This window comes from Vibrio sp. MEBiC08052 (genome assembly GCF_001506075.1).
In the GTDB taxonomy this organism is placed as follows: domain Bacteria; phylum Pseudomonadota; class Gammaproteobacteria; order Enterobacterales; family Vibrionaceae; genus Vibrio.
In genome coordinates, this window is sequence record NZ_KQ947475.1 from 405,376 (window position 1) to 463,046 (window position 57,671).

At 45.8% G+C, this 57,671-nt stretch carries 50 protein-coding genes, 1 other RNA gene and 1 pseudogene (1 of these 52 running past the window's edge); 30 read left to right on the plus strand and 22 right to left on the minus strand.

Annotation, left to right across the window (positions count from 1 at the left end; genetic code table 11):
- Positions 1-183: 183 nt before the first annotated feature.
- The 4 genes from leuD to leuA all read right to left on the minus strand — a co-directional run bounded on the left by leuD (position 184) and on the right by leuA (position 5,007).
- Positions 184-786, minus strand: a complete 603-nt coding sequence (gene leuD / locus VRK_RS01910) for a 3-isopropylmalate dehydratase small subunit (RefSeq protein ID WP_059119843.1) — start codon at positions 784-786, stop codon at positions 184-186.
- 2 nt (positions 787-788) lie between these two features.
- Entirely contained in the window at positions 789-2,204 is a 1,416-nt protein-coding gene (leuC, locus tag VRK_RS01915) for a 3-isopropylmalate dehydratase large subunit (protein ID WP_059119844.1), read from the minus strand.
- A 59-nt stretch (positions 2,205-2,263) separates the two neighbouring features.
- Positions 2,264-3,361: a 3-isopropylmalate dehydrogenase gene (gene leuB, locus VRK_RS01920; protein ID WP_059119845.1), complete on the minus strand. Its 1,098-nt coding sequence runs from the start codon at positions 3,359-3,361 to the stop codon at positions 2,264-2,266.
- Between the two features lie 98 nt (positions 3,362-3,459).
- Entirely contained in the window at positions 3,460-5,007 is a 1,548-nt protein-coding gene (gene leuA / locus VRK_RS01925; protein WP_059119846.1) for a 2-isopropylmalate synthase, read from the minus strand.
- A 634-nt stretch (positions 5,008-5,641) separates the two neighbouring features.
- On the opposite strand from leuA, the gene VRK_RS01930 reads away from it, so the two are divergent.
- From VRK_RS01930 to ilvN, 5 genes are all read left to right on the plus strand, one after another.
- Entirely contained in the window at positions 5,642-6,175 is a 534-nt protein-coding gene (locus VRK_RS01930; RefSeq protein WP_059119847.1) for a phosphatase PAP2 family protein, read from the plus strand.
- Positions 6,172-7,218 carry an MJ1255/VC2487 family glycosyltransferase gene (locus tag VRK_RS01935; RefSeq protein WP_059122599.1) on the plus strand — a complete coding sequence of 349 codons (1,047 nt, stop codon included), beginning with the start codon at positions 6,172-6,174 and terminating at the stop codon, positions 7,216-7,218. Before VRK_RS01930 ends, VRK_RS01935 begins: the two co-directional genes overlap by 4 nt.
- 403 nt (positions 7,219-7,621) lie before the next feature.
- On the plus strand, positions 7,622-8,590 hold the full coding sequence (gene leuO / locus VRK_RS01940) for a transcriptional regulator LeuO (protein WP_059119848.1): 969 nt from the start codon (positions 7,622-7,624) through the stop codon (positions 8,588-8,590).
- 483 nt (positions 8,591-9,073) lie between these two features.
- Positions 9,074-10,795 (plus strand): acetolactate synthase 3 large subunit, encoded by a 1,722-nt coding sequence (locus tag VRK_RS01945; RefSeq protein ID WP_059119849.1) that lies wholly within the window; start codon positions 9,074-9,076, stop codon positions 10,793-10,795.
- Entirely contained in the window at positions 10,795-11,289 is a 495-nt protein-coding gene (gene ilvN, locus VRK_RS01950; protein WP_059119850.1) for an acetolactate synthase small subunit, read from the plus strand. The genes VRK_RS01945 and ilvN overlap by 1 nt, the downstream gene beginning before the upstream one ends.
- A 66-nt stretch (positions 11,290-11,355) precedes the next feature.
- Here the strand turns inward: ilvN and pdxR are convergent, their stop codons facing one another.
- The 3 genes from pdxR to VRK_RS01965 form a co-directional block, all read right to left on the minus strand.
- The gene (gene pdxR / locus VRK_RS01955) at positions 11,356-13,149 is read right to left on the minus strand and encodes a MocR-like pyridoxine biosynthesis transcription factor PdxR (RefSeq protein WP_059119851.1); all 1,794 of its coding nucleotides are present in this window, start codon (positions 13,147-13,149) and stop codon (positions 11,356-11,358) included.
- A 94-nt stretch (positions 13,150-13,243) separates the two neighbouring features.
- Positions 13,244-14,521 carry a 4-aminobutyrate--2-oxoglutarate transaminase gene (gabT, locus tag VRK_RS01960; RefSeq protein WP_059119852.1) on the minus strand — a complete coding sequence of 426 codons (1,278 nt, stop codon included), beginning with the start codon at positions 14,519-14,521 and terminating at the stop codon, positions 13,244-13,246.
- A gap of 44 nt (positions 14,522-14,565) precedes the next feature.
- A complete protein-coding gene (locus VRK_RS01965; RefSeq protein ID WP_059122600.1) occupies positions 14,566-15,993 on the minus strand; it encodes an NAD-dependent succinate-semialdehyde dehydrogenase in 1,428 nt (475 codons plus the stop codon).
- Between the two features lie 219 nt (positions 15,994-16,212).
- On the opposite strand from VRK_RS01965, the gene VRK_RS01970 reads away from it, so the two are divergent.
- The 3 genes from VRK_RS01970 to VRK_RS01980 are packed head-to-tail and all read left to right on the plus strand — an operon-like array spanning position 16,213 to position 19,241.
- Positions 16,213-17,229: a TRAP transporter substrate-binding protein gene (locus VRK_RS01970; RefSeq protein WP_059119853.1), complete on the plus strand. Its 1,017-nt coding sequence runs from the start codon at positions 16,213-16,215 to the stop codon at positions 17,227-17,229.
- Between the two features lie 55 nt (positions 17,230-17,284).
- Positions 17,285-17,932, plus strand: a complete 648-nt coding sequence (locus VRK_RS01975; protein WP_059119854.1) for a TRAP transporter small permease subunit — start codon at positions 17,285-17,287, stop codon at positions 17,930-17,932.
- On the plus strand, positions 17,922-19,241 hold the full coding sequence (locus VRK_RS01980; RefSeq protein WP_059119855.1) for a TRAP transporter large permease: 1,320 nt from the start codon (positions 17,922-17,924) through the stop codon (positions 19,239-19,241). Before VRK_RS01975 ends, VRK_RS01980 begins: the two co-directional genes overlap by 11 nt.
- A gap of 156 nt (positions 19,242-19,397) precedes the next feature.
- On the opposite strand, the gene serA is transcribed toward VRK_RS01980, so the two are convergent.
- The 6 genes from serA to VRK_RS02005 all read right to left on the minus strand — a co-directional run bounded on the left by serA (position 19,398) and on the right by VRK_RS02005 (position 22,808).
- Complete coding sequence (serA, locus tag VRK_RS01985) at positions 19,398-20,627, minus strand: phosphoglycerate dehydrogenase (RefSeq protein ID WP_059119856.1); 1,230 nt, start codon at positions 20,625-20,627, stop codon at positions 19,398-19,400.
- 49 nt (positions 20,628-20,676) lie between these two features.
- A complete protein-coding gene (locus tag VRK_RS20810) occupies positions 20,677-20,841 on the minus strand; it encodes a hypothetical protein (protein WP_157371826.1) in 165 nt (54 codons plus the stop codon).
- 35 nt (positions 20,842-20,876) lie between these two features.
- Positions 20,877-21,533, minus strand: coding sequence for a ribose-5-phosphate isomerase RpiA (rpiA, locus tag VRK_RS01990; protein WP_059119857.1), 657 nt, complete (start codon positions 21,531-21,533; stop codon positions 20,877-20,879).
- Positions 21,534-21,702: 169 nt separating this feature from the next.
- Positions 21,703-22,299 carry a 5-formyltetrahydrofolate cyclo-ligase gene (locus tag VRK_RS01995; protein WP_197413048.1) on the minus strand — a complete coding sequence of 199 codons (597 nt, stop codon included), beginning with the start codon at positions 22,297-22,299 and terminating at the stop codon, positions 21,703-21,705.
- Between the two features lies 1 nt (position 22,300).
- Positions 22,301-22,484: non-coding RNA, 6S RNA (ssrS, locus tag VRK_RS02000), on the minus strand.
- A gap of 15 nt (positions 22,485-22,499) precedes the next feature.
- On the minus strand, positions 22,500-22,808 hold the full coding sequence (locus VRK_RS02005; RefSeq protein ID WP_059119858.1) for a cell division protein ZapA: 309 nt from the start codon (positions 22,806-22,808) through the stop codon (positions 22,500-22,502).
- Positions 22,809-23,067: 259 nt separating this feature from the next.
- Between VRK_RS02005 and VRK_RS02010 the strand changes: the two genes are divergently transcribed.
- The 3 genes from VRK_RS02010 (at position 23,068) to VRK_RS02020 (ending at position 26,231) form a co-directional block, all read left to right on the plus strand.
- Positions 23,068-23,646: a YecA/YgfB family protein gene (locus VRK_RS02010; protein WP_059119859.1), complete on the plus strand. Its 579-nt coding sequence runs from the start codon at positions 23,068-23,070 to the stop codon at positions 23,644-23,646.
- A gap of 174 nt (positions 23,647-23,820) precedes the next feature.
- The gene (gene ubiH, locus VRK_RS02015; protein WP_059122602.1) at positions 23,821-24,999 is read left to right on the plus strand and encodes a 2-octaprenyl-6-methoxyphenyl hydroxylase; all 1,179 of its coding nucleotides are present in this window, start codon (positions 23,821-23,823) and stop codon (positions 24,997-24,999) included.
- A gap of 11 nt (positions 25,000-25,010) precedes the next feature.
- Positions 25,011-26,231: an FAD-dependent 2-octaprenylphenol hydroxylase gene (locus VRK_RS02020; protein ID WP_059119860.1), complete on the plus strand. Its 1,221-nt coding sequence runs from the start codon at positions 25,011-25,013 to the stop codon at positions 26,229-26,231.
- A 70-nt stretch (positions 26,232-26,301) separates the two neighbouring features.
- Here the strand turns inward: VRK_RS02020 and VRK_RS02025 are convergent, their stop codons facing one another.
- The 3 genes from VRK_RS02025 to ygfZ all read right to left on the minus strand — a co-directional run bounded on the left by VRK_RS02025 (position 26,302) and on the right by ygfZ (position 28,635).
- Positions 26,302-26,508, minus strand: coding sequence for a DUF1107 domain-containing protein (locus VRK_RS02025; protein WP_059119861.1), 207 nt, complete (start codon positions 26,506-26,508; stop codon positions 26,302-26,304).
- 677 nt (positions 26,509-27,185) lie between these two features.
- Positions 27,186-27,674 carry an aminoacyl-tRNA deacylase gene (locus tag VRK_RS02030; RefSeq protein WP_443083403.1) on the minus strand — a complete coding sequence of 163 codons (489 nt, stop codon included), beginning with the start codon at positions 27,672-27,674 and terminating at the stop codon, positions 27,186-27,188.
- Positions 27,661-28,635: a tRNA-modifying protein YgfZ gene (ygfZ, locus tag VRK_RS02035; RefSeq protein WP_059119862.1), complete on the minus strand. Its 975-nt coding sequence runs from the start codon at positions 28,633-28,635 to the stop codon at positions 27,661-27,663. The genes VRK_RS02030 and ygfZ overlap by 14 nt, the downstream gene beginning before the upstream one ends.
- A 311-nt stretch (positions 28,636-28,946) precedes the next feature.
- On the opposite strand from ygfZ, the gene VRK_RS02040 reads away from it, so the two are divergent.
- Both VRK_RS02040 and VRK_RS02045 read left to right on the plus strand, forming a co-directional pair.
- Entirely contained in the window at positions 28,947-29,207 is a 261-nt protein-coding gene (locus VRK_RS02040) for an FAD assembly factor SdhE (protein WP_059119863.1), read from the plus strand.
- A 31-nt stretch (positions 29,208-29,238) separates the two neighbouring features.
- Positions 29,239-29,586, plus strand: coding sequence for a hypothetical protein (locus tag VRK_RS02045; protein ID WP_059119864.1), 348 nt, complete (start codon positions 29,239-29,241; stop codon positions 29,584-29,586).
- A gap of 37 nt (positions 29,587-29,623) precedes the next feature.
- Here VRK_RS02045 and nadB read toward each other — a convergent pair whose 3' ends face one another.
- The gene (gene nadB / locus VRK_RS02050) at positions 29,624-31,237 is read right to left on the minus strand and encodes an L-aspartate oxidase (RefSeq protein ID WP_059119865.1); all 1,614 of its coding nucleotides are present in this window, start codon (positions 31,235-31,237) and stop codon (positions 29,624-29,626) included.
- Positions 31,238-31,674: 437 nt separating this feature from the next.
- On the opposite strand from nadB, the gene rpoE reads away from it, so the two are divergent.
- From rpoE to acpS, 11 genes are all read left to right on the plus strand, one after another.
- Complete coding sequence (gene rpoE, locus VRK_RS02055) at positions 31,675-32,247, plus strand: RNA polymerase sigma factor RpoE (RefSeq protein WP_059119866.1); 573 nt, start codon at positions 31,675-31,677, stop codon at positions 32,245-32,247.
- A 32-nt stretch (positions 32,248-32,279) separates the two neighbouring features.
- Complete coding sequence (locus tag VRK_RS02060; RefSeq protein WP_059122604.1) at positions 32,280-32,942, plus strand: RseA family anti-sigma factor; 663 nt, start codon at positions 32,280-32,282, stop codon at positions 32,940-32,942.
- Complete coding sequence (gene rseB, locus VRK_RS02065; RefSeq protein ID WP_059119867.1) at positions 32,939-33,922, plus strand: sigma-E factor regulatory protein RseB; 984 nt, start codon at positions 32,939-32,941, stop codon at positions 33,920-33,922. Before VRK_RS02060 ends, rseB begins: the two co-directional genes overlap by 4 nt.
- Positions 33,919-34,407 carry a SoxR reducing system RseC family protein gene (locus VRK_RS02070; protein ID WP_059119868.1) on the plus strand — a complete coding sequence of 163 codons (489 nt, stop codon included), beginning with the start codon at positions 33,919-33,921 and terminating at the stop codon, positions 34,405-34,407. Before rseB ends, VRK_RS02070 begins: the two co-directional genes overlap by 4 nt.
- A gap of 125 nt (positions 34,408-34,532) precedes the next feature.
- Positions 34,533-36,326 (plus strand): translation elongation factor 4, encoded by a 1,794-nt coding sequence (gene lepA, locus VRK_RS02075; protein WP_059119869.1) that lies wholly within the window; start codon positions 34,533-34,535, stop codon positions 36,324-36,326.
- 139 nt (positions 36,327-36,465) lie between these two features.
- Entirely contained in the window at positions 36,466-37,362 is an 897-nt protein-coding gene (lepB, locus tag VRK_RS02080) for a signal peptidase I (protein ID WP_059119870.1), read from the plus strand.
- Positions 37,363-37,445: 83 nt separating this feature from the next.
- Entirely contained in the window at positions 37,446-38,123 is a 678-nt protein-coding gene (rnc, locus tag VRK_RS02085) for a ribonuclease III (protein ID WP_059119871.1), read from the plus strand.
- On the plus strand, positions 38,116-39,081 hold the full coding sequence (gene era / locus VRK_RS02090) for a GTPase Era (RefSeq protein ID WP_059119872.1): 966 nt from the start codon (positions 38,116-38,118) through the stop codon (positions 39,079-39,081). Before rnc ends, era begins: the two co-directional genes overlap by 8 nt.
- A 93-nt stretch (positions 39,082-39,174) precedes the next feature.
- On the plus strand, positions 39,175-39,906 hold the full coding sequence (gene recO, locus VRK_RS02095) for a DNA repair protein RecO (RefSeq protein ID WP_059119873.1): 732 nt from the start codon (positions 39,175-39,177) through the stop codon (positions 39,904-39,906).
- Positions 39,903-40,634 (plus strand): pyridoxine 5'-phosphate synthase, encoded by a 732-nt coding sequence (gene pdxJ, locus VRK_RS02100; protein ID WP_059119874.1) that lies wholly within the window; start codon positions 39,903-39,905, stop codon positions 40,632-40,634. Before recO ends, pdxJ begins: the two co-directional genes overlap by 4 nt.
- Positions 40,635-40,637: 3 nt before the next feature.
- Entirely contained in the window at positions 40,638-41,027 is a 390-nt protein-coding gene (acpS, locus tag VRK_RS02105; protein ID WP_059119875.1) for a holo-ACP synthase, read from the plus strand.
- Here acpS and barA read toward each other — a convergent pair.
- The gene (barA, locus tag VRK_RS02110; protein WP_059119876.1) at positions 41,016-43,799 is read right to left on the minus strand and encodes a two-component sensor histidine kinase BarA; all 2,784 of its coding nucleotides are present in this window, start codon (positions 43,797-43,799) and stop codon (positions 41,016-41,018) included. The genes acpS and barA overlap by 12 nt on opposite strands.
- A gap of 346 nt (positions 43,800-44,145) precedes the next feature.
- Here barA and rlmD point away from each other — a divergent pair, with 346 nt between their 5' ends.
- From rlmD to eno, 5 genes are all read left to right on the plus strand, one after another.
- Complete coding sequence (gene rlmD, locus VRK_RS02115; RefSeq protein WP_059119877.1) at positions 44,146-45,465, plus strand: 23S rRNA (uracil(1939)-C(5))-methyltransferase RlmD; 1,320 nt, start codon at positions 44,146-44,148, stop codon at positions 45,463-45,465.
- 110 nt (positions 45,466-45,575) lie between these two features.
- Positions 45,576-47,795: a GTP diphosphokinase gene (relA, locus tag VRK_RS02120; RefSeq protein WP_059119878.1), complete on the plus strand. Its 2,220-nt coding sequence runs from the start codon at positions 45,576-45,578 to the stop codon at positions 47,793-47,795.
- A gap of 81 nt (positions 47,796-47,876) precedes the next feature.
- Positions 47,877-48,692: a nucleoside triphosphate pyrophosphohydrolase gene (mazG, locus tag VRK_RS02125; RefSeq protein ID WP_059119879.1), complete on the plus strand. Its 816-nt coding sequence runs from the start codon at positions 47,877-47,879 to the stop codon at positions 48,690-48,692.
- 201 nt (positions 48,693-48,893) lie between these two features.
- Positions 48,894-50,534 (plus strand): CTP synthase, encoded by a 1,641-nt coding sequence (locus VRK_RS02130; protein ID WP_059119880.1) that lies wholly within the window; start codon positions 48,894-48,896, stop codon positions 50,532-50,534.
- 74 nt (positions 50,535-50,608) lie between these two features.
- Complete coding sequence (gene eno, locus VRK_RS02135) at positions 50,609-51,910, plus strand: phosphopyruvate hydratase (RefSeq protein WP_059119881.1); 1,302 nt, start codon at positions 50,609-50,611, stop codon at positions 51,908-51,910.
- A 79-nt stretch (positions 51,911-51,989) separates the two neighbouring features.
- On the opposite strand, the pseudogene VRK_RS02140 reads toward eno, so the two are convergent.
- The 4 genes and pseudogenes from VRK_RS02140 to VRK_RS02155 form a co-directional block, all read right to left on the minus strand.
- A pseudogene (locus VRK_RS02140) lies at positions 51,990-53,216 on the minus strand (multifunctional CCA addition/repair protein); the annotation flags it as partial.
- A gap of 57 nt (positions 53,217-53,273) precedes the next feature.
- Positions 53,274-53,882: a TIGR04211 family SH3 domain-containing protein gene (locus VRK_RS02145; RefSeq protein WP_059119882.1), complete on the minus strand. Its 609-nt coding sequence runs from the start codon at positions 53,880-53,882 to the stop codon at positions 53,274-53,276.
- Between the two features lie 156 nt (positions 53,883-54,038).
- Positions 54,039-55,298, minus strand: a complete 1,260-nt coding sequence (locus tag VRK_RS02150) for an inorganic phosphate transporter (protein WP_059119883.1) — start codon at positions 55,296-55,298, stop codon at positions 54,039-54,041.
- A gap of 130 nt (positions 55,299-55,428) precedes the next feature.
- Positions 55,429-56,109, minus strand: a complete 681-nt coding sequence (locus VRK_RS02155) for a TIGR00153 family protein (RefSeq protein ID WP_059119884.1) — start codon at positions 56,107-56,109, stop codon at positions 55,429-55,431.
- A gap of 201 nt (positions 56,110-56,310) precedes the next feature.
- Between VRK_RS02155 and VRK_RS02160 the strand changes: the two genes are divergently transcribed.
- Positions 56,311-57,671 carry the 5' portion of a CYTH and CHAD domain-containing protein gene (locus VRK_RS02160; protein ID WP_059119885.1) on the plus strand. Its footprint extends 160 nt past the window's final position, so the window shows 1,361 of its 1,521 coding nt (coding positions 1-1,361); the start codon lies at positions 56,311-56,313; the stop codon falls past the right edge of the window.

Here is a 57,671-nt window from a genome sequence, read left to right on the forward strand (position 1 = left end):
GCGCCGATGGTAGTGTGGGGTCTCCCCATGTGAGAGTAGGACATCGCCAGGCTTTAATTGTAAGCCTTGACATTGTCAGGGCTTTTTTCGTCTAGTGGCACAGGATGTAAGAGCGGCAATAAAGAAAAAGCTGATGTATACATCAGCTTTTCATCACTTCCATAAAATGGCTTTGTATTTGGGCTAACTCAAGAAGCTTGGGATTTTTGATTCATATTCGGCAATTTTATCTTCGTGTTGCAGTGTCAGACCGATATTATCCAGCCCGTTTAGAAGACAGTGGCGACGAAATTCATCAATTTCAAAGCTATATTCTTGACCGTTTGCCGAAACTTTCATTGCTTCCAGATCAACGGTAATTTCAGCCCCTTCATTGGCTTCAACATATTTGAAAAGCGCATCGACTTCACTTTCTTTCAGGCGAACCGGCACCATCTGGTTGTTGATTGAGTTGCCGTAAAAAATATCAGCAAAGCTTGGTGCTATCATGACCTGAATACCGTAATCAGCCAAAGCCCATGGTGCATGTTCACGGGATGAACCGCAACCGAAATTTTCACGGGCCAGTAGAATACTTGCTCCCTGATAACGGGGGGCATTCATCACAAAGTCAGGGTTGGGCTGTTGTCCCGCATCATCAAGAAAACGCCAGTCATGGAAAAGGTGCTTACCAAAACCGATACGGTTTACTTTTTGCAGAAACTGCTTCGGGATAATCGCATCAGTATCGACGTTCGCTGCATCCAGCGGAACGACTAAACCTGTATGTTTTTTAAATCCTGACATCATTATTCCCCTTGCTCTAGTGTACGAATATCAACAAAGTGTCCCGCAATTGCTGCCGCTGCCGCCATGGCCGGACTGACAAGGTGCGTGCGGCCATCTCGACCCTGACGTCCTTCAAAGTTTCGGTTTGATGTGGATGCACAACGTTCCCCCGGCCCTAAACGATCATTATTCATCGCCAGACACATCGAGCATCCCGGTAAACGCCATTCGAACCCGGCATCGGTAAAGATTTTATCTAAACCTTCAGATTCTGCCTGTGCTTTAACCTGTTCTGACCCCGGTACAACGATTGCCTGAACGTGCGATGCGACTTGCTTACCTTGAGCAATTTGTGCCGCAGCGCGCATGTCTTCAATTCGAGAATTGGTACAAGAACCGATGAACACTTTATCGACGTTATAATCAGAAAGGAGTTTGCCACCTTCAAGCCCCATGTAGTTCAGCGCTTTGATCGCGGATGATTGCTCGACTAAATCGGTAAAGCTTTCCGGCGTCGGAATGGGTGCATCAATCGAAATCACTTGTCCCGGATTGGTGCCCCAAGTTACCTGAGGTTTAATCTCTGCTGCATCTAATGTCACCACAGCATCATATTCTGCACCGTCGTCAGATTGTAATGTCTGCCAGTATTCGACGGCTTTGTCCCAGTTTTCACCTGTTGGGGAAAATTTACGACCTTTAATATAGTCAAAAGTGGTTTGATCCGGTGCTATCAGGCCTGCTTTGGCACCCAGTTCTATCGCCATATTACAGACCGTCATACGACCTTCCATTGACAGATCCCGAATCGCCTGACCACAGAATTCAACGACATATCCGGTTCCGCCTGCGGCCGTGGTTTTACCGATGATCGCCAGCACGATATCTTTGGCAGTAATACCCTTCGCAACCTTGCCTTTGACTTCAATTTTCATGGTTTTGGCACGAGCTTGCTTGAGGGTTTGCGTGGCAAGTACGTGTTCAACTTCGGAAGTACCGATACCGAAAGCTAGCGAGCCGAATGCACCGTGGGTTGCGGTATGGGAATCACCGCAAACAATGGTCATTCCCGGTAGGGTAATGCCTAACTCTGGGCCCATGACGTGTACGATACCCTGATATTTGTGATTAATATCGTAAAGCGTGACACCGAATTCTTCGCAGTTTTTCGACAGTGTTTCCATCTGGATCTGAGCCATCTCACCGGAAGCACTGATGTCTTTCGTGGTTGTCGAGACGTTATGGTCCATGGTGGCAAAGGTTTTGTTGACCTGACGGACTGAACGACCTTTTTCCCTGAGTCCGTCGAAAGCTTGTGGTGACGTGACTTCATGAACCAGATGACGATCGATATACAAAATCGGGTTTTCACCTTCAGCGGCGACCACGACATGTGCATCGTAGATTTTTTCGTATAATGTTTTTGCTTTTGACATTGCTTCTACCTTGAACTTGTTCGTGGACCGAGACTCATCTCGGTCACATACTTATGCACTTAAGCTTTTTCACTTAATATATAGGCAGCGATTTTGTCGCCCATTTCAGAGGTTGTCAGTGCCGGTTTATCGGTTGCAAGATCTGCGGTCAGTTCTCCGGCGGATAATGCTTTGCTGACGGCTGCCTCAATATCCTGAGCTGCTGCCTCTTCACCGAGACTGTAACGGAGCATTAATGCTGCCGATAGGATTTGAGCAACCGGATTGGCAATATTTTTCCCTGCGATATCCGGAGCACTGCCACCTGCGGGTTCGTATAGCCCGAAATTACTTTCATTCAGACTGGCTGAAGGAAGCATTCCCATTGAACCGGTGATCATTGCACACTCATCAGAGAGAATATCACCAAAGATATTTGAACATAGCATGACATCGAATTGAGCGGGATCTTTAATCAGTTGCATGGTTGCGTTATCGATGTACATATGGGATAGCTCGACATCCGGATAATCTTTGCTAATTTCGCTCACAACTTCTCGCCATAAGATAGAGCTTTGCAGGACGTTCGCTTTATCAATTGAGCACACTTTGTTACGACGTAAACGGGCTGACTCAAAAGCAATTTTAGCAATACGTTCAATCTCATAGCGGTGATAGACTTCAGTATCAAATGCTTTCTCATTAGCACCTTCACCTTCACGACCTTTGGGTTGACCGAAGTAGATACCCCCAGTGAGCTCGCGTACAACGACGATGTTAAAACCATTGGCAGAGATATCGGAGCGGAGTGGCGAAAACGCTTCAAGTCCCTGATGGATTTGTGCCGGGCGTAAGTTGCAGAACAGTTGAAAATGCTTACGTAATGGTAATAAAGCCCCGCGTTCTGGCTGTTCGTTTGGTGGCAGATGTTCCCATTTCGGTCCTCCGACTGAACCAAACAGAACCGCTTGCGCCTGTTCACACCCTTTCAGGGTCTGTTCCGGAAGTGGGCTGCCGTGATTATCGATCGCAATCCCACCAACGTCGTATTCGGTACGGTCAAAAGCGATGTTGTGCTTTGTTTGAATCGCATCAAGTACTTTATGAGCCTGTTGCATGACTTCCGGTCCGATGCCGTCACCGGGCAGTACTGCAATTTTATAAGTTTTGTCTGTCATGTGAGTCCTTGTTCACTCTCGTATTTGTTGATTTGGTTACCTACTTCAGTCTGCGTGACACAACGAGACCGACGCGCAGGGACCTTATATTGTTGCTATTATACTGTGGCTATTTTTTTATTTTTGATGACTTCGATCTGATCGGCACGCTGAATACTGTTGATCACATGCAATAATGCTTCTCCTGAAGCTTCTACGATATCCGTGGATATCCCCGTTCCGTGATATTTTCGGCCTTTATAGTTGGCGATAATATCCGCCTGTCCCAAACCGTCTTCACCTTCTCCTTTAGCGGTCAGATCGAATTTATCGAGGACGATATCGTAACCGGTAAGACGATAAATGCATTGGTACAATGCGTCTACCGGGCCGTTGCCGACAGCTGCCTCGCATTTTTCTTCATCACCACATTGCAGCTTAATTGTGGTGGTTGCCATCACGCTGCCCGATTGAACGCTCAGATAGTTTAGTTGGTAGAAATCGTCTTCTTCACGTAAGTTGGAGAAGTACATTAAGGATTCTAAGTCATAATCGAACACCTGACCCTTGCGGTCAGCAAGTTTCAGGAAATCTTCATAAAGTGCATCCAAATTGTACTCATCATCCTGATAACCCATGGCATCCATATGACTTTTCACCGCAGCTCTGCCACTACGACTGGTCAGATTCAGCGCCTGATTTTTCAGACCAATCGACTCTGGGGTCATAATTTCATAGGTATTTTTATTTTTCAGCATACCATCCTGATGGATGCCGGAAGAATGACTGAATGCATTGGCGCCAACGATCGCTTTGTTACTTTGGATCGGCATATTACAGATTTGGCTGACCATTTTACTTGTCCGGTGAATCTCATCGTGCTTGATACCCGTATGAACGCCTAAAAACTCTTGGCGGGTTTTGATGATCATCGCGATTTCTTCCAGTGCACAGTTTCCAGCACGTTCACCGATCCCGTTGATTGTTCCTTCAACCTGACGGGCTCCGGCTTGAACTGCGGTGATAGAGTTGGCAACAGACATCCCCAAATCATCGTGGCAGTGGACAGAAATAATTGCTTTATCAATGTTGGGAACACGATTGAATAATGTCTGAATGATACCACCAAATTCACCCGGAACAGTATAACCAACTGTGTCAGGGATATTAATTGTTCTGGCTCCGGCATCAATTGCTGCTTCAACCATTCGGCATAAATTATCGATTGGTGTGCGTCCGGCATCTTCACAAGAGAACTCCACATCATCCGTATATCGACGAGCATGTTTGATTGCATTTACACCCATCTCTACGACTTGGTCATAGCTACGACGAAGTTTATCCTGAACATGGATGGTTGAGGTTGAAATAAACGTGTGAATACGGAATGCCTCGGCAACTTTTAAGGCTTCAGCGGCAGCATCGATGTCTTTTTCTACTGCGCGGGAAAGGGCACAGACTCGGCTGTTTTTGATATTCTTAGCGATGGTTTGTACCGATTCGAAATCACCCGGAGAGGAGACCGGAAATCCTGCTTCAATCACATCCACCCCAAGTCGTTCCAGAGCATAGGCAATTTGTAATTTTTCTCTCACCGTTAAACTGGCAGATAATGCTTGTTCTCCGTCCCGCAAGGTTGTATCGAAGATAATGACCTGATCGTTCATATTGGCTGGCTCCTAGACCGATAAGTGGTTGTGTTTGCTCACTTAATATTTTCTTTTGTAAAGTGCTTTCAGCTATAAAAAAACCCGCATTTCGATGCGGGTTTTTGTGATTCTTTGTGGTGTCTTCTGTCCACAGGCTACCCGCGCGATTGATACACGATAAGGAGTAGGCCTAGCAGGAGAGAAGTTTTAAATGTCATATCCATTTACTTTCCACAAAATTCAATAACAAATTAGTACCGCACCTGATACATTACGTCAACCCAAAATTGTATATTTATTGGTAGTACCTGTTTGATCAGCCGGTCGTATTCAGAGTATCACTACGTCGGATGTGATCTTATTATCGTGCGACGTTGCCCTGAAATTGCCATGTAAGTGCTTATTGTCCGATTCAGATCAGCTTCCCTGTTTTCGTGTCTCGGTATACGGTTCCGACGCTTTCCATTCCTTGTTGATCACCACCTTTACTTGATCACCACCTTTACCCTGCATACTGTCGGGAAGTTTGACTGGTTCACTAGCTGGGTTTATCCAACAATATTCATGGTTTCGACAACAAATAGTCACACCGCTGTCATCTGGACTGATTAGTGTCTTGGGTATAAAGGGGTTGAACTATAGGAATGCAGTCATGAGAGTTATTGAACCGATTGTGAAATTTGATCTGGCCTTGTCACTGTTCTGTCTGCAACACAGATTCAGTTATCCATTGGCACGTATCAGCCGAGCGGTGTCCCATACTGGAGACGGTCATTTATATGTTGTCATCGGTGGCGCTGCTTTTTGGGTTGATGAGATTGCCGGTCAGGCATTACTCGTCACTGGATTGATCTCATTTCTGATTGAGCTGCCGCTTTACTGGTTGTTTAAAAACCTTTTTCAACGGCGTCGCCCTCAAGAATTCTCCTCAAGAGTTATTGCTTATATTACGCCTTCTGATCGGTTTAGTTTACCCTCTGGACATACGAGTGCCGCTTTTCTGATGGCGACACTCATTGCTTCGTTTTATCCATCATTGTCAGTGATGGTGTTTATATGGGCAGGGTGTATTGGTGCCGCTCGTATTTTGCTTGGGGTTCATTTTTTCACAGATGTACTGATTGGTGCTTTATTAGGAATGAGTTGTGCGCAAGCTGGCCAACTGGTCACGGAGTGGATAATTTGAAAATTCTCTATGGTGTTCAGGGGACAGGGAACGGTCATACGGCACGAGCCAGAGCGATGAGTCATGCACTCCGGCAATATCATCATGTTGATGTCGATTTTATTTTCAGTGGCAGAGAAAAAGATAAATATTTTTCAATGGATAGCTTTGGCGATTATCAAACCCGCCGAGGGCTGACGTTTATGACCGAGAAAGGACGGGTCAATTATTTAAAAACGGCCCGAGAGAACCGCTTCGGTCAATTAATTTCCGATATCCGCCAACTTGATCTCAGCACTTATGATTTAGTGATCAGTGATTTTGAGCCGATTACGTCGTGGGCTGCAAAATTACAGCACAAACCCTGTATTAGTCTCAGTCATCAAAATGCTTTTCGTTATCCGGTGCCATTAAAGGGAGCCAACTGGTTCGATAAGAAAATTATTACCAATTTTGCACCTGCAGATCATTATCTCGGGCTGCACTGGTATCACTTTGAACACCCGATTTTACCGCCGATTATCCATACCGGAGGGGCGGCTGCAGAAAACCAACCTTTCATTTTGATCTACCTCCCATTCGAATCACTGGAATCGATTATGGATCTGTTCTTTCGTTTCGGTCACCATCAGTTTGTCTGTTATCACCCCATGATTGATGAGATGAAACAGACAGAGAACATGATATTTCATCCATTATGTCATGAACGCTTCCAAGAACACTTACGTTGCTGTGCTGGTGTGATAGCCAATGGTGGATTTGAACTCCCTTCTGAAGCCATGTCATATGGCAAAAAATTACTACTCAAACCTTTGATAGGCCAATTTGAACAACAGAGTAACGTCGCGACACTTGAAATTCTGGGGCTAGCCTCTGCGATGGAATCGCTTGATGTGGCCGTGATTCGGCAGTGGCTTGATGAACCGAATGCAGAACGAGTCGTTTATCCCGATGTTGCGCAAGCTATTGCTGAATGGGTGATTCAGGGGCGTTGGGATGATCATCAGCAACTGTGTCATTCACTCTGGAAACAGGTTAACTTTCCCGACTATGTCATGGTGTAATTTGTATAATTCATTGATCAAGATTAATCTGTTTTAGTTGTCATATATGATGTGAATGATTAATGGTTTTTTGTTGCAAACCTATAACTCGCGTCAATTAATTTTGTGAATACTATAAAATTCGCGATTTGATGTTTTTTGATGTTTTTTTAACTTAATGATTTTTAATGGAATTTTTCAAAATGAGATAAAATAAACTGACTTTTTATCAATCCAGTTGCCTTTTGTACATCAATTAAAAGATAGTTAATTGCACAGCCTACTTATACGATTTATCAATAGGTTGTTCAAAATAGAATCACGTTGAGTCACTTTATCTGATGTATGTCACTTCACCTGACAAGAGTGCTATCCCAGGAGGGATAACGAAAGTGATGACTGAAGCAAAACAAGAGGCATTCTAATGTTAGAAAAAAAAGAAGTTATCCAACCAGTCGCCAGCTATCGGATGGAAAGTACGCTACGAGGCGTTGATTTGAATTTGCTCACCGTGTTTGATGCGGTAATGCAAGAACAAAATATTACTCGGGCAGCGCATAATTTAGGGATGTCTCAGCCTGCGGTCAGTAACGCTGTGGCACGTTTGAAAGTGATGTTTAATGATGAGCTTTTCATGCGGCAGGGACGAGGTATTCAGCCTACTCAGCGCGCCCGGCAGCTTTTTGGTCCCGTCCGTCAAGCCTTACAATTAATTCGCAATGAACTGCCGAATTCAGTCTTTACGCCTGAATCTTCAACCAGACAATTCAACTTAGCCATTTGTAGTCCGAATGATTTGCGCTTCGCACCGAAGATTTTCTCGTCGATTCACGATCAGGCACCTCAAGTGCAATTGCATTTGGAAGCGGACTCGAATCAACAACTTGCTGAGCGGTTACGTTATCAAGAAGTCGATTTTGTCATTGACTATGCTCGTTTTGAAGAATCTGGCTTCTGCAGTACCGAAATTTTCCAAGATGAACTGGTGATTGTTGCTTCTAAGCAACATCCTCGTATCCAAGGCACGATTACCTCGTCACAAGTGATTGAAGAGCAACACGCGAAGCTATCTCAGGCGCATGGTCTGCGGAGTTTCAGTGAACAGGCTTACCGGGATATCGATTGCCATTCTCACTATGAGGGGACAAGCTTAAGTAACGTGCTTTATGTTGTGAGCCAGTCAGAACTGATTACCATCGCACCACGTTGGTTGGTGGAAGCATCACCCAATAGAGAACAACTTCAAACGATTGCCTTACCATTTGAACGTAAACAGATCTGTGGTTACTTGAGCTGGCACGAATCGAATGAAAAAGATAAGGGGCATGGCTGGTTGAGAGAACAACTCATGATGATTTGTAGTGAAATTGTCGATGCTCCTACGACAAACTAACTTGTGTTTGATGTTGCCGGACCGGATGAAATAGAGGAAGGCAACATCTGTTTGTTCCTGCTTTTCTCTTTTTTCCTCCTCGAATATTTTCCTTGATAATCGTCAGTCATTAGATAGCTTACTTTATATCAACAAATTCGTTTCTTCTTTAGCATCTTGATGACTTTTTTTACATGAAATAAATATATTATGTCTTTTTTATTTATAGGTTTTATATAGTCATCTGATTTTGATGGTGTTTCCCGTAGATAACTCTTCAAGAATATCCATACGCAACATTTTCCGTAAAATGCGACAAAAAACCGAATAGACCAATCTTTCTGAAGCGAGTAAAGTTGCTCTAACCCTTGTGGTGTTATGACCCTACAAGGACATAGCCATTAGCGAATCGATTTCGATTAGGCTACGAATAAGCCCTAGACTATGTAACCAACCAGACTGTTGAACTGACCTCGGGATACAGTGACTGGTAAGGAGAATAATATGGTAATGCTATCCGGTGCAGAGATGGTTGTTCAGTCTCTGATCGAAGAAGGTGTCGAGCAGATTTTTGGTTATCCCGGTGGATCCGTGCTTGATATCTATGATGCCCTTCATGAAAAAACCGACCAAATCAAACATGTCCTCGTTCGTCATGAACAGGCGGCAACACATATGGCTGACGGTTACGCACGCTCAACCGGCAAACCCGGTGTCGTGCTGGTTTGTTCCGGCCCAGGTGCAACTAATACTGTAACCGGGATTGCGACAGCTTATATGGATTCTATTCCGATGATTGTCATATCAGGTAATGTCCCCAATAGCTTGATTGGCAATGATGCATTTCAGGAGTGTGACATCGTAGGGGTTTCCCGGCCGATTGTGAAACATAGCTTTTTGGTCAAAAAAGCTGAAGATATTCCCGAAACGATTAAAAAAGCATTCTATATCGCTTCGACCGGTCGTCCTGGCCCTGTGGTGATTGATTTGCCCAAGGATGTCATGAATCCTCAGATCAAATTACCTTATCAATATCCGAAAGCCATCAAGATGCGCTCTTATAATCCGACTACCAGCGGACATAAAGGGCAGATTAAGAAAGCACTCAACGCGTTGTTAGATGCGAAAAAACCAGTTTTATATGTTGGTGGTGGTGCAGTTATTTCCGGGGCTGATAAGCAGATTCTTCAGTTAGCGGAAACCTTGAATTTGCCGGTGGTCAGTACACTGATGGGGCTGGGCGCTTTCCCCGGCACCCATGCCAATGCACTGGGAATGTTGGGCATGCATGGTGTTTATGAAGCCAATATGGCGATGCATCATGCCGATTTGATTTTTGGTGTTGGCGTCCGGTTTGATGACCGAACCACCAATAATCTGGAAAAATACTGTCCCAATGCCAAAATCATGCACATTGATATTGACCCGTCTTCGATTTCGAAGAATGTCCCGGCGGATTTACCGATCGTCGGCTCAGCAGAGAAGGTTTTAGAAACCATGTTGAAGCTGCTGGTTGAGCAGGGGGGCTCGAATGATGCGGAAGCGTTGGCACAATGGTGGAAAGATATTCAAGTTTGGCGGGATCGTCAGTGTCTTGCCTATCAGAAGTCCAGTGAGCGGATCAAACCGCAGCAAGTGATCGAAACACTTCATCGGTTGACCGGAGGGAATGCCTATGTCGCTTCCGATGTCGGCCAACATCAAATGTTTGCGGCACTTTATTACCCGTTTAACAAGCCGCGTCGCTGGATCAATTCCGGTGGTCTGGGCACGATGGGATTTGGTTTGCCTGCGGGGATGGGGGTCAAATTCTCTCATCCGGAAGAAGAAGTGGTCGTGGTGACTGGTGACGGAAGTATTCAGATGAATATTCAAGAGCTGTCAACCGCACTTCAATATGATATTCCGGTCAAGATCATCAACCTGAATAACCGTTTCTTGGGAATGGTAAAACAGTGGCAGGATATCATTTATCAGGGACGTCACTCGAATTCATATATGAGTTCTGTGCCGGACTTCGCTGCAATCGCAGAAGCTTATGGGCATGTGGGTATTCGTATCTCAACACCGGATGAGTTAGAAGCCGGATTGAAAAAAGCACTGGATCTGAAAGATCGTCTGGTGTTTGTGGATATCAATGTCGATGAAACAGAGCACGTTTATCCGATGCAGATTAAAGGCGAAGGGATGGACAAAATGTGGTTGAGCAAAACGGAGAGAACCTGATGAGACGCATTATTTCAGTATTAATGGAGAACCAACCCGGTGCTTTGTCTCGCGTGGTAGGACTGTTTTCCCAGCGTGGTTTCAATATTGAAACGTTGAATGTATCCCCCACTGATGATGAGACGTTGTCTCGTCTTAATATCACGACTAAAACCAACGCGATGGAACTGGAACAGATCCAGAAGCAGCTTCACAAGTTGATTGATGTATTGAAAGTTCAGGAAGTGTCAGAGTTTGAACATATTGAACGGGAATTGATGCTGGTGAAAGTCAGAGCCAGTGGGGCAGCACGGGCAGAAGTACAACGGACGACGGACATTTTCAGAGGTCAAATCGTCGATGTCACCAGTAGTCAGTATACGGTTCAGATGGCCGGAGCAACCGAAAAACTTGATGCTTTTATTGAAGCTATTTCAGAAGTGACAGAAGTGTTAGAGGTGGCTCGCAGTGGTGTCGTCGGTATTGCTCGCCGTGAACGAGCACTCCGTGCGTAATATCATTGATGATTGCGACAAAAACAGAATCAATCCAAACCGGCATTACAGCCGGTTTTTTTATGTTTATCTAATCTGATTAGATATCAGTTGTGCTTCACCAATAAAGTAGCCATCTTCATCAAATCGTTTCACGTCTCCGTTTTCCACAACGATAGTGATTCTTCGGATATCTGAGAATTGCCAGTTACGCCATTGGTAGACAAACTGATCGTGTTCGACCCACCAATAGCCCTCATCCATGTCATTGGGGCGCTCGGATATCCCGGTCATTTTACCATCTGCCTGAAAGGTGATTCGGTAAGGAATATTAAAGCAGTCTTTGGTTAAGAGGGTCTGATTTTTCAGCAGGTGACGAATGGCTCTATTACTGAGCTGTGGCTGCTGACATTCCTGTAAAGTTTCGATCGGCATCACTTGTTTGGCGATTTGAGAAAGAAGCGCAATCCCTTCCCGGATCTGTTCGGTTCTGATGGATTGGAAACACAGCCGGAAGCTATTGGTCCGTTCGTCACAGTAATAGTATTTGGCGCCATTGTTAATCAGGATCCCATGCTGTTCGGCCAGTTGTTCAAATCTCTTCGCATCGAATCCCTGTTTATAGTCGATCCAAAAAGCCGTGCCTGCCAATGAAGGAATCACACCTGACTGTGGGAAATAGTAATTCAGAGCCTTTTCCATGGTCAGCCATTTTTCCCGATAACGTTTGAGCATTTTTTGCGCCAGTGCATCGTAATATCCGAGGCTCAGAAACAGCGCAAGGGTTTGACAATTATTCTTCGGTGGCAAGCTATGTGTTCTGAATTGAAGCGCTTTTATTTGTGAGATCAAGGGGGCCGGTGCAACGATATATCCGAGTCTTAACCCCGGAGCAATCGTCGAAGAAAAACTGGAGATATAGATAATGCGCTCACTGGATGAGTCACTTTTCAATGGCGGGCAGGTGTCTTCGATGAAATTTATATCATGTTCAAAGTCATCTTCAATGATCAATAAGTCATGTTCTTCAGCCAGTGCAAGAAGTTTCCGGCGACGCATGGCAGACAGGCGCACCGTGGTCGGAAATTGATTGCTCGGTGTGGTATAAACCAGTTGGCAGTCGGTGAGGCGCTCATCAATCACCATGCCTTCCTGATCGACGTTGATTGGTACTATCTGAGCGCGTCTGGCCTGAAACTGATGCAATGCCTCGGGATAACCGGGATTCTCAATTGCAATCGAGGAGTCAGCAGAGAGAAGTAGTTTTGACAGGTAATACAGACTGTTCTGACACCCGAGCGTGATGGCGATATTGTCTCGATTGACGAATATGCCCCGCTTGGTTAACACGCGTGTGCGGATCTGTTCAATCAGATCATCATAATCTGAGTCATTCGATGTCCAAGTGCGATGATTGATGCGATTGAGTGATTGAATACTGCACTTACGCCATTCAGAAACCGGGAACAAGTCCTCATCAACAACGCCACTGACAAAGAGATAAGGATAATTTTTGAGATCTTTGGCTTCGCGTTCAGAGACCCGATTTTCAGAGATCAGATAGCGGCTCCAATCGAGTCGGGTTGACTGTTCTTGCGGGGGGGCCGAAGCGAGTGGTGTGACGGAAATATTCAGCGAGGGATTGACAAAATAGCCTTTGCGCTCAATGGAGACGAGGATCCCTTCTTCGGTCAGTTGTTCGTAAACGCGCAAAATGGTGTTTCTGGAAACATTGAGGTCTTTTGCTAGCTTACGTGAAGAGGCAAGGGGAGATTGCTTAGGAATGAAGCCATCGAAGATCGCTTTGGCAAGACTGCTTTTGATTTGATCTTGCAGGGTCTTCGAATCCTGCGGGTCAAGGTGGATATACTGGCTTAGCATACGGCTCCTAAAACTGTTTCTTGCACCGCTGACTAATCCGAATGAGACAACGAAGATACGGACATAAGAGTGACCGTATCTTCGCTGAATGTATTTAGTGAGCGAGCAACGCTTGTAATTCTGCTTTGATGATTTCAAGGCCTTTGACGATCAGTTCTGGCTCAATCGTCAATGGTGGCAGGAAGCGAATTACATTTCCTTTCACACCACAAGATAACAAAATCACACCGGCATGGTTACTTTTTACCACAAGCTGTTTGGTCAGATCAGCAAGTGGTGCACCATTGTCAGGGTCATTGAACTCGATAGCAATCATCGCGCCGACTTGGCGAATATCACCAATTTGGGGAATCTCTTTTTGTAATTCAGCCAATTGTTCCTTAAATAGTAAACCAATATGTTGTGCTGTTTCACAGAGATTTTCTTTCTCAATAATATCGAGCACTTCTAATGCAGCAACACAAGCGAGCGGTGACCCTGCATAGGTTCCACCGACACCACCGGGATTGGCGGCGTCCATAATTTCTGCTTTACCGACAACGCCGGACAACGGGAATCCCCCTGCAATACCTTTGGCCATAGTGATCAGGTCCGCTTCAATACCGAGGTATTCTGTCGCAAACATTTTGCCGGTTCGGGCAAAGCCGGTCTGAATTTCGTCACAAATTAACACGATACCGTGTTTATCACATAGGTCGCGGATTTTCCGTGCCCAGGATGCAGGAGCCTGATAGAAACCACCTTCTCCTTGAATCGGTTCGAAAATGATTGCTGCGATACGGCTTGGTTCGATATCACACGCGAATAAATCGTCCAAAGCACTCAGGCTTTGTGCTTCACTCACCCCATGATAGGCATTCGGGAATGGTAAGTGATAGATTTCATTCGGGAATGGTCCAAAACCAGCTTTGTAGGGCGCCACTTTTCCGGTGAGTCCCATACACATGTTTGTCCGTCCATGAAAGCCACCTTTAAAGGCGATGATGCCTGAACGGCCCGTATGTGCCCGCGCAATTTTCACCGCATTTTCTACCGCTTCAGCACCGGTGGTCACGAATGCCGCTTTTTTGTCAAAATTCCCCGGTGTTTTTGCCACGATTTTTTCAGCCAGCTCAACAAAGCTGGTGTAAGGCGTCACCATTGAACAGGTATGACTGAAGTTGTCCAACTGTTTTTTAACCGCTTCAATAATCTGTGGGTGAGAGTGACCGGTATTATTCACGGCAATCCCGGCGGCAAAGTCGATATAGGTTTTGCCTTCGATATCTGTGATAAGCGCATTTTTAGCACTCGCTGCGTAGATCGGTGCCAAATTAGCCATCCCTTTTGCGACTACTTTTTCCTTACGGGCTTGCCATTCCATATTTGTCATGAGTTTTTATTCCTTCACATTCAAACAGTAGTTATTGTGAGATATCAGAAGCCACCAAAGCAGAGATACTTGACATTGAGATATTCATCAATCCCTTGTTTGGCACCTTCCCGACCAAAGCCGGATTGTTTTACGCCACCGAATGGTGCGACTTCATTGGAGATAATGCCTTCATTAATTCCAACCATGCCGTATTCAAGCTGTTCGGCAATCCGAAATGCACGATTCAGTGTACTGGTGTAGAAGTAACTGGCTAATCCGTAAATCGTATCGTTGGCTTTTTCGACCAGTTCATCGTCGTTGGTAAAGCGAACAATCGGAGCGACCGGACCGAATAATTCGGTGTGTACAATCTCCATATCTTGAGTGACTTCAGTCAGAATGGTCGGTTCAACGAACAGACCTTCCAGAGAGCGGCCGCCAAATGCGATTTTTGCCCCTTGTTCGACGGCTGTATTGATGTAGCCCAACACACTGTTTTTCGCTTTGATATCGATCAGCGGGCCAATCACTACGCCGGGTTCTACGCCATTACCGACTTTCAGGTCTGCCACGGCTGCGGTAAATTTTTCAACGAATTGATCGTAAACGCTGTCCTGAACATAGAAGCGGTTTGCACAGACACAGGTCTGCCCCGCATTACGGAATTTTGAGGCGATCGCACCTTTGACGGCTTCATCGAGATCCGCGTCATCAAACACGATGAATGGTGCATTGCCACCTAATTCCATCGATGTACGTTTAATGGTGTCAGCACACTGTTTGATGAGATGACTGCCGACCTGTGTTGATCCCGTAAAAGAAAGCTTTTTGATGTCATCGTGACTACAGAAAATATCACCGACGGCCACAGAAGAGTGGTTGTTGACCACGATTAACAGCTCTTTCGGCAATCCGGCTTGGTATGCTAATTCTGCAATGGCATAGGCAGACAGTGGGGTTTGGTTTGCGGGTTTGACGATAAAACTACACCCGGCCGCCAGCGCAGGGGCTGCTTTACGGGTGATCATCGCGATGGGGAAGTTCCAAGGCGTGATCGCAGCAGCAACACCAACTGGTTGTTTAATGGTCATTAAACGTTTGTTCGAGGTTGGTGCCGGAATGGTATCGCCGTAGGTGCGTTTCCCTTCTTCTGCGAACCACTGAATGAACGATGCACCGTACATGACTTCGCCTTTGGCTTCCGCCAAGGGTTTCCCTTGTTCGAGGGTCATAATTCGAGCCAGATCATCACTGTTTTCAACCACGAGATCATACCAGCGCTTTAAAATGGTAGATCTTTCTGCTGCTGAACGTTGTTGCCATGCTTGTTGAGCCAGCTTTGATTTCTCAATCAAAGTGAGGATATCCGTTGTCTGAACCGAAGGAATGTAAGTTAGTGTTTCATCGGTTGCCGGATTGAGGACTGCAATCGCATCTTCACTGAAAGGACACGTTGCTTTGAGTAAGTTTTTGTTAACAATTTGGTCCATCATTGTGTCTCTTTTGTTAGCTGTAAGGAGAATGGTAGATCTAAAAATGATGCCACCCGAAGTACCAGTTAGATCAATTGTGTGGTACCAGCGATAAGTCGCTGGCTGGTACCATACAAATTGCCTTTCTGGTTCTATTGCTTTGGTTTTGCTTTCTTCATATTAACCTGTGAAACAAATCAGTAACAAACAAGTAACGACACAGGAAGAGGAATTTCTATGTTTGGGTTAAAGGGAAAGAAGCTTGCGAAAACATTACTGGCAGTCACGCTGGGTGTCAGCGCACTTGCGAGTTCTACGGTCAGTTTTGCTGCTGAATATAATTGGCGCTTTGCAAATTTATATGGCCGCGGTACTGCATTTGGTGCCGTTTATGAAGACTTGGCTAAAAATATTGAAACCATGTCCAATGGTCGTATTGCTGTGCAAGTGTTGTACTCCGGAGAAGGCGTGGGTACCAGTGGGATTTTAGGTGCTGTGCGTTCCGGTCTGATTACCATGGGGGCTCCTTTCCAACCGATGCATGCGGGTGAGTTTCCGGCTGGGGTTGTGGAGGTCGGTTTACCCGGCGGTACGTCGGATGCCAGTGAACTCATGACATTATTTCATGAGCGTGGTTGGGGCGACGTCTTGAAAAAAGCCTATGCCTCTCAGGGGATCGTCTGGCTAGAACCTTATATTCAGCCCCCTGTTTATATCATTACCAAAAAACCGATCAATTCGATTGCTGACTTTAAAGGGATGAAAATTCGTGCTCCGGGTGCCTATGGTAAATTCCTGCGTAACCTCGGGGCTGCACCGGTTTCTCTGTCTTGGAGTGAAATCTATACCTCACTGGCAACCGGTGTCATCGATGGTTCTATCGGTTCCAATATGATTGATCACCGCGATGGTAACCATGTGGAAGTGGCAAAATATATGTATCCGCTACCGATTGCCGGCGCTCAGGTTCTACCGATTATTGTCAACCAAAAAGCATGGAATAAATTACCGAAAGACCTGCAAGCGATTGTGAAAGGTGCAACAGCCGAACATGCGATTGAGCAGTTGACGAAATCGAAACTGTGGGAATCTCAGGCCGTGGCGGAGATGGAAGCAAAAGGACTGAAATGGAGTCCTGAGCCATCTGAGGCAGACAAAGAAGCCTGGAAAGCAGCGGGGATGTCACTTGCGCAGGAATATGCCAGTGCCGACCCTTATTCAAAACAGCTTGTTGATATCCTGAACAAGCAGTAACAAGGAATAATCAAGGTGAGTCTGATGATTCACCTTGATTGGTTTGGGAGTTTATATGGTTGAACCAATTTTAAGAGGATATTGCCAGTTAGTCAGATATGTTGTTGGCCTAATCGGGCGTTCGGTTTCATATCTGCTTCCTGTATTAGCCAGTATTGTTGCCTACGAAGTCTTTGCTCGTTACGTGATTGATAAACCAACTATTTGGGGGTATGACTCGTCACTTTTTCTGTTTGGATATATTGCCGCATTAGGCGGTGCGTATGCGCAGCAACGTGAAGCACACATTAACGTAGACATCGTCCACGGAAAAGTCTCGGAAAAGACTCGCCGGATTTTTGACCTGATTACTGCGGTTCTGGCGATGGGATTCTTAGTGGTCATGATCAAAACTTGTTATGGCATGTTTCTGGAAAGCCTTCAATATAATTACAGAACCCAGAGTGAATGGGCCCCACCGATGCATCATTTCTGGCTGATGATTACCGTCTCTGCGAGCATTTTTGTTGCACAATATTCGACTGAAGTGATCAGTAATCTATTTTTCCTCGTGACAGGACGTGAATTAAGCGGAACCGTGCATTCACATGTCAGCTTAGATGAGCAGCCTTTCCATGTCAGTTTAGATGATGAGCCCTTTCGTACAGAGCATCCTCAGGTAGAGAAGTCCGTTTTTGACAAGGAGAATCCAAATGGGAATTGAGATGTTAACCCTTGTTTTGCTGGCATGTATTCTGACTGCTTTTGTGTTAGGTGCACAAGTAGGACTGGCATTGGGTGGCATTGCCATGGGCGTCGGTTACTTGGTCTGGGGAGAGGCGTTGTTTAATATTGTGCCGACAACCGTTGAAAGCACATTTTTTAATTTTATTCTGTTAGCGATTCCGCTTTATATTTATATGGGACAAATCCTAACCCGTTCCGGGATTGGGGACGCGATGTTTAATGCCAGTCAGTTAGTTATCGGCCGGTTGCGCGGCTCTTTGGCAATCAGTGTGATTGGGGTTTGTTCTATGATTGGTGCCATGGTTGGCATCATCGGTGCCGGTATCATGACTTCCAGTAGTATTGCGCTCAAACCAATGCTTGATCGCGGCTATGATAAGAAGCTGGCGCTTGGGGTCATTATGGCCGGTGGCTCGCTGGGGATTCTGATTCCACCGAGTATTCCAATGATCATGTTTGCTTCTGCGACGCAAAACTCAGTTGGCAAAATGTTCTTGGGAGCGATGATCCCGGCACTGATCACGATTGTTCTGTTGATTACTTACGTGATTATCTCCTGTAAATTGCGTCCTGAACGAGCCCCGCTGGATTCTGACAACGATATTCAGATACCTAAGGGGTACGAGCTGTTTAAGACCATCCGGGACGGTGCGTCGTCACTCGTTCTTATTGTGGTGGTTCTCGGCAGTATTATCGCAGGGATTGCAACACCGACCGAATCTGGTGCATTGGGTGTGATGGGAGCGATCCTGTTATCGATCCTGTTTAAGCGCTTTAAACCGGAGATGTTAAGACGTTCGGGGATGCAAACCGCGATGCTGGTGAGTGTGGCGATGTGGATTATTCTCGGTGCTTCGGTTTTCAGTAATTTCCATTTATTGATGGGAATTCAAGGTATGGTGTCCGGATTTACCCAAGAGTTAGATTTACCACCGATCATGATCATCATCATGTTCCAGTTGATCATGCTGTTACTGGGGTTCATTATCGATGAATTTATCATTGTGTTGATGTGTGCTCCGATATTCACTCCGGTTGCTGTGTCGCTTGGCTATGATCCGATTTGGTTTGGTGTACTGATGATTCTGAATATCGTGATTGCCGTTCAGACGCCGCCTTACGGTTTTGCGTTGTTTTATCTGAAAGGGATTGCACCGAAAGGTGTGACGATGATGGATCTGTATAAATCGGTATTACCGTTTATTACCGTACAGTTTATTGTTTTGGTTATTTGTATGATTTTCCCTGATCTGGTGACTTGGCTACCGAATCTTGTGATTCACTGAGGAGTACAGAAACCAAATCAATATTCTCGACGAAAACCTGCCTGTCGGCAGGTTTTTTATTGGCCGACAGACAGTGACATTAACTCCTTTCGTTCAGGCAAAGAAAAAGCCCTTTCAGTAGAAAGGGCTTCGGTATTGGGAGCGTTCAAGCACCGATTAATGAAGAATCCGCGCACGGATAGTGCCTTCGATTTTCTTCAGTTTACGCAGTGCTTCTTCTGAGCGGGCTGTTTCAACGTCAATCACCACATAACCGACATCAGCAGATGTTTGCAGATACTGCGCGGCAATGTTGATACCATCCTCAGCGAAAATCGTGTTGATTTGATTCAGGATACCCGGACGGTTTTGGTGAATATGCAGCAGGCGAGAACATTCTCTGAGTTCTGGCAGCGATACTTCTGGCAGGTTGACGCTGGATACTGTCGAACCATTATCAGAGTATTTCACAATCTTACCAGCCACTTCGACCCCGATATTTTCTTGCGCTTCTTGCGTTGATCCACCGACATGTGGTGTCAGAATGACGTTGTCAAACTGAAGTAGTGGCGATTCGAACGGGTCTGCATTGGTTTTGGGCTCAACAGGAAATACGTCAATTGCAGCACCAGTCACTTGTCCTGATTCCAATGCACCGCATAGGGCATCAATATCGACGACGGTTCCCCGTGCCGCGTTGATGAAGATCGAATTTGGTTTCATTTGAGCAAATTCTTTACTGGAAATCATATTTTTAGTGTCTGGTGTTTCAGGTACATGCAGAGAGATGACATCACATTTGCCTAGCAGCTCTGCCAGAGAGGCAACTTGAATGGAATTCCCCAGAGACAGTTTATTCTCGATATCGTAGTAATAAACCCGCATCCCTAAGTTTTCAGCAATAATCCCCAACTGAGTTCCAATATGACCATAGCCGATGATCCCGAGATTTTTCCCACGGGCCTCGAAGCTCTGGTCGGCACTTTTTTTCCAGATACCACGGTGTGCTAAGGCATTTTTTTCTGGGATACCGCGTAGTAGCAACAAGATTTCGCCCATCACCAGCTCGGCAACACTACGGGTATTGGAGAACGGGGCATTGAAAACCGGAATCCCACGTTTTGCCGCCGCACTTAAATCAACTTGGTTGGTTCCGATACAAAAACAACCGATACCAACCAGTTTCTTCGCTGCGTTGATGACATTCTCCGTCAGGTTGGTACGGGAGCGGATACCGACAAAATGAGCATCCTGAATGGCTTCTAATAGTTCGGTTTCGGATAATGAACCTTTGTGATATTCGATATTGGTATAACCAGCTTCCTGAAGTACATCTACCGCAGAGTTATGAACACCTTCAAGAAGTAAAATCTTAATTTTGTTTTTTTCCAATGAAACCTTGGCCATTATTTTTGTCCTTAACGATGGAAAGATGAAGAAATGAGGTGCACGGTGGTCAAAACGGAGAAATTAGCATTTTTTTAACAAGCAAACGTTTGCCTTGTGCATCTTCTCGCCATAAAGTAACAAAAAAAATCCCCAATTGGTAAGAAATTTCCGTCATAAGGAATAATTTTTCTATAGCCAATAAAAAAACGGCACGCAACGTACCGTTTTTCATGATCTGTTGATATTGGTACAAATTATTTTAATAATTTACTCGATAAATTGGGTGCCTTCTGGCGTACCGATAATCACAATATCTGCCCCGCGGTGTGCAAACAAACCATTGGTCACGACCCCGGGAATATTATTGAGGGTTGATTCCAATGCTTTGGGGTCAGTAATCTGCATATTGTGTACATCAAGGATGATATTGCCATTGTCGGTGAGCACACCTTCCCGGTAAACCGGTTCTCCCCCAAGTTTTTTCAGCGCTCGGGAAACCTGCTCCCGGGCCATTGGAATCACCTCGATAGGCAGTGGAAACTTACCCAGCACATCAACCGTCTTGGTTCCGTCAACGATACACACGAATGTATCGGAGATTGCGGCAACGATTTTTTCCCGCGTGAGGGCTGCGCCTCCCCCTTTGATCATATCCCGTGCCGGATTGATTTCATCGGCACCATCAATATAGACATCCAGTTTTTCAACATCATTACAGTCGTATACTTGAATACCTAATGCTTCAAGTTTTTCTGTCGATGCTTTTGAGCTGGAGACCGCACCTTTAATCTCATTTTTGACTGACCCTAAAGCGTCGATAAAGTGATTGACGGTTGAGCCGGTGCCGACTCCGATGATGCCACCTTTGACGACATATTTGAGCGCAGCCCATCCCGCCTCTTTTTTCATTTCGTCCTGGGTCATGTATTGATCTCCTGCTGATTGCGCGTAAATACTATCTGAAGTTAATGATCTCTGAATATGTAATCGATATTTCCGCGGAGGATTATATACTCATCTGCACAGGAGTTGCAGCGTCAATCCTTCTTTCCTATGCCTTGCATCACATCGTTTTGTACTGTTATATGATCGTTCATTCCCACTCCCAAATTTTGTCGGGGGTGATGATTTTAGGCAGTGGGACATCCCAAGATTCAACCGGAAGTTGTTCGACGAACTGACACGAGTGAGCGAGCCCGATAGGTTTGGCTCCGCTGCGGTTTTTAAACCAAGATGCCAGTGTTCGATCATAATAGCCACCTCCCATGCCGAGACGATGTCCTGATGCATCAAAGCCAACCAGTGGGGTAAAAATAAGATCAAGCTGACGCGTCGGAAGAATCAGTTGCTTATTCAGCCGTGGTTCGGCAATACCGTAACAGTTCTGAACCATGGCAGTATCTGGTGTATACCGTAAGAAAAGCAGTTGACCCGTTGAAAAAGGATGAATAACGGGGAGATAAATTGATTTGCCTTGCTGCCAGAGCCATTCAATCAATTCGCAGGTTGATAGCTCTCCATCGGTTGATAAATAAACGGCTATGTGCTGACTGGTATCCAGCTCGGGTAAGTGGGAAAGCTGACGAATCATCTGCTCACTGGCTGCTTGCTGAAACTCGTCTGAGAGCTGTTTTCTTCTTGCGCGAATCTGCTTTCTGAAATCAGCGCGTGTCATTTTGTTTTGATGCATAGGGAACCCCAAAGTGCCGTTGCAGATGTTTGACCCTTGAACCAGCTGGTTCAAGGCGGATCAGTAATGTTGACCGTAGGCTTCTCGGTGCGTGCCGAGCTTGCTCAATAGCCAGCAAGTACCAACCCTTATGTATTGCTTATCGGCTCAGGGACGTAATCCGCTGACGAACACTTCAGGGTAAATTTTGTGGCGCAGAGTTACAACTTTTCTCCCTCGACTTGATGAATCACTCGATCCAGCGATGTGGTGAGTTGCTCCATCCGTGTCGTGAGATGCTCCGTTGTTTGTTGATTCTCTTTTATCTGGCTTTGTAACTCATAACAAATATTTAAAGCAGCAATCGTGAGTAACTTCACTTCATTAGTCACCTTAGTTCTTTCCGCCATTTCTTTCAAACGATCATCAAGCTCTTTTGCCGCCTGAATCAGTGAATCTTCTTGACCCGGAGGACAATTCACTCGTGTTATCTTTCCTAAAATCTCAACATCAACCGCTTGATTACTCATGACTTATGAACTCGCAACATGCCACTGTGAATGATACGTTGACGGTACCATCAAGACGGAAACTATAGGAAAAGCGTCGATAAGATTCAAGTCTTTCCCTTGATATCAAGGTCAATGATTGGTTAAAAACACAGATCTTAGACAATTTGGACAAAACCTAGGCTATTGTTCCGGACAGTTTAACAGATTTGATGTTTTGAACATTTCAGCAATGAGACTGAGGTGGTAGGATTAGTTTTATTTTTCTTTAGGCAGCCCTATGAGTGACAATAAGTTTCCTAAATATGAGGCTTTTGCTGATACGCTAAAGTCTGTTTCCCTCTCTGTAACACCAGCCGAACTGCACGGGCTGTTAACCGGTATGTTATCTGGTGGTTTGAGCCCGGAAGATGGGCGTTGGCAGCCGCTATTATTTGATTATACCAATGATGGTATGGGCTGGCCGATGGCTGCATTAGGTTTGGCTGGCGAGCTGATGGCTCATACGGCTGAAGAAATAACACAGAATCATTTTCAGTTGTGGCTGTTTCTACCGACAGACGATGGGGAGCATGGTTTGTTTGAATTAGCCGATGGCGTTTCTGAATGGGTCACTCACTTTATCTCCGGACTGGGGTTAGCCCATCCGAATATTAATAAGCTGTCGAATGACGCAAAAGAAGCCTTGGCTGATTTGGAAGAGATGGCTCGGCTCGGGATTGACGAAGAGGATGATCTTGAGGAACAGGCACTACTCCTTGAGCAGGTGATCGAGCATGTGAAAGCCTGTGTTTTGGCGATCCATGCTGAATATGGTATTCAGATCAAAACCGAGAATAAGCGGCCCACCATCCATTAAATTGATTTAATTGCCGGATGTTGGGCTGATACCGACAATCATATTCAGGGATTCAGTCCATCGCTATTACGCGTGAATGTAGCACTCTGCAAGCGCTTTACTGATGCGATCTTGATTGCTGAAGGTCTGATGGCAGAGTCATACGGGAATCTACTACAAACGGAAAGCAGTCGAATGAAAATGTTTGATGTCATTATCTCTGGTGGTGCAATGGCCGGAGCGACACTGGCACTGGCATTAGATGCCAGTTTCGGTGGAAAACTTCGGATCGCTGTGGTTGAGTCGTGTGATTTTTCGGCTCAGGCGCATCCCGGATTTGATGCGCGATCAATTGCACTTTCTGACGGAACTGTTCAAATACTCAAAGCCTACCGGCTCTGGGATGCCATCCAACCTTATGTCACACCGATTTCTCGTATTCATGTCTCCGATCGGGGACATACAGGAATGACGGATCTCGAAGCCAGTCATCTTGGGATGTCGGCACTGGGTTATGTGGTTGAGTTGGCCGGTGTCGGTCAAGTCTACCATCGTTTGTTGCAGGAACGTGCCGCGATTGCTCTGTTTTGTCCGGCTACGATCCACAGCGTTGAACGAACCACAGACGATGTACGAGTGCAGCTCGAAGATCAATCGACTCTCCGTGGTAAGTTGTTGGTTGCTGCCGATGGCAATACATCGACCTGTTGTCGCCAATTGGGAATCACCTCTGCAGTGCATGACTTTGAACAGGTTGCAGTGATTGCTAATGTCGAATTGAATCAACCTCATCAGGGACGGGCTTTTGAACGTTTTACGACTTCCGGACCGTTGGCTCTGCTGCCTATGTCGCACCAACGGATGTCGATGGTGTGGTGCGTGAGGCCTGATACTTTGGAAGAGATGATACGCTGGGACGATGAAACATTTCTGTCCCAACTCCAGCAAGCATTTGGGTGGCGACTGGGGAAAATGACGCGTGTCGGAACGCGGACGGCTTATCCTCTCAAACTGACTTATCGCACGCGTGCGGTTTCCCATCGTTTCGCCATTATCGGCAATGCAGCACAAACGCTCCACCCGATTGCCGGGCAGGGATTTAATCTGGGTATTCGGGATATCGCAACATTGGTGGAAGAAGTACGACGCCATCCGGATGATGTCGGATGTTATGCTGCGCTGTCTGCATTTCAACAACGTCGGACCCCCGATCGACAAAAAACAATGACAATGACTTCCACCTTGGTCCACATTTTCTCCAATGCGTGGTTCCCTGCGGTTGTGGGAAGAAATTTAGGATTGATGGCCATTGATAACCTCCCGGTGCTCAAACAACCCTTGTTGACTCGGACGCTGGGATACGTATCTCGTTAGAAGGTTTTTATATGATGCAAAGTTTTGATATTGCCATTATCGGTGGTGGTATGGTTGGGTTGACGTTGGCCGCAGCACTGAAAAATACAGATTTGAGAATTGCTGTGATTGAAGGCCATACACCGGACTCAACATTAGATGAAGTTCCGGATAGTCGCGTTTCAGCCTTGAGCCGGGCCAGTGAGCATATCTTAAAGAATGTTGGGATCTGGGAAGGTATTACCCGACGTCGGGCATCCCCTTATGGTGAAATGCATGTTTGGGAAAAAGACAGCTTTGCCCGGATTGAGTTTGACTGTCAACAGCTTACTCAGCCAGATTTAGGACATATCGTTGAGAACAGAGTGGTTCAGCTGGCTGCTTTGGATGTGGTGCAATCCCAGCAAAATGTCACCTTTTTTATGCCTGCTCATTGCCAGAGTCTGGTTGTGGGTGAAAGTGAAGCCTGGTTGACTCTGGATAACGGTAGTTCTTTGACGGCGAAGCTGGTTGTGGGAACGGATGGCGCAAACTCTTGGGTTCGTCAGCAGCAGAATATTCCATTGACACACTGGGATTACGGCCATGCTGCTTTGGTCGCGAATGTGATAACGGAAGAACCTCATCAGCACATTGCACGGCAGATCTTTACACCACAGGGGCCGTTGGCATTTTTGCCTTTGGCAGATCCGCATATGTGTTCGATTGTTTGGTCCACGGAGCCCCTGCGGGCAGAAGCATTGCTCAATATGACCGCAGAGCAATTCAATCGCTCACTCTGTACTGAATTTGACCGGCATCTTGGCCTATGTGAGTTGGTTAGCGAGCGAGCTGTCTTCCCTTTGAAAATGCGTTATGCCCGAGACTTTGTCTGTGAGCGCATTGCATTAGCTGGAGATGCCGCTCATACCATTCATCCACTGGCAGGGCAGGGAGTCAACCTCGGGTTACTTGATGCCGCATCATTAGCTCAGGAAATCAAAACGTTATGGCAGCAAGGGAAAGACATCGGATACCAGCGGAACTTGCGACAATATGAACGCTGGAGAAAAGCCGAAGCTGCCAAGATGATTGCGGCAATGCAGGGATTTAAGACATTATTTTCCGGAGATTTCCCGGCGAAAAAATTAGTTCGAGGAATAGGGATGTCGGTGTTGAATCAAGTACCGAATGTCAAAAACGAAATGATGCTGCGGGCTTTGGGGATTCGGGGTCACTTACCTGAGTTGGCGAAAGCACTGAATTTAGAGTGAACTGAATACCGAGTGAAATATCGCCATAGATTGGCACTGAAGGGCAACGAGTTTTGTTGCCCTGTCTGACTTATGCGTGTACGTATTTGAGCCGTATGATTTCCTGATTAATTTCTTTGACCGTTCGATAATGACGTGGTTCTGCTTGTTCCGGAAGCATCAGTTTCCCCTGATCGAACTCAAATTTACCGATACCGTCAATATAGATTCTACCTTTAAATAGCCGACTAATATGTTTAGCAATCATACTCGGTGTATAGCGCTTAAACAGTCTCATATTATCGTCCTTTCCTGAATACCTGAGGTGATGGTTCGCCTGATGACTTCAAAGCCAGCAAACCTCAACATCAACCTTGTGAGAACTCAACTCACCCTAACAATTCTATTTTGTTTCGTGCTTCATGTTGTGATATTTGTAGTGAAATAATCATAACATGATGAGTTAATTGAATTTTTGTGCTGCCATCTACATATTTAACAGAATAAAATGAATTATTTGTATCGAGTCTGTTAACTTTTAGACAGCTTACACACATCTTCTGCAACAATGTGCTGTCCCCGTTCTCGGTGGACTATTAGGCCGGATCATTGTGACACTTTTATAACAAAATTGCTGAATCATTGTTAAATTTTATGGTGTCTATCCATGAATATAGTTTTTGACCGATACCTGTCAAAAAAAATCCCTGGCTTTAATGAAAAAAAGCCCGCATCTGTTAGATACGGGCGAATAGTCACAGATGCATTACACAAAAAGTGGATGTACTGACTTGAATCAGTTTCACTTTTTAGTCGATTCAGTCGCAATTATGTTAAAAATGCGTAACTGAACCAACAGCAACAGACTACGTGAAAAAACGATAAATGACTATTTATGTTTTATTTTTGACTAATAATTCATTTATTGATTTGATTATATTTGAATCTTGTCACATATTTTTGCAATAGATTACACTAACCGACAGAGTATTCGCGATGAATGGAGAGGATGGTGGGCTGAACAAGTTCCAATAGGTCTTTGGCTTGCATTGCGATGCCGGCATGAAGATCACCGCTACTGATGGTAATTTCTGATTCTTGGAAAATTTCAGGATCAAACAGAATCGGTATATTGGTTTTAAGTAGTAACGGTGTGACCGCACCGACAGGATAGCCTGTTACCTGCAAAACTTGGTCGCTTGTTGCACACGTCATTCTTCTCCACCCAAAGTAGGATCTGACTTTTTTGGGGTCTACGGACAGATGACCCGGTACACAAGCTAATGCATAACGCTCACTCATATCTCTGAGTAGAATGCACTTGACCATCTGATCTGGGTGAACACCACGTAAAACAGCAGCCGCTTTGATCGTGACGGCTGCTTGTTGTAACAGCAGTCGGTGTGGGACCTGCTGCTGGCGAAGGAATGCAAGTACTTGGGTATCCAGATTAGGATTCATCATCCAGGCCATAAGGGAGAGGTTGTATCATCCACTCTGTTTGTGGTGCGCCCGCGATTCTGAATTGGGTATCTTCTTCCAAATTGTTGGGTAGGATGATGAGACCGATGGCTGAATGATCACTGAATGGATAGATGGCAAGAAAGCGGCCGACACTGCGCCAGTTTTCTCCGACGGAACGTTCCAATTCAAGTGGTTGATCACTGTTGAGTGTTGTGTCGAGGTTTCCTTTGAGTATGTACATCGCGCGTTTGTTCGTGCCTCGATACTTTGCTCGCGCTACGATTTCCTGCCCGGTATAACAGCCTTTGCTAAAGCTAATTCCACCGAGAGCCTGAACATTCAGTGCTTGAGGAATGTGTTGTTCCTGCTCATCTGCCGTCACAATTGGCAGGGCTTCTTCAATGTCAAAACGGGTCCATAAGCTTTCAGTGACTTTTTCACCCTGAAAGGCGGCTATCACTGATTGTGCTGTCGGTTTGTCCGTGATTAATAACCAGCGTTGTGCAGAGATTTTTACTGCTGTTCCTCCCGCGATGTCCCGGACATCGCCACGGGTATCACTAAGGCTATTGATATAATGTTCAGCATCTTTTCCCATGACACCGAGGAGAATGTCATCGCCCTGTGTAAGCTCGATCTTAGAAAATACCGCATATTTTTTAAGTGCCTTGAGTTCGGCATCGATGGCACTGGCGGGTTGGAACATGGCGTAGCCATTTTGGTGTTGGAAAATTCGAAATACCGACCAGACTTTTCCTTTCGGGTCGCAATGTGCACCGAACGTTGATTGATTTTTCGCGAGCGAAACAATGTCACAGGTAATCTGACCTTGCAGATAGGATTTCTGATCCGCTCCGGTGGCGGAAATATATCCCCATGACGTGAGATGAGTGAGGAGTAAGTTCGGTAATGGCGTCTCTGGCGTATGTTCGAAAGGGTGAAAGTTGTTTTCCTGATTCATATCTGTATCACCTTGTGCCGATTGAATGGAGACATTCTATACGTAAATCTTTTGATTCCCAAATCACCGTTGAGATAGACTTTCTTATGTTGCAAGGATGGCTCGCGACACTAATTCATGGTAGACATTCACTGACAAATACGGGCGAGTTCAAATCATACAATCGTTTTCGGATAAATCTTTTGCTAATCGTCAGGAAGGTATGTTAAATCGGATAAGTTTTGTCGCTTTGATTGGACTGTGACCCAGTTAGTAGCGGGTAGAACACTCCCTTGATACACTAATAAAAATTAAATCAATGAGGTTTTAGAATGTATACCGACGAAGAGAAAGCCCGTATTAAATGGGCATGCCGACGTGGTATGTTGGAACTAGATGTGGTGATTATGTCATTCTTTGAGGAATGTTTTGATCAATTGAGTGAATCCGATCAGCAGGATTTTGTCTCTTTGCTGGAAAGTGATGATCCGGATCTCTTTTCTTGGCTGATGGGGCACAAGCGGAGTGAAAATCTCAGTCATGCTTCGATGGTTGATAAGATAGTTGCTTATAACCTTGGTAAAGTCCGTTAATCTTTACGCCTCAGTCTCTTTGAATGCCTATATGGTGCAATGGTTGATTGTTCAACTTTCCATCTGGGCATTAATTTCTACCGATTTTCCCCTGATTCCTTCGATTATTTGTATCTGCTGGCTGTTGAACATCTGGCATGAACAACGACTCTTATTGCCTGTGATCTCAGCACCATGCCGCTATACGGATACGGGAATGCTGATCGCTGACGCTCAACAACAGAGGATTGAGCGCGTTGAACTCTCATTTGCAATCTGGTTCGTGATTTTTGTCGGAGAACATGGTAAACGGCAGATGCTGTGGCGTGATAGCTGCCGGGAGCAGACATATCGGCAGTTGTTGGTGATGGAAAAACGGAGGCGTTATCACCTCCGTTGACCAGCAATGTACTGCAACATGCTTTGATACTTTGGGATCAAGAGAAGTCTTTAGGATCAAGGACGGTTGGGCCGCTATTCTCCAATTGCTCCGGATAATCCAGCGTGTAATGCAGTCCGCGGCTCTCCTTGCGCTGCATCGCACAACAGATCATCAGTTCGGCCACCTGAAGTAAGTTTCTGAGCTCGATTAGATTATTGGAAACCCTGAAATTACTATAGTATTCATGTGTTTCCTGCTGAAGCAGGTGAATCCTTCTCAGGGCGCGTTCTAAGCGTTTATCGGTTCGAACGATGCCCATGTAATCCCACATAAAGAGCCGCAGCTCATGCCAGTTATGTTGAATGACAACTTCTTCATCGGAGCAGGTAACTTGGCTTTCATCCCACGGAGGAAGCGACTTGGCAAGCTGAGCATCTTCGAGTTTACTGAGAATATCTTGTGCCGCAGAACGGGCATAAACCACACATTCCAGTAAGGAGTTGGATGCCATTCTGTTCGCACCATGTAAGCCGGTGTAGCTGACTTCGCCAATGGCATAAAGTTGCTTCAGATCGGTTTCCCCTTGTCGATTTACCATCACCCCACCACAGGTATAGTGTGCTGCCGGAACAATCGGGATCGGCTCTTTCGTCATGTCGATTCCCAGACTCTGGAGGCGGGCGGATATCGTCGGGAAATGTTTTTCTATGAAGTCCGCTGGTTTATGGCTGATGTCCAGATACATACAATCTGCACCAATCCGTTTCATTTCGTAGTCGATTGCTCTGGCGACTACATCCCGCGGTGCAAGCTCCGCTCGCTCGTCAAAATCCGGCATGAATCGAGAACCATCGGGGCGACGTAAGAAAGCACCTTCACCCCTTAGGGCTTCGGTCAGCAAAAAGTTGCGTGAATCCGGGTGGTATAGGCAGGTGGGATGAAACTGGTTGAACTCTAGGTTGGCAACTCGGCAGCCTGCACGCCAAGCCATGGCTATCCCGTCACCTGATGAAACATCAGGATTGGATGTATATTGGTATACTTTGGATGCACCGCCGGTCGCCAGAATGATAAATTTTGCTTTAATTGTTTCGACATGCTCATCGTTGCGGTTCCAGACATAGGCTCCGATAACTTTCTTCGGGTCACCGCCAATTTTGTCTTCAGTGATCAAATCAAGTGCGTTATGGCGCTCCAGCACTTTGATATTCGGATGATTGATGACGTTATCTTGTAACGATGTCTGCATCGCCATGCCTGTAGCGTCCGCAGCATGGAGGATTCTACGGTGGCTGTGTCCGCCTTCCCGGGTCAAATGATACTTCGGATGGTCTTGGTGACTGTCTTCGTCCAGATCAAATGGCACACCGCCATCAATCAGCCACTGAACACACTTTTTAGCATTTTCAGCAATAAAGCGAACCGTCTCTTCTTCACAGATGCCGCCACCGGCAATCAGCGTATCCTGAACATGTGATTCGATACTGTCGGACTCATCGAATACAGCAGCAATACCACCTTGTGCATAATAGGTCGCGCCTTCACTCCAGGCCCCTTTACTCAGAACAATGACCTGACATTGTTTTGCAACACGTAGTGCGAGCGAAAGTCCGGCAGCCCCGCTTCCGATAACTAGTACATCACACCGATGCTCTTGATTTACACGCATAGTTTTATTTTTTCCCAACAATTCCTAATCTATTTCTCTTCCATTCATGTTGTTTTCAGTCATGAACAAGTTCCCTGAAGCGACAATTGGATCTTAAGTATTGAAACGTAGCGGCGATATAATGAATCAGTCAGATAAAAATGAATGATTTCCCGATTTCGCTTGTTTTTCTCTTTCACTACATGCAATGCTTGAATAAACACGGTTGACATCGGTGAAATTTTACCTCATTTGAGGAAAGTGACGAAGCGCTGATTTGTGAAGCGACCGATTCATCTTTAATATGAAGAAAAATTTCACCGCAGGTGGGGAACTATTTTCCTGTGCATGAGTCTCACTATACTGCTCATGTAAGCGGTGGTGTCAATACTACATTTTGAAGTATTAATACCCATATCTGAGAAGGTAAGGGATGAACGATAGGAGTATACGCTCGAATGCACGAGCAGTTGACTGATCAAGTATTGATTGAGCGCGTTCAGAGTGGAGATAAGCAAGCCTTTAATCTTTTGGTGGTTAAGTACCAGAATAAAGTTTGCAACCTCATCGCCAGATATGTAAACAACAGCGGTGATGTCGCTGATGTCGCTCAGGATACTTTTATTAAAGCCTACCGGGCTATTCCTTCATTTCGGGGAGAAAGTGCATTTTATACGTGGCTCTACAGAATTGCCGTGAATACAGCAAAGAACCATATAGTTGCACAAAGCAGACGCCCGCCTGCAAATGATGTGGATGCCGAAGAGGCTGAATATTACGAAAGTGGTAATGTTTTGAAAGAAATTTCGAACCCAGAGAATATTACGCTGTCGAAAGAATTGAAACATGCTGTATTTGCGGCAATTGATGCGTTGCCTGAAGATTTGAAGACTGCAATGACTCTGAGAGAGCTGGAAGGATTAAGCTATGAAGAAATTGCGGTTGTGATGAGTTGCCCTGTCGGAACGGTAAGGTCACGAATATTTCGAGCACGAGAAGCGGTAGAAAAGCGGATTGGTTCGCTTTTGTAATGTCTGGAGTTGTCTAGATAATGGTGAATAAAATGGCTGATAAAGAGAAACTTTCGGCGCTTATGGATGGCGAGTTGATCGATAAATCGTTGATTAGCGATCTATCACAAGATCATGAAGGTTTAGAAACATGGCGCAATTATCACATGATTGGTGATGTGATGCGTGGTGATACGCCTCAAGGGGAATGGGATATTGCCGCTCGGGTTGCGTTAGCGTTGGAAGATGAACCAATCCATCGTAAAGATTTGGCTCATGAACAACAAAATACTGAGAATCCGGACATTTTGACGATTACACCTTTGGAATCTCAGCCATTGCCAAATCAGTCCAGAAGACAGTTACCAGCATGGTTAGGTCAATTGGGACAGGTTGCTGTTGCTGCTTGTGTCTCACTGGTCGTCATTGTGGGCGTACAACAGTATCAGTCTGGTGATGGATCTGATGGGATGAGTACCACTGATAATGGACAGCTTCCCGTGTTACAGACGATTCCTCTGGCTGGAACGGCTGAGCCTGTTAGTCTGACTCGTGATTCGATGATGAGACATACGACAGAAAATAGCGCTCAGGAGCAACGTCGTCGCGTCAATGCGATGTTGCAAGATTATGAGCTACAGTTAAAACTTTATAGCGAACAAAAACGGGAATCATCTGACCGTTCAGGTGAAAACCAAGAGTTAGTTGTTGAATGAAAAAATTTCTGGTCAGTGTTGTAACTGCGCTGTTCAGCTTGAATGTGTCATTAGCCTTTGCAGATGAACTCTCTGCAGAGGCTTTGTTGCATCAGATGAGCCGTGCCAGCCAAAAATTAAATTATGAGCTTTCTTATATTCTGATTAAAAAGAATGGGATTGAGCCACTGTTATATCGTCATGCTGTCGAAGATGGTTATTCTTTGGCGCATTTGGTCTATCTGAGCGGCCCTGTTCGCGAGGTTATCCGTCGTGGTGATGAGGTTAGCTATATCGAGCCGGGAATTGAGCCATTTACCATCGAATCCAACAGGATGGTGGCACCGGTTATTCCATTACTCCACGGTGACATGACTCAACTGAGTCATTACTATGACTTTGTAAAAATTGGTCGTGGGAGAGAAGCCGGTGCAGCATGTCAGGTTATTCGTGTGGTGCCGAAAGATGGACTGCGTTATTCCTATGTTCTGTGGATCGATGAGCGAAGTCATCTGCCACTCCGTGCTGATCTGGTTGATCGTGACGGTGAAGTGTTGGAGCAGTACCGGACTATTTCCTATTCCCTGAGTGATAAACTGGCTGAGCTGATGCTGAGTTTGAATAAAGCGCAATTGCCACATGTGCTTTCATTGCCTGAAAATCCAGTGAAGAAAACGTTCTGGAGCGTTGGTTGGGTTCCGAATGGATTTTCTTCTAAAGAGTTGAACCGTTACCGGATGGCAATCACGGATCGTTTGGTCGAAAGTCAGATCTATACCGACGGGCTGTTTAGTTTCTCGGTTTATGTTGCCGATAGTGACAATCTTTCGTTGAAAAATCAGTTGATCCGTCAAGGTCGTCGGACATTACAGACTGTCGTGAAGGGAAAAACTGAAATCTCAGTGATTGGTGATATTCCACCGTCCACTGCAAAACGAATTGCACAATCCATCACGTTTGAATTGCATTCGAAAATTACGTCAGAGGAAAGTCAGCCATGATGACGGCTTTGGCAACGGTTGCTCGAGTGCACGAAACTTCTGGTGATTATCAGGTTGAACTGAGTTGTCAGCAGCAGACCAGTTGTAGTCACTGTGCGTCTTCTTCCAGCTGTGGTACAGGGATGGTCTCTAAAGCCATCGGTAAGAAAGTGCTGACTTGGCGACTGCATACGTCTCAGCAGGTCAAAACGGGGCAGGTTGTTGAAATTGGATTTCCTGAAAAAAGTTTATTGCAGTCTGCTGCCATTGTTTATCTTCTTCCTTTGCTTCTGATGATTTTAGGTGGTGGAGTTGGGCAGCTTTGGTTTGCGCCATTGGTTGGTGGCGGCGAGCCATGGGTGATAGCCTGTACCCTATTATTCACCGCTGGTGGCGTATGGATTGCCAAAATATTGGCCCGTCGAATGGAAAAGTTGTCTCAGGAAGAAGTTGTTTTGCTCCGGGTTTTAGGAGAGCCGATTGTCAGACGTGATGTCTCGAAGTGATTTATGATGCGAATCCCTTTTAAATTGGGTAGAATCTGCCAACTTAAATGGAATAGAACCTGTATCTTTGAGACGGTTTGTTCTTTTTCTTCTAAATATTAAAAGAGTTTAATCATCCCAAACCTATGAAGCACATTCGTAACTTTTCGATTATCGCCCATATCGACCACGGTAAATCCACCCTTTCCGATCGCCTGATTCAGGTGTGTGGCGGCTTAGCTGACCGTGAAATGGCAGAACAGGTTCTAGATTCCATGGATCTTGAGCGTGAACGTGGTATTACCATTAAAGCTCAGAGTGTGACTCTGGACTACCTCGCAAAAGATGGACAAACCTACCAGCTCAATTTTATCGATACTCCCGGACACGTTGACTTTTCCTATGAAGTCTCTCGTTCTCTCGCTTCGTGCGAAGGGGCACTGTTGGTTGTCGATGCCGGACAAGGCGTTGAAGCCCAGACACTCGCCAACTGCTATACCGCGATTGAAATGGATTTGGAAGTCGTGCCTGTCCTGAACAAGATCGACTTACCAGCGGCAGAACCGGAACGAGTTGCGGAAGAAATCGAAGATATTGTCGGCATTGATGCGATTGATGCTGTGCGGTGCTCGGCGAAGACTGGGATTGGTGTCGATGATGTTCTGGAACGCATTGTTTCAGATATTCCACCACCGGAAGGGGATGAAGACGCGCCTTTGCAAGCCTTGATTATTGATTCTTGGTTTGACAATTATTTGGGTGTCGTCTCTTTGGTACGGATTAAAAATGGGATCCTGAAAAAGAACGATAAGATCAAAGTCATGAGTACCGGGCAAACCTGGGGCGTTGATCGCATCGGGATCTTTACACCGAAGCAGGTGGATACCGAGAAGTTAGGGACTGGTGAAGTGGGCTGGGTTGTCTGTGGTATCAAAGACATTCTCGGTGCGCCGGTCGGGGATACGTTAACTCATGCAAAACATGGGTGTGAGAAACCGCTCCCCGGATTTAAGAAAGTCAAACCGCAGGTCTATGCCGGGCTATTCCCAGTTTCGTCGGATGAATATGAAAACTTCCGTGATGCACTCGGAAAACTCAGTCTCAATGATGCGTCGTTATTTTATGAGCCGGAGACATCGGCAGCACTTGGTTTTGGTTTCCGTTGTGGCTTCCTTGGTATGCTGCACATGGAGATTATTCAGGAGCGTTTAGAACGGGAATACGATCTTGATTTGATCACCACCGCGCCAACGGTTGTTTACCAGGTAGAGAAAACCGATGGTGAAGTGATTCATATCGATAGTCCTGCCAAGTTACCGGCGGTGAATGATATCCATGAGATCCGTGAACCGATCAGCCGTTGTAATATTCTTGTTCCTTCTGATTATCTGGGGAGTGTGATTACACTCTGCGTCGAAAAACGGGGTTTGCAGGTTGATATGATTTACCACGGCAATCAGGTCGCTTTGACTTACGATATTCCGATGGCTGAAGTGGTTCTGGACTTTTTTGACCGTTTGAAATCGACCTCACGTGGTTATGCTTCTCTGGATTATGCTTTCCAACGTTTTGAAACATCAGACATGGTACGAGTTGATGTGTTGCTCAACGGTGAGAAGGTTGATGCTTTGGCGATCATTACCCACAAAGAGCAGGCTCAAACGCGTGGACGCCAGTTGGTTGAGAAAATGAAGGAATTCATTCCTCGCCAGATGTTTGATATTGCGATTCAGGCTGCCATCGGTAACCACGTCATTGCACGTTCAACGGTGAAACAATTACGCAAAAACGTGCTGGCAAAATGTTACGGTGGTGACGTCAGCCGGAAGAAAAAATTGTTGAAGAAGCAGAAAGAAGGTAAAAAACGGATGAAGCAGATTGGTAACGTCGAGCTGCCTCAGGAGGCGTTTTTAGCCATTCTTCATGTTGGTAAAGATTAATTGACGTTCGGTCTGCTGAACAGATATATCCCCATGAACTCAAAATGTCGTTTCAACATGTTGAGTGATTTGGATATACACAACTCAAGTGAAAGAATCTCGGTTCTTTCACTTTCGTATTTTTAACAAAGGGAAGTTCATGGCGAATATATTTTCACTCATACTAGTTATTGTGACGCTTGTGACAGGGATTATCTGGGTGCTTGAGAAGTTGGTTTGGGCGAAAAAGCGCCAACAAAAACTCGATGACATTCTGGCTCAGACCAAAGAGATCGATCTAGCCCTACAGAGTAAAGTTTTACCGCAGCCGTGGTGGGTGGAAAATAGTGTTTCTATTTTTCCCGTTATTGCGTTGGTTTTGATTGTTCGGTCATTTATTTTTGAGCCGTTCCAGATCCCATCGGGATCGATGAAACCGACCTTACTGATCGGTGATTTTATTCTGGTTGAGAAATTTGCGTATGGCTTGAAAGATCCGGTGACGCATACACAGTTTTTGGCAACCGGTCAACCGGAGCGTGGTGACATTGCCGTATTCCGTTATCCGCCGGATCCTAGCGTTGATTATATTAAACGTGTTGTCGGATTACCGGGGGATATTATCCGCTATAGCCCGGATAAGCGCCTTTGTATTCAGCCGAAAGACACGACAGAATGTAAGATCGTGCCGCAGACAAATCGTGTTCGTAGTGAACTGAAATCGAATGTTGCACCGATGGATCAACTGGATGAGCAACTTGGTCAGGTGAAGCACCATATTCTGATTAATCCATGGCGGATGGATAATCCGATGAATTATAAACCTCGTCCGGGGGTGAATGAATGGGTTGTTCCTGAAGGGCACTATTTTATGATGGGTGACAATCGGGATAACAGTGCCGATAGCCGTTACTGGGGATTTGTTCCTGAAGCCAATTTGGTCGGTAAGGCTGTTGCTATATGGATTAGTTTTGAGTTTAACCGCTCGCCTGATAGCGTATTACCATCATGGATTCCGACCGGCGTCCGCTTGAATCGGATTGGTCAGATTCATTAATATTTACCGGATAATTACGATTATCGGGGGCATTTATTTAACCAGGCTGGTCAATAAGATCAGCCTTTCAATATTGAGAAATCATGAATTCTCCAACATATCAACTTGAGAAAAAAATAGGGTATCAGTTCAATGATGGTGCTGTACTGGAACTTGCACTGACACACCGGAGTGCGAATGGTCATCATAACGAACGTCTTGAATTTCTGGGCGATTCAATTTTAAGTTTTGTCATTGCAGATGAGCTTTATCACCGTTTTCCGAAGAGTAACGAAGGTGATATGAGCCGGATGCGTGCGACGCTTGTCCGGGGGAATACTCTGGCTGAGCTGGCTCGGGAGTTTGAGCTGGGAGATTACTTAAAATTAGGTCCAGGGGAATTAAAAAGTGGCGGTTTCCGCCGCGATTCGATTCTTGCCGATGCCGTTGAAGCGATAATTGGCGCGATTTATTTGGATAGTGATATTGAGTCGATCCGACGGATCATTTTAGACTGGTATCAGACGCGTCTGGACGCGATTCAGCCCGGGGTGTCGCAAAAAGATCCCAAAACTCGGCTGCAAGAGTACCTGCAAGGCAGAAGAAAACCGCTTCCTGTTTATACAGTGACTAATATTAAAGGTGAGGCACACAACCAAGAGTTTACTGTGTCATGTGAAGTCGCGGGTATTGGAATGCCTGTTATCGGAAAAGGCACCAGCCGCCGCAAGGCAGAACAAGCGGCTGCAGAGCTAGCACTAGAGCAATTGAACAATGGCTGATAAAGAATTTGATATTGATGCTTTCTTTGCATCAGAAAGTCAGGAAGAAAGTAAACCGGAGAACCAACATTGTGGTTTTGTGGCGATTGTCGGACGACCGAATGTCGGGAAATCTACCTTACTGAACCAGCTACTGGGACAGAAAATTTCGATAACATCGCGTAAGCCTCAGACGACACGCCACCGCATTATGGGCGTCGATACTGACGGGGATTATCAGGCAATCTATGTGGATACGCCGGGACTACATATTGAGGAAAAACGAGCGATTAACCGTCTCATGAACCGTGCTGCAAGCAGCTCACTCAGTGATGTTAATTTGGTTCTTTTTCTGGTCGAAGGCACACACTGGACCAAAGATGATGAAATGGTGTTTACCAAGCTGAATAAAGCGGGTTTCCCGGTCATTCTTTGTGTCAATAAAGTCGATAACGTCAAAGACCGTAATGAAGTGATGTTGCATATGTACGAACTGTCCACCAAGATGGATTTTGTTGATGTGATTCCCATTTCTGCAAAACATGGTAAAAACATTGATGCGATTCGTCAGCATGTCCGCAACCATCTTCCCAAAGCGGTTCACCATTTCCCGAGTGAATATGTGACTGATCGCTCGCAACGCTTTATGGCGTCAGAGATCCTCCGGGAAAAGATCATGCGTTTTACTGGTGAAGAGCTCCCTTATTCAGTGACGGTCGATATTGAACGGTTTGATTACAACCCGGAAACCGATGGTTTTCATATCAATGGCTTGATTCTGGTCGAGCGGATTGGCCAGAAGAAAATGATCATTGGTAAAGGGGGCGAAAAAATTAAAACGATAGGTCGGGAAGCCCGGCTTGATATGGAAGCGTTATTTGGTCGAAAAGTCTATCTGGAAACTTGGGTTAAAGTGAAATCCGGTTGGGCTGACGATGAAAGAGCACTGAGAAGTCTGGGATATATTGACGATTTATAGTGATATCGCTTTCTCTTGTCGCGGGGGCGACCGAGCGTCATTGGAGATAAGTCCAACAGCCCCTGAGGTTGCCACCTCAGAGAGATAGGAATGATGTCAGAGAGCCAATTTCAGCGCTGTTTTGTTTTACATCGACGCTCGTATAGTGAGAGTAGTCTGATTATTGATATCTTCAGTGAAGAATTCGGGCGAATGACTTTACTGTCTAAAGGGGCGCGGCGTATCCGCTCCCCGCTAAAAGGTGTGTTGCAACCCTTTGTGCCACTGTTTCTGAAATGGTCAGGTAAGGGGACGATGCGCACATTGCGTCAGGCCGAGCCGATTAGCCTGGGTTTACCTTTGACTGGCATTCATTTATATTCAGCATTGTATGTCAATGAATTACTGGCACGACTCATCCCTTCAGAAGTTCCCTTGCCGGGGCTTTTTTATGATTATCTGCAAGTATTGACCGAACTGGCGCAGTCATCGAATCCAGAGCCTGCTTTACGGCGTTTTGAACTCTCTCTGCTGGCTTGTTTAGGTTATGGTGTCGATTTTTTGCATTGTGCCGGCAGCGGAGAACCGATTGTCCCGACAATGACTTATCGATATCGGGAACAAAAAGGATTTATTGCCTCCGTTCGCAAAGATAATCTGACATTTGTAGGAGAAGAGTTGATTGCAATTAGTGAGCGACGCTTCACGACACAAGCACAGTTACAGGCTGCCAAACGGTTTACCCGGATAGCACTTAAACCTTATCTGGGGGCAAAACCATTAAAAAGTCGAGAACTTTTCATTTCTCAAATTGGTATTTCGAGAGCACGGAGTAAAGGAACATGAGCGCAATTCTTTTAGGCGTTAATATCGATCATATTGCAACATTACGGAATGCACGTGGGACTAAATACCCCGATCCAGTTCATGCAGCTGAGGTTGCCGAACGTGCAGGTGCAGATGGAATAACGATTCATTTGAGAGAAGATCGTCGTCATATTCTTGATCGTGATGTGAAGATTCTAAGAGAGACGCTACAAACCCGGATGAATTTAGAAATGGCCGTTACGGATGAAATGGTGGCTATCGCATTGGAGGTTTGTCCGGACTACGTTTGTCTCGTTCCTGAGAAGCGTGAGGAATTAACCACAGAAGGCGGTCTGGATGTTTTAGGACAACTTGAGAAAGTCAAAACGGCCACTCAGAAATTAACTGATGCCGGCATCAAAGTATCACTTTTCATTGATGCCGATAAAGAGCAGATTGATGCTGCCAAAGCATGTGGCGCTCCTTATGTTGAGCTACATACAGGCCACTATGCGGATGCTGAAACTACTGTGGCTCAGCAAGACGAGTTGAAGAAAATTTCAGCGGCAGCCAGCTATGCCAGTGATATTGGCCTGATCGTCAATGCCGGTCATGGGCTGACTTACCATAATGTTGCTGCCATTGCGGCAATGCCGGAGATCCACGAACTGAACATCGGTCATTCGATCATTGGTCGTTCCGTGTTTGATGGGCTTGCTAAGGCTGTGGCGGATATGAAGTCCTTAATGATAGAGGCCCGGCGTTAATTTATGGCAATCGTCGGCTTTGGGACAGATATTGTCGAAATCGAGCGCATCGCGGCTGCGATTTCCAGAAATGGCGATGCCTTTGCACAACGCATTCTGAGTGAAAGTGAGCTTGCTATCTATGTGCAGAGTAAAAAACCGGAGCGATTTTTAGCGAAACGTTTTGCGGTCAAAGAAGCTGCCTCAAAAGCATTAGGTACCGGGATCGCACAAGGCGTATCACTTCAGGACTTTACCGTGTTGAATGATGAACACGGTAAACCATGGTTACAGTTGAGTGGTAAAGCCGAAGAATTTGCTCAGTCATTTGGCGTGAACGCCATTCATCTTTCAATATCCGATGAGCGACGCTACGCTGTTGCCTCTGTGATTCTTGAAAACTCAGGCCATTAATTGTTGCGCTGCTTCAGCAACTTTGGCCATCTCATCCTGCAACTCAAATAGTTCAGGCTCCAGGTCTTTGATGGCCGAGCCTGAGCGCAATGACTGTTCCAGCGTGGCGCAGATTTTTCTTAATCTGGGAACACCGCTATAGGAACAGCTGCCATGTAGCTTATGAATATGATGAAGTAATGTTTCCTGATCGGATTCGCCATTCAACGACGATTCAATGGTCTGATGGATTTCTGGGATAGAGTCAACTAACATCGTCAGCATATCTTTGGCTAAATCTTCTTTATTCGCCGCCTGTTTTAAGGCCATATTCCAGTCGATCACTAAGGGTTGCGATGACGTTGGCTGTGTCACATCAGTCGATTGTGGACGCACGACTGTTGAAGCATCTTGTTGCGACCGTTGTGGCTGAGGATTCCAGTGAACCAAAACCTGTTGCAGCACATGTTCTTCTATCGGTTTCGTCAGGTAATCATCCATCCCTTCACTGAGCAGACGATCCCGTTCGCCGACCATGGCATGAGCCGTTACAGCAATCACTGGGGTGGTGGTATTGAGCGGTAATTGTTTGATTTCCTGACAGGCGGTGACCCCATCCATTTTAGGCATCTGAATATCCATGAAGATAATATCAAACTTCTGACGAGTCGCGATTTCGACCGCTTCTTCTCCGTTGGTACAGCTAATTACTGTATCAACCCTTTCCTGTAAAAGTGCAGTGATTAACTTCAGATTCGCGGGGTTGTCATCGACGGCCATGACCGTTAACGGCATCTTCTCTATCGAAGCCGAGTGCGTGATTTCTTCGCGGAAAGAAGACAGTTCAGGATGAATATCCAACATGACTTGTAGCAGTTTTTTACGCGCAAGTGGTTTGGTGAGACACTTGATCGGATAATGCGTCATTAGATGATCAGCCAGTGCCAATTCGGTACTCGGAATCCCGACCAACACATGTTCTGAGCAAGCCACCGCTTTTTTGACCAGGGCTTCAGCTTCTTCAGAGACCAGTTTTTGGACAGGGGAGAAGTTGAGGATGACGTAGTCGGATTGCGGTGGGTTGTCCGGTAATACAGACATATAGTTGACGCGTAAGCCCGATTGCGTCAGCGTTTGCTGCAAAATAGAAGCAGACTGCATATGGGATTCGATCAGCAGAACTTCTTTCCCCGCCAATTGTTTTTGGGTGTACCACTCACCCATCATAATATCGGTCGGATGAAGACGAATCGTAAACCAAAACGTTGATCCCCGGTGCAAACGGCTGGTCAGACTAATCTCGCCACCCATCTGACTGACCAGTTTTTGGGTGATCACCAATCCTAGTCCCGTTCCGCCATAACGGCGGGAAATACTGGCATCGGCCTGACTAAATGCCTGGAATAACTGGGCTTGTTGTCGTTCGGAAATACCAATTCCCGTATCCCGGACCATAAACTGAAGTTCAACCAAGTCATCCCGGACTGAACGAAGTTCGACACTGATATCAATATTACCTCGTTCCGTGAACTTAATTGAGTTGCCGACAAGGTTAGTGATAACTTGCTGGATCCTGAGAGGATCCCCGACCAGACCGACCGGAATCTTCGAATCAACTTTTAGATTGATTTCCAGTCCTTTCTCATGCGCGCTGGTTGCCAGCAGATCGACAACCTCTTCGAGATTTTCCTGCAATTCAAACGGCACATTTTCGAGAGCCAGTTTGCCGGCTTCCAGTTTAGAGAAGTCCAAGATGTCATTAATGATCGTCAAGAGGTTATTCGCTGAACGTTCAATGGTTTGCAGGTAATCTTTCTGGCTATTGGTGAGCTGCGTTTTCAGTATTTGTCGGGTGAAGCCAATCACACCATTCAATGGTGTTCTTAATTCGTGAGACATATTGGCCAGAAACTCTGATTTTACGCGAGCGGCTTCCTGAGCCCGTTTTTTGGCTATATCCAGTTCAACGTTTTGGATCTCAAGCTGTTCGAGTGTTTCTCTTAGATCGGAGGTCGCTTGATCAATGCTATGTTGCATCTCGACATGGTACTCCGACAGAGAAACCGCCATTGCATTGATGCCTTTTTTCAGTTCATCCAGTTCACCATGCATTTCACCCTCAATGCGCACATCCAGATGCCCGCGTCGGATCCGATCCAACATATTTTTCATATGGGTAATCGGTCGAGTCACATCATGAAGTAAACGGAATGCAAAAGCCCCGGAAAGTGCCAAGCCGAGAATCAACACTAAAATCGCGGAAAAAATTTCCTGATACTGTTGGAGCCTCAGCGATGACAGGTCAAGCTCAATGACAATGTAGCCAAGGACCGGCAAGGTCTCGGCATTTGCTCTGCCGTCAATCAACCGACTTTCCGCCAGAATCGGGGTGCGAAGAATTAAGGTATTGTTATCCTTCATTTCTGAGCTGCCCAAAATCGGAATAGGTTTGTTTTTCGGATAAGTCAGTGATTCGAAATTGGGGTGGAAATTAGACGTGACGAATAGTTCATGGTGCTTGTCGAAAACAGCGATACTCCGGACAAACTGAGAATTCTTACGGTGAGCATAACTGATGATTCGTCTGACCGACTCCCGGCTATGTTTCTCCAACCCTTCTTCACTGGCAATCGCTAGCGGCTCGATGATATTTGAGCCGGCATTAATAACCTGAGACTCAAGATCGTGATAACGATTATAAGAAAAAAAAGCACTTAACAGCAGACCGATGATCAGTGTCGGTGCCAGAGTGAGTGTGATGACGCGAGTGCGCAAGCCATATTTGGTGGTCATTAGTCTCTAATTATCATAATGAAGAATCAGAAATAACGCATCGAGTCATGCACTTTTCTGCTTTCAGTTGAGATTTTCTTCCGTCACGGAGGAAGCTTTATCTGAGCTGCTAGCTTAATCAAGTCATCGACAATTCACAATTTATTCTTGACAAGAATAGTGATGATTTCACGAAATTTTATGCCGTTTTATTGCCTGCTTTTTTCTCAGCGGATTATTTGCTAAACATCGTGATGTGGATGTGGGAAAATAGCGAAAATTTGCAACCCTCTACTGTTACATCGGCCGCTTAAACCGGCTGGCGTAACAAAGAATTCGGCAACATTACAAGCGGTAACATATTCATATGGCTCGTTTTTTCCAACCTAAAAAACAATCTACGATCAATAAAAAGCACCAATTGGTTCAGGTGGCACGCATGGATCACCATGGTGAGGGTATTGCTTATCTGGAAGGGAAACCGGTTTTTATCGAAGGTGCTTTGCCGACAGAGCAGGTCCTGATTCAACTGACAGAGAATAAAAGTAAGTATGCCCGGGCGAAGTTGATCCAAGTGCAACAGGAGAGTGTAGAACGAACTCAACCGTTCTGCCCGCATTATCATCGTTGTGGCGGGTGCAATCTACAACACCTTAGTCATCGGGAGCAGTTGAGATATAAGCAAGAGTCGCTCGCACAACTGCTTAATAAATTTGCCGGGTTATCTGTGCCACTCTCACCGGTTATTTCTGATGTGGATTCGGGGTATCGGCGTCGGGCGCGTTTCAGCTTGAAGTGGGACAGCCAATCGAAGCGTCTGGCGTTCGGTTTTCGTCAGAAAAATAGTAACAATATTGTCGATATTGAGCATTGTGCGGTATTGGCACCCACTTTAGAAGCACTGATTCCTCAACTCAGAGGGTTATTTGAGTCGATGTCGCAGCCAGAAAAGCTCGGACATCTGGAGTTGATCGCTGCTGATAACGGAACTGTTATGCTGCTGCGTACTATCGGGTCGCTGAATGCGTCGGATCAGGCTGATATGGTTACTTTTGCGCAGCAACAGGATGTTTCACTCTATATGATGGCCGAGACCGGGCAGCCGCATTTACAAGATGGTCATGAACCGTTTTATCGCGAGACAGGGATTGAAATTGCTTTTCAGCCCCACCATTTCATACAGATAAATCGACACATTAATCAGAAAATGGTTGAACAGGCGCTTTCTTGGCTGGCACTCAGTGAAGAAGATCGTGTGCTAGATTTATTTTGTGGTGTGGGCAACTTTAGTTTACCAATTGCGCAGCAGGTGAAATCACTGGTCGGGGTTGAAGGGATTGAAGAAATGGTTGTACAGGCGCGTAAGAATGCAGCGCACAACCAGATTCTCAATGCTGATTTTTATCAGGCGAATCTTGAGAAAACGTTGATCGGTATCGAGTGGGCACAGGCGAAATTTGATAAAGTATTACTCGACCCGGCCAGAGCCGGTGCGAAAGGCGTCATTGAGTTGCTGTCTGATTTCGGCGCTCAGCGCGTGGTTTATGTGTCCTGTGATCCGGCGACACTGGCCAGAGATAGTCAGCGTCTGTTACAGCAAGGATATCAGTTAGAGAAAGTGGGGATGCTGGATATGTTTCCTCACACCAGTCATCTGGAATCGATGGCTTTGTTTATCAGAATGTAACCTTGATTGTGAAACTGTCAGGTGAGGTGAACTCATCAATAGCGATAGGGTCGAAGTCAAATAGCCGACCTTCAATAAACGAACATAAGACTAGGACGAAATAGAGAATAATGGTTGCGGTAAGAAGCGCACATCTGAACCCAGACGAACAATTTGAACCCGAGAAGTGGATCGCCAGTATCGTGCGTGATCCCAAAATCGCGGAGCGACTAAAACAGGTTTATCGACAGATGGAAATTCTAGTTGTCGATCATCCGGCCGGGCCACTGTTGCTGTGGCGTGGTCGTGAGATGATCGAGATACTGGTGACGCTGTCGATGGATCAGGAGACTTTAGTCGCAGCATTATTGTTTCCGATTGTGTCTGGTGGATTGCTCGATGCTGAAATTTTACAAGAACGCTATGGCAAAGACATTATCAAGTTGATTGATGGTGTTGAGGAGATGGCGGCTATCGGGCAATTGAACGTCACGATGCAGGGCAGTGAAGCCTCAACACAAGTAGATAATGTGCGACGGATGCTACTGGCGATGGTTGATGATTTCCGTTGCGTGGTGATTAAGCTTGCCGAACGAATTTGTAATTTACGCGAAGTGAAAGATCAGCCGGATGAAATCAGACGTCAGGCGGCAAAAGAGTGTGCCAATATCTATGCGCCGTTAGCCAATCGTCTGGGAATCGGCCAGTTAAAATGGGAAATGGAAGACTACGCCTTCCGCTATCAGCAACCGGATACCTACAAACAGATTGCCAAGCAGTTATCTGAACGCCGTATTGTTCGTGAAAAATATATTCAGGATTTTGTTGAAGATCTGCGTGAAGAAATGCTGCTGTCCAATATTCAGGCCGAAGTTAGCGGGCGTCCGAAACATATCTACAGCATCTGGCGCAAGATGCAGAAAAAGAGTCTGGCATTTGATGAGTTATTTGATGTTCGGGCGGTGCGAATTATCGCGGAGAAACTACAGGATTGTTATGCGGCACTTGGGGTGGTTCATACCAAGTATAAGCATCTCCCCAGTGAGTTCGATGATTATGTCGCCAACCCGAAACCCAATGGATATCAGTCGATTCATACGGTGATTCTTGGCCCTGAAGGGAAAACCATTGAGATTCAGATTCGAACTCGCCAGATGCATGAAGAGTCAGAACTGGGTGTAGCGGCGCACTGGAAATATAAAGAAGGCAGTTCTGCCGGGCATCGCGGCTATGACGAGAAAATTACATGGTTACGCAAGCTGCTTGACTGGCAAGAAGAGATGTCTGATTCCGGTGAAATGCTGGATGAGTTGCGCAGTCAGGTATTTGATGACCGGGTTTATGCTTTTACACCCAAAGGTGATGTGGTTGATTTACCGATGGGGGCAACGCCGTTGGATTTCGCTTACCATATTCATTCCGAAGTCGGGCATCGCTGCATTGGTGCGAAGGTCGCAGGACGAATTGTGCCGTTTACTCATAAACTGACGATGGGGGATCAGGTTGAAATTATCACCGCCAAAGAGCCGAACCCATCACGAGACTGGCTCAACCCTGCATTGGGGTTTGTCCATTCCGGACGAGCCCGGGCGAAGATTAATGCGTGGTTCAGAAAGCAAAGCCGGGAAAAGAACTTAGAGGCAGGGCGGGAAATTCTGGAAACCGAACTGGCAAAAATTGGTGCGACACTCAAAGATGCCAGTGAATATGCGCTGAAACGATTTAATGTCAACTCACCAGATGAATTATATGTCGGAATCGGTAGCGGCGATTTACGGATCAATCAAATAGTCAATCATATCAATGCTTTGGTCAATAAGCCGACCGCAGAAGAAGAAGACCAGCTGGTCCTTGAAAAGTTACAAGAGAAGGAGCAGAAGACAACAACCCCGGCACCGAGTAAAGATGCCGTCGTGGTTGAAGGGGTCGATAATTTAATGACGCATCTGGCGCGTTGCTGTCGCCCGATTCCCGGTGATGAGATTAAAGGCTACATTACTCAGGGACGGGGGATTTCGGTCCACCGGAGTGACTGTGAACAGCTGGAAGAGTTGATGCATCACGCTCCGGAGCGGATTATCGATACCGTTTGGGGACGCGGATTACTAGGTTCTTACGTTCTGACCGTGCGGGTCGAAGCGATGGAGCGAGGCGGATTGTTAAAGGATATTACGACGTTGCTGGCGAATGAGAAAATCAAAGTGGCCAGTATGAAAAGTCGAACCGATCATAAACGCCAACTGATCTATATGGATTTTGATTTGGAACTGACAAGTGTTGAAGTGCTCTCCCGGGTGTGTAAACGGATTGAGCAGACGAAAGATGTTCTGTCAGTCAAACGACTGGGATAACGAGTATCGCCTCATGTCAGTTGAATCGTTGCAGAAAGCGAGGATGCCTCCTCGCTTTCTCTTTGGAGCGGAAAGAAGGTTATGTCTCATCCAATTGAACAGTTAAAGCAGATCATGGCACAACTCAGAGATCCTGAGTCCGGATGTCCATGGGACCAAAAGCAGACATTTGACAGTATTGTGCCTCATACAGTTGAAGAGACTTATGAAGTGATCGATGCAATTCATGCGCAGGATTGGGAAAATCTGCAAGAAGAATTAGGTGATTTTGTTTTCCAAGCCATTTTTTACAGTCAGTTAGCCCAGGAACAAGGATTCTTTGATTTTGATTTTGATGATGTGATTCGCAGTGTCAATGAAAAATTGATCCGTCGCCATCCGCATGTTTTTACTGATCAGGTTTTTGATAGTGAAGCGGCTATTCGGGCCAATTGGGAAAAAATCAAATCAGAAGAAAAATCCAGAGCAGGTCGTGAAGAACAAAGTATTTTGGATGGTGTACCCAAGTCGCTTCCTGCATTGAGCCGAGCTTATAAATTACAAGCTAAGTGTGCCAAGCATGGGTTTGACTGGGATACTTTGGCGCCCGTTGTTGATAAAGTCCGTGAAGAGCTGGATGAAGTGATTGAAGAGGTGCGTTGCTTTCCACCGGATCCTGCTGCGATAGAAGATGAGTTGGGTGATCTGTTGTTTGCCGTAGTGAACCTGACGCGACATTTGCAACATCATCCGGAGTCTGCACTCACACGAGCAAATAAAAAATTTGCCAGACGCTTTCAAGGCGTTGAAGCATTGGCTAATCAGGAAGGTAAATCACTCGATGACTATACACTCAGTGAATTAGATCGCTTTTGGGAACAGGTTAAGCAGCGGGAGAAAAATCGGGGTTCAGATTGAACTCTGACAGTTGAGCACAGTCCTTATAATGTAGCCCAAGCAGAATGAGCTACAATTGTGCGGATTGGATTTGATTTGAAGCAAAAAAGAAAAAGTGAGAGTGTGATAAGTTTCACGTTGTGGCGTTAATGGGGTTCTGGTATATTTACATCCCGTCCAGAAGAAATCCATTTCCCTCATTCAACCAATTTCAGGTTAAACATGACGACAAAGTATATTTTTGTGACTGGCGGGGTCGTATCCTCTCTAGGTAAAGGCATTGCAGCAGCATCTCTTGCAGCGATTTTAGAAGCACGTGGTCTGAAAGTGACCCTCATGAAGCTCGATCCGTACATTAATGTGGATCCGGGTACCATGAGTCCGACTCAGCACGGTGAAGTATTCGTCACTGAAGATGGTGCGGAAACTGATCTGGATTTGGGGCATTACGAGCGCTTTATCCGGACCAAAATGACCAAACGGAACAATTTTACCGCAGGTCGTGTGTATGCGGATGTTTTACGGAAAGAACGTCGTGGTGACTACCTCGGTGCAACCATTCAGGTCATTCCTCACATTACCAATTCAATTAAAGATCGTGTGATTGCCGGTGCGGAAGGCCATGAAGTCGCAATCGTTGAAATTGGTGGTACGGTTGGTGATATCGAGTCTCTACCGTTTATCGAAGCGATTCGCCAGCTTGCTGTAGACATTGGTCGTGAAAATGCAATGTTTATGCATTTAACTTTAGTCCCTTATCTGGCGGCTGCCGGAGAAGTGAAGACTAAACCCACTCAGCATTCCGTGAAAGAGTTGCTCTCTATCGGTATTCAGCCAGATATTTTGATCTGTCGTTCTGATCGCATTATTCCTGCCAATGAGCGGAAAAAAATAGCGCTGTTCTGTAATGTGGCAGAAAAAGCCGTTATTTCAATGAAAGATGTTGATTCCATCTATAAAATTCCTCAGCTGATTAAGTCGCAGGGACTGGACGATTTAGTTTGCTCTCGCTTCGGTATTCAAGCACCGGAAGCGGACTTGTCTGAATGGGAACAGGTTATTTATGAAGAAGCCAATCCGACCGGTGAAGTCGTCATTGGTATGGTTGGTAAATATATCGAGTTGCCTGATGCATATAAATCGGTCAACGAAGCTTTAAAACATGCGGGCCTGAAAAACCGTCTGAGTGTTCAGATCAAGTATATTGATTCTCAGGATCTGGAGAATAAAGGGGTTGAGCTGCTGGACGGACTGGACGCAATTCTGGTGCCGGGCGGATTTGGTGATCGCGGTATCGAAGGTAAGATCTTAGCCGCTCAATATGCGCGTGAAAATAAGATTCCTTATCTGGGAATTTGTCTGGGAATGCAGGTTGCATTAATTGAATATGCGCGTCATGTTGCGGGTATGGAAGGGGCGCATTCAACCGAGTTTAATCGCGCAACTCAATATCCCGTTGTCGGTTTGATTACCGAGTGGATCGATTCTGAAGGTCAAGTTGAAGAACGTTCCGAGAAATCAGATTTGGGCGGAACGATGCGTTTAGGTGCGCAGTTGTGCCATCTTGAAGAAGGCAGTAAAGTTCATGCATTATATGGTAGCAAAACCATTTATGAACGTCACCGCCATCGTTATGAAGTGAATAACGTGCTTCGTCCTCAAATTGAAGCAGCGGGACTCAAAGTTTCTGGTTTATCTGCGGATAAAAAACTGGTTGAGGTGATTGAGAATCCGGATCACCCATGGTTTGTGGCTTCTCAGTACCACCCTGAGTTTACTTCAACACCTCGCGATGGACACCCTCTGTTTACTGGGTTTGTAAAAGCCGCTGGTGAGTACCAGCGTCGCACTATTGAGAAATAAAAGGACACGGGTAACGGTAGGGAATACGGTTACCCCATAGGTTTGACATTTAAATTCAAAGAGAGGAAACATTAATGTCTAAGATCGTTAAAATTCTAGGTCGTGAAATCATCGACTCTCGCGGAAACCCAACTGTAGAAGCTGAAGTCCACCTAGAAGGCGGTTTCGTAGGTATGGCTGCTGCACCATCAGGTGCATCTACTGGTTCTCGTGAAGCGCTTGAGCTTCGTGATGGCGACAAGTCTCGTTTCCTGGGTAAAGGGGTTCTGAAAGCTGTTGAAGCAGTAAATGGCCCAATTGCTGAAGCGCTGATTGGTAAAGATGCAAAAGATCAAGCGGCTATCGACCAAGTCATGATTGATCTGGACGGTACCGAAAACAAATCTAAGTTTGGTGCAAATGCGATTCTGGCTGTTTCTTTGGCAAACGCAAAAGCTGCAGCAGCAGCAAAAGGCATGCCTCTGTACGAGCACATCGCTGAACTAAACGGCACTCCTGGCGTATTCTCTATGCCATTACCAATGATGAACATCATCAATGGTGGTGAACACGCAGATAACAACGTTGATATTCAAGAATTCATGATTCAACCTGTTGGTGCCAGCACGCTGAAAGAAGCACTGCGTATCGGTGCAGAAGTTTTCCATAACCTGGCGAAAGTTCTGAAAGCAAAAGGTTTGAATACTGCCGTTGGTGACGAAGGTGGCTTTGCGCCTAACCTTGAATCAAACGCAGCAGCATTGGCAGCGATCAAAGAAGCTGTTGAGCAAGCTGGCTACGTTCTGGGTAAAGACGTGACTCTGGCTATGGACTGTGCAGCATCTGAGTTCTACAACAAAGAGCAAGGCATCTACGACCTGAAAGGCGAAGGTAAAACTTTTTCTTCTGAAGAGTTCTCTAAGTACTTGGAAAGTCTGGTTGCACAATATCCTATCGTTTCTATCGAAGACGGTTTGGATGAGTCTGACTGGGACGGCTTCAAGTTCCAAACTGAACTGCTGGGCGACAAAATCCAGTTGGTTGGTGACGACCTGTTCGTAACGAACACTAAGATCCTGAAAGAAGGTATCGAGAAAGGTGTAGCTAACTCTATCCTGATCAAGTTCAACCAGATTGGTTCTCTGACTGAAACACTGGCTGCAATCAAGATGGCAAAAGACGCTGGTTACACTGCAGTTATCTCTCACCGTAGTGGTGAAACTGAAGATGCGACAATTGCTGATCTGGCTGTTGGTACTGCTGCAGGTCAAATCAAAACTGGTTCTATGAGCCGTTCTGATCGCGTTGCGAAATATAACCAACTGATCCGTATCGAAGAAGCGCTGGGTGAACGTGCGCCTTTCAACGGTCTGAAAGAAGTGAAAGGTCAAGCTTAATCACGGCTTTATCATGAATTGAAAAACGCCTCTTCTGAGGCGTTTTTTTTGGTCTTACTGATTACTGATTGGAGAAGCACTATAAAATCGCTTTGATTGCTGAGATTCTGCGTCTGTCTAATTCATCCCGAATCTCGGCACCTTTCAATCCTGCGGCAATGATCGCTTGAACATCAATCGCGAGTGCGGCCTGATAGGCGGATTCAAACTGTGATTTTTGTGGATAAGGTATCTCTTCATAGCCCAATCGCCCCTGATGATCTGCTTGACAGCACAGCAGTACACTTTCAAGTCGCTCTGGCTTACGCCATACATCCATTTTATTCAGTATCTTGAGATAAGTTGCCGGTTTCAAAATTGCAGCGTTGTGAACATTGGTATGCTGTTCACAGACGATTAATGCTAAATCCCGATATTCCGCTGGGACTCGAATGCGTTCGCACAGTGCACGGATACAGGCTAAACCGGTGTGTGTATGCATTTTATGGCTCGGCCATTCACTCGGTGGTGTTGTTCCTTTACCGAGATCATGAACCATAGCTGCAAATCTGACCGGAAGCGATGTTGAGAGGCATGTCGATTGACGCATCACCATGAGTGTATGCTCGCCCGTATCAATTTCAGGATGCCACTTCGGTGGCTGCGGTACCCCGAAGAGGCAGTCGATTTCAGGGAAAATGACTGCCAGTGCACCGCATTCTCTCAATACGGATAAAAAGATGTCGGGGTGGTCCGTGGCAAGAGCTTGATGGAGCTCTTGCCAAACACGTTCTGCGGTTAAGTGAGCGACTTCTCCGGACTGAACCATGTGACGCATTAAGGCCATTGTTTCCGGTGCGATGGTAAAACCGAGTGAAGCGAATCTGGCTGCGAATCTGGCAACGCGGAGGATTCGCACCGGGTCTTCTGCAAAGGCATTTGATACGTGGCGCAGTACTCTCTGTTCCAAATCGGCTTGGCCGTGATAGGGATCGATAAGCACCCCTTGAGGATCTTGGGCGATCGCATTGATGGTTAAATCCCTGCGCATCAGATCATCTTCAAGTGTCACTTCCGGTGAGAAAAAGCATTCAAACCCATGATAACCTGAACCACTCTTCTTTTCAGTTCTGGCTAGGGCATATTCTTCTTTGGTGTGTGGATGAAGAAACACCGGAAAATCTTTCCCGACAGATATAAAACCTTGTTCAAGCATGAGTGAGGGATTACTGCCGACGACGACCCAATCTCGATCTTTGATGGGAAGACCGAGTAACTGATCACGAACGGAGCCACCGACGAGATAGACTTGCACAGCTTGCCTCTTTTGGAACGGGTGTCTGAAATTGTTGAGAGAAGGCCGGGAGCAGGCCTTCTTCACATATCAGAGCCAGTTTGAGTGTGATTTCTTCCGTCTTGGAATCAGATGCGGAAGGATGATTCCCAGTAGAATGCCACCAAGAGCAACACCGCCACCGTACATAAAATATTTCATTAACAGATCTTCTTTCTGAGTATCCAGCTTCGCTCTCAGCTCACGTGTCTCGCTTTGCGCTGTCGCCAGTTTCTGGCTGATACCGCTATAGTTTTCTTCCAGCTCGGAAATCTGTTTATTGCGAACTTCAAGAGACTCGACTAGCCCGGCCTTTTCCTGACTAGCTTTATTCTCAGCATCAGACAACTGTGCTTTGACATCCTTGAGCTCTTTTTCTAAACGGGGAAGGCGGGATGCCATACTCTCAGTGGTGGTAACAAACTTATCTTGTACCCAACCCTGACGCCCTTTGTTATCGAGTATTTCACTATAACCGGTTTCTTTATTGGTTTGCAGTAGCTGTACTTTCTCACCTGCATTAATACTGCCAATAATTCGATACTGGTTGCTCGGGCCTGAATGCATATAGGTAAACAAGTCATCTGCTATGTAATGCACTTGTGCAAAAACGGGCGAGGTCAGAAGCGAAAGCAGCAACATGAATAACAGTTTTTTCACGATAAATCCTTTAACGATAGGGTTGAAAAGTAAATCTCTCCAAATAGTAAAAAGTTTCTTTATATGGTGCAACAAAGAAGGGAGGCGAAGCCTCCCTTTGTGCAGATTTGAGTCAATAATCACATGGTTCTGACAAATGTCTGACGGTTGCACGCACTAAATGAAGATTTTTTCTAGCATATAATAGAAAACAACAGCAAGCAGCGCTCCTGCCGGTAACGTCACGACCCACGAAGCCACGATGTTACGCACAACACCAAGGTTTAATGCTGCAATACCACGGGCGAAGCCCACACCGAGGACCGCACCAACCAGTGTTTGAGTGGTCGAAATCGGTAGCCCGGTTCCAGACGCCAGAACAACGGTTGAGGCCGTTGCAAGCTGTGCAGCAAAACCACGGCTCGGTGTCAGTTCGGTGATCCCGGTACCGACAGTTTCCATCACTTTATGTCCCAGCGTTGCGAGACCGACGACTATCCCCAGTCCACCTAATGGCAGGATCCACCACGCAATCTGGCTTTTCCCTGAAATCTGACCAAGATTTTCGACGGTGGAAACCACAGCTGACAATGGACCAATCGCATTCGCGACGTCGTTGGAACCGTGGGCGAATGCCATCGCACAGGCAGTAACGACCATCAGGACACTGAAAATGCTTTCTACACCAGAGAAACTGTGGTCCTCTTCCCGTTTTGAGAAGCGTTTTTGGATGTACAGGTAGCCTCCGACCATAACGAGTGCGGAAACAAACATGGCGGCAAGCCATGCTTCACCGGTACTCAGATGGAGACCGACGTGTTTCAGGCCTTTCTTAATGGTGACCAGTGCGATAACCATGGTGGTGATGAACATATAAACCGGAACAAAACGTTTGGCATTTTGTAGCGGATTTTCTGTATCAAATATCAGACGTTGTGCACTGACGAAAATGACATAGGCGAAGAAACCGGAGATAATCGGTGTAATAATCCAACTGCCGACAATTCCTTGAACGGAATGCCAGTCAACGGCTTCTGTTCCCAGAGTGATACAGGCAAAACCGATAATCGCCCCGATAATGGAGTGGGTTGTTGACACCGGCCATCCCATATAAGAGGCCAACAGGAGCCATGTACCGGCAGCCAGAAGGGATGACATCATGCCATAAACAAGAATTTCAGGTTGTGCGACAAAGAGATTTGTTTCGATGACACCTTTACGAATTGTGTCTGTTACTTCTCCACCGGCAAGATAGGCGCCGGCGAACTCAAAAACCATCGCAATAAAGATAGCTTGTTTTACGGTCAGTGCTTTAGAGCCAACTGATGTTCCCATCGCATTTGCTACATCATTTGCACCGATGCCGATCGCCATCAAGAAACCGAAGGCTGCTGCTACAAGAATCAAGATAGATCCGTAACTTACAAGGATATCCATCATAATACCTAGTTGTTGATAACTAGCGGAGCACGCGCGACCTTCTATCGTGGCATGTCATTCAGCCACAATAATTAGATTCAGAGACGCAATGTGTGAGTGCCCTTAGTTATTGTGAAAATCTATAATCTCAGGAACGAGAGAGCATTAGCTCTAAGCGAGCTCCCACACGTTGAGCTTGGTCAGCGATACCGCCCACCCACTCTAGAATTTTGTATAAGAACATCATGTCAATCGGATTATATTTTGACTCGATAGCCATCAACTGCTGACGCAGGTGAATTTGCATCGTGTCGGTATCATCCTCAATGGCATCAAGTTGGTTGATCATTTCTGCAACCAAAGTGACTTCCCGGCCTTTAAATCCGGTTTCAAGGAGTTCATCCAATTCTCCGATGACTTTCTGGGCTTGTGTCGCCGCATCCAGACAACGTTTAACGTAGGCAATGAAATCTGTTTGCAGTGGCTCTGGAATCATCAGCTCCCGACCATAAACCCGACCAGAGATATCTTTCGCGAGATTCGCAAGCTTATCTTGTTGGGTCAGCAGTTCGAGCATATCGGTTCGATCAACAGGAAGGAATAATCCGCGCGGCAGTTTCAGGCGGATTTCACGTTTGAGTACGTCGGCTTCTTTTTCCAGATGAGAAATTTGAGCCCGAATTTCGGCTGCCTTTTCCCAATCTTTCTGGAACGTAACTTCAAAAAAGCTGATCAAGTAAGAACAGCATTCATTGACACAGACAACGTGTTTCTGCAAAGGCTTAATTGGGGACTTTGCAAATAACCCCATAATTGTATTCACTGGCATGTGACTCAATCCAAAAATATAACCTTAAAAGAACATACAACATTATGATGAAATGTTGAACATTGGCTATAAAGGCGCGCATGGTAACTCATTCGACGGTGCTTTAAAACCATTTTAGCGTATGAATGATATGTTATTTCTCACTTGCTCCTGTCCGAAATTGGCAATATCCTGTCGCTATCTGCCACGAAAGGTATTGTTATGGAAACTGAGATAGAACTGAAGTTTTTCGTTTCTCCTGAATATTCAGATGTTTTGCGTCGTAAGATTGCTCAGACCAAAGTTTTACAGCATCGTTGCCGTGAATTAGAGAATACATATTTTGATACGCCTGATAACTGGCTGCGTCAGCATGATATCGGCCTGCGAATCCGATGTTGCGATGGTGTCTATGTACAGACGGTGAAAACCGCTGGACGGGTGGTTGCCGGGTTACATCAGCGACCGGAATACAATGCCGAACATGACAGCAATACTCCTTCTCTTTCCCTTCATCCTCAAGATATCTGGCCCGAAGACCGCAGTACCGAGCAACTAGAAGCTGAACTTCTCCCTCTCTTTTCAACTGATTTTACACGTGAACAGTGGCTCGTCGGTATGCCTGATGGCAGTCAAATTGAAGTTGCATTCGATCAGGGGAAAGTGATAGCCGGAGAATCGGAAGCTCCGATTTGTGAGGTTGAACTGGAATTGAAATCAGGTCAGACCGATGCTTTGTTTTCTCTGGCAAGAACATTGAGTGATGAAGGCGGCGTTCGTCTCGGCAATTTAAGTAAGGCTGCCAGAGGTTATCGACTGGCTTTCGGATATGTGGGCGATGAAACGAAGTCTCTGGCTTTGGTTGAAACCACAGCTAATGACACGGTTGAATCTTGTTTTATCCATTCTTTGGAACATGCTTTAGATCATTGGCATTATCATGAGCAGATTTATGTCGAGAAGGAATCAGTTGAAGCGCTGCATGAAATTCGTCATGCGATTTGTTTTATTCGTCAGACGCTTGCTGTTTATAGTGATATCGTGCCTCGACGTGCCAGTGCAATCCTACGTCAGGAACTCAAATGGCTGGAACAGGAATTGTCTTGGCTGAAAATGTTCAACTATCTCGATTATCTCTGTGAAGATAAAGGTCATATTCTGCGCAAGCTGGATGCTCGGAAGTTTTTGTTGGCGGAGCTCCGGACCTTGCAGGACGACTTACCGTCAACGCAAGATATGTTAAAGCTATTTTATTGTTCTCGTTATGTCGGTTTGATTCTGGACTTGAGTCGTTGGATTTTGACGAAAGGCTGGCAGCCTTTTCTGAACGAGAAAGCGCGAGTCATGATGGCGGAGTCGATTGAGCCGTTTTCAGCAGAGCAACTGGAACGAACTTGGAATGAGTTGTTAGCTGCTTTTCCCGCGGATAAGCAGTTTTCCAAACAGGATTATTTGATTCAGCAATATTGCCTGATGAAAAATTTATACACAGGAATTGGATTTGCCAGCCTCTATAATGAAAGTGAACGCCAGTCCTTTCGACTGCCATGGGCTGACTTGTTACAAGGTATTGATGATCTTTT

Excerpts from the sequence above, each read along its gene's own strand:
- leuD (WP_059119843.1), bottom strand. The coding sequence starts at position 786 with ATGTCAGGATTTAAAAAACATACAGGTTTAGTCGTTCCGCTGGATGCA.
- leuC (WP_059119844.1), bottom strand. The coding sequence starts at position 2,204 with ATGTCAAAAGCAAAAACATTATACGAAAAAATCTACGATGCACATGTC.
- leuB (WP_059119845.1), bottom strand. The coding sequence starts at position 3,361 with ATGACAGACAAAACTTATAAAATTGCAGTACTGCCCGGTGACGGCATC.
- leuA (WP_059119846.1), bottom strand. The coding sequence starts at position 5,007 with ATGAACGATCAGGTCATTATCTTCGATACAACCTTGCGGGACGGAGAA.
- VRK_RS01930 (WP_059119847.1), top strand. The coding sequence starts at position 5,642 with ATGAGAGTTATTGAACCGATTGTGAAATTTGATCTGGCCTTGTCACTG.
- leuO (WP_059119848.1), top strand. The coding sequence starts at position 7,622 with ATGTTAGAAAAAAAAGAAGTTATCCAACCAGTCGCCAGCTATCGGATG.
- VRK_RS01945 (WP_059119849.1), top strand. The coding sequence starts at position 9,074 with ATGGTAATGCTATCCGGTGCAGAGATGGTTGTTCAGTCTCTGATCGAA.
- ilvN (WP_059119850.1), top strand. The coding sequence starts at position 10,795 with ATGAGACGCATTATTTCAGTATTAATGGAGAACCAACCCGGTGCTTTG.
- pdxR (WP_059119851.1), bottom strand. The coding sequence starts at position 13,149 with ATGCTAAGCCAGTATATCCACCTTGACCCGCAGGATTCGAAGACCCTG.
- gabT (WP_059119852.1), bottom strand. The coding sequence starts at position 14,521 with ATGACAAATATGGAATGGCAAGCCCGTAAGGAAAAAGTAGTCGCAAAA.
- VRK_RS01965 (WP_059122600.1), bottom strand. The coding sequence starts at position 15,993 with ATGGACCAAATTGTTAACAAAAACTTACTCAAAGCAACGTGTCCTTTC.
- VRK_RS01970 (WP_059119853.1), top strand. The coding sequence starts at position 16,213 with ATGTTTGGGTTAAAGGGAAAGAAGCTTGCGAAAACATTACTGGCAGTC.
- VRK_RS01975 (WP_059119854.1), top strand. The coding sequence starts at position 17,285 with ATGGTTGAACCAATTTTAAGAGGATATTGCCAGTTAGTCAGATATGTT.
- VRK_RS01980 (WP_059119855.1), top strand. The coding sequence starts at position 17,922 with ATGGGAATTGAGATGTTAACCCTTGTTTTGCTGGCATGTATTCTGACT.
- serA (WP_059119856.1), bottom strand. The coding sequence starts at position 20,627 with ATGGCCAAGGTTTCATTGGAAAAAAACAAAATTAAGATTTTACTTCTT.
- VRK_RS20810 (WP_157371826.1), bottom strand. The coding sequence starts at position 20,841 with ATGAAAAACGGTACGTTGCGTGCCGTTTTTTTATTGGCTATAGAAAAA.
- rpiA (WP_059119857.1), bottom strand. The coding sequence starts at position 21,533 with ATGACCCAGGACGAAATGAAAAAAGAGGCGGGATGGGCTGCGCTCAAA.
- VRK_RS01995 (WP_197413048.1), bottom strand. The coding sequence starts at position 22,299 with ATGCATCAAAACAAAATGACACGCGCTGATTTCAGAAAGCAGATTCGC.
- VRK_RS02005 (WP_059119858.1), bottom strand. The coding sequence starts at position 22,808 with ATGAGTAATCAAGCGGTTGATGTTGAGATTTTAGGAAAGATAACACGA.
- VRK_RS02010 (WP_059119859.1), top strand. The coding sequence starts at position 23,068 with ATGAGTGACAATAAGTTTCCTAAATATGAGGCTTTTGCTGATACGCTA.
- ubiH (WP_059122602.1), top strand. The coding sequence starts at position 23,821 with ATGAAAATGTTTGATGTCATTATCTCTGGTGGTGCAATGGCCGGAGCG.
- VRK_RS02020 (WP_059119860.1), top strand. The coding sequence starts at position 25,011 with ATGATGCAAAGTTTTGATATTGCCATTATCGGTGGTGGTATGGTTGGG.
- VRK_RS02025 (WP_059119861.1), bottom strand. The coding sequence starts at position 26,508 with ATGAGACTGTTTAAGCGCTATACACCGAGTATGATTGCTAAACATATT.
- VRK_RS02030 (WP_443083403.1), bottom strand. The coding sequence starts at position 27,674 with ATGATGAATCCTAATCTGGATACCCAAGTACTTGCATTCCTTCGCCAG.
- ygfZ (WP_059119862.1), bottom strand. The coding sequence starts at position 28,635 with ATGAATCAGGAAAACAACTTTCACCCTTTCGAACATACGCCAGAGACG.
- VRK_RS02040 (WP_059119863.1), top strand. The coding sequence starts at position 28,947 with ATGTATACCGACGAAGAGAAAGCCCGTATTAAATGGGCATGCCGACGT.
- VRK_RS02045 (WP_059119864.1), top strand. The coding sequence starts at position 29,239 with ATGGTGCAATGGTTGATTGTTCAACTTTCCATCTGGGCATTAATTTCT.
- nadB (WP_059119865.1), bottom strand. The coding sequence starts at position 31,237 with ATGCGTGTAAATCAAGAGCATCGGTGTGATGTACTAGTTATCGGAAGC.
- rpoE (WP_059119866.1), top strand. The coding sequence starts at position 31,675 with ATGCACGAGCAGTTGACTGATCAAGTATTGATTGAGCGCGTTCAGAGT.
- VRK_RS02060 (WP_059122604.1), top strand. The coding sequence starts at position 32,280 with ATGGCTGATAAAGAGAAACTTTCGGCGCTTATGGATGGCGAGTTGATC.
- rseB (WP_059119867.1), top strand. The coding sequence starts at position 32,939 with ATGAAAAAATTTCTGGTCAGTGTTGTAACTGCGCTGTTCAGCTTGAAT.
- VRK_RS02070 (WP_059119868.1), top strand. The coding sequence starts at position 33,919 with ATGATGACGGCTTTGGCAACGGTTGCTCGAGTGCACGAAACTTCTGGT.
- lepA (WP_059119869.1), top strand. The coding sequence starts at position 34,533 with ATGAAGCACATTCGTAACTTTTCGATTATCGCCCATATCGACCACGGT.
- lepB (WP_059119870.1), top strand. The coding sequence starts at position 36,466 with ATGGCGAATATATTTTCACTCATACTAGTTATTGTGACGCTTGTGACA.
- rnc (WP_059119871.1), top strand. The coding sequence starts at position 37,446 with ATGAATTCTCCAACATATCAACTTGAGAAAAAAATAGGGTATCAGTTC.
- era (WP_059119872.1), top strand. The coding sequence starts at position 38,116 with ATGGCTGATAAAGAATTTGATATTGATGCTTTCTTTGCATCAGAAAGT.
- recO (WP_059119873.1), top strand. The coding sequence starts at position 39,175 with ATGTCAGAGAGCCAATTTCAGCGCTGTTTTGTTTTACATCGACGCTCG.
- pdxJ (WP_059119874.1), top strand. The coding sequence starts at position 39,903 with ATGAGCGCAATTCTTTTAGGCGTTAATATCGATCATATTGCAACATTA.
- acpS (WP_059119875.1), top strand. The coding sequence starts at position 40,638 with ATGGCAATCGTCGGCTTTGGGACAGATATTGTCGAAATCGAGCGCATC.
- barA (WP_059119876.1), bottom strand. The coding sequence starts at position 43,799 with ATGACCACCAAATATGGCTTGCGCACTCGCGTCATCACACTCACTCTG.
- rlmD (WP_059119877.1), top strand. The coding sequence starts at position 44,146 with ATGGCTCGTTTTTTCCAACCTAAAAAACAATCTACGATCAATAAAAAG.
- relA (WP_059119878.1), top strand. The coding sequence starts at position 45,576 with ATGGTTGCGGTAAGAAGCGCACATCTGAACCCAGACGAACAATTTGAA.
- mazG (WP_059119879.1), top strand. The coding sequence starts at position 47,877 with ATGTCTCATCCAATTGAACAGTTAAAGCAGATCATGGCACAACTCAGA.
- VRK_RS02130 (WP_059119880.1), top strand. The coding sequence starts at position 48,894 with ATGACGACAAAGTATATTTTTGTGACTGGCGGGGTCGTATCCTCTCTA.
- eno (WP_059119881.1), top strand. The coding sequence starts at position 50,609 with ATGTCTAAGATCGTTAAAATTCTAGGTCGTGAAATCATCGACTCTCGC.
- VRK_RS02150 (WP_059119883.1), bottom strand. The coding sequence starts at position 55,298 with ATGGATATCCTTGTAAGTTACGGATCTATCTTGATTCTTGTAGCAGCA.
- VRK_RS02155 (WP_059119884.1), bottom strand. The coding sequence starts at position 56,109 with ATGCCAGTGAATACAATTATGGGGTTATTTGCAAAGTCCCCAATTAAG.